This window comes from Thermosyntropha tengcongensis (assembly GCF_055381335.1).
Genome location: NZ_AP042437.1, coordinates 288357 through 346027, shown reverse-complemented (window position 1 = coordinate 346027; position 57671 = coordinate 288357). Strand labels below are relative to the sequence as shown.

General features: G+C 43.0%; 55 protein-coding genes, 2 tRNA genes and 1 riboswitch (2 of these 58 cut by a window edge). Of the genes, 22 read left to right on the top strand and 35 right to left on the bottom strand.

Annotated elements, in window-relative coordinates; all coding sequences use genetic code 11:
- The 6 genes from coaE to ACZ42E_RS01630 all read right to left on the bottom strand — a co-directional run.
- Positions 1 to 322 carry the 5' portion of a dephospho-CoA kinase gene (coaE, locus tag ACZ42E_RS01655; protein ID WP_464892727.1) on the bottom strand. It extends 281 nt beyond the left edge of the window, so the window shows 322 of its 603 coding nt (coding positions 1–322); it begins with the start codon at positions 320 to 322; its stop codon lies off the left edge, out of view.
- A gap of 19 nt (positions 323 to 341) precedes the next feature.
- A complete protein-coding gene (gene ytaF, locus ACZ42E_RS01650) occupies positions 342 to 986 on the bottom strand; it encodes a sporulation membrane protein YtaF (protein ID WP_464892726.1) in 645 nt (214 codons plus the stop codon).
- Between the two features lie 67 nt (positions 987 to 1053).
- Positions 1054 to 1860, bottom strand: a complete 807-nt coding sequence (gene mutM, locus ACZ42E_RS01645; protein ID WP_464892725.1) for a bifunctional DNA-formamidopyrimidine glycosylase/DNA-(apurinic or apyrimidinic site) lyase — start codon at positions 1858 to 1860, stop codon at positions 1054 to 1056.
- A 21-nt stretch (positions 1861 to 1881) separates the two neighbouring features.
- Positions 1882 to 4488, bottom strand: a complete 2607-nt coding sequence (polA, locus tag ACZ42E_RS01640; RefSeq protein WP_464892724.1) for a DNA polymerase I — start codon at positions 4486 to 4488, stop codon at positions 1882 to 1884.
- A 138-nt stretch (positions 4489 to 4626) separates the two neighbouring features.
- Positions 4627 to 5661, bottom strand: a complete 1035-nt coding sequence (locus ACZ42E_RS01635; protein ID WP_464892723.1) for a zf-HC2 domain-containing protein — start codon at positions 5659 to 5661, stop codon at positions 4627 to 4629.
- Between the two features lie 35 nt (positions 5662 to 5696).
- Positions 5697 to 6278 (bottom strand): RNA polymerase sigma factor, encoded by a 582-nt coding sequence (locus tag ACZ42E_RS01630; protein WP_464892722.1) that lies wholly within the window; start codon positions 6276 to 6278, stop codon positions 5697 to 5699.
- A gap of 228 nt (positions 6279 to 6506) precedes the next feature.
- Here ACZ42E_RS01630 and ACZ42E_RS01625 point away from each other — a divergent pair.
- The 4 genes from ACZ42E_RS01625 (at position 6507) to ACZ42E_RS01610 (ending at position 9257) form a co-directional block, all read left to right on the top strand.
- Positions 6507 to 6590, top strand: a tRNA-Leu gene (locus ACZ42E_RS01625).
- A 131-nt stretch (positions 6591 to 6721) separates the two neighbouring features.
- Positions 6722 to 7219 carry a hypothetical protein gene (locus ACZ42E_RS01620; protein ID WP_464892721.1) on the top strand — a complete coding sequence of 166 codons (498 nt, stop codon included), beginning with the start codon at positions 6722 to 6724 and terminating at the stop codon, positions 7217 to 7219.
- 351 nt (positions 7220 to 7570) lie between these two features.
- Complete coding sequence (locus ACZ42E_RS01615; RefSeq protein ID WP_464893454.1) at positions 7571 to 8425, top strand: 3-hydroxyacyl-CoA dehydrogenase family protein; 855 nt, start codon at positions 7571 to 7573, stop codon at positions 8423 to 8425.
- Positions 8426 to 8459: 34 nt separating this feature from the next.
- Entirely contained in the window at positions 8460 to 9257 is a 798-nt protein-coding gene (locus tag ACZ42E_RS01610; RefSeq protein WP_464892720.1) for an enoyl-CoA hydratase/isomerase family protein, read from the top strand.
- 148 nt (positions 9258 to 9405) lie between these two features.
- Here the strand turns inward: ACZ42E_RS01610 and pyk are convergent, their stop codons facing one another.
- From pyk to ACZ42E_RS01580, 6 genes are all read right to left on the bottom strand, one after another.
- The gene (gene pyk / locus ACZ42E_RS01605) at positions 9406 to 11151 is read right to left on the bottom strand and encodes a pyruvate kinase (protein ID WP_464892719.1); all 1746 of its coding nucleotides are present in this window, start codon (positions 11149 to 11151) and stop codon (positions 9406 to 9408) included.
- Between the two features lie 14 nt (positions 11152 to 11165).
- Positions 11166 to 12125: a 6-phosphofructokinase gene (pfkA, locus tag ACZ42E_RS01600; RefSeq protein ID WP_464892718.1), complete on the bottom strand. Its 960-nt coding sequence runs from the start codon at positions 12123 to 12125 to the stop codon at positions 11166 to 11168.
- A gap of 20 nt (positions 12126 to 12145) precedes the next feature.
- The gene (mtrB, locus tag ACZ42E_RS01595) at positions 12146 to 12397 is read right to left on the bottom strand and encodes a trp RNA-binding attenuation protein MtrB (protein ID WP_464892717.1); all 252 of its coding nucleotides are present in this window, start codon (positions 12395 to 12397) and stop codon (positions 12146 to 12148) included.
- Between the two features lie 23 nt (positions 12398 to 12420).
- Positions 12421 to 15816 (bottom strand): DNA polymerase III subunit alpha, encoded by a 3396-nt coding sequence (locus tag ACZ42E_RS01590; RefSeq protein WP_464892716.1) that lies wholly within the window; start codon positions 15814 to 15816, stop codon positions 12421 to 12423.
- A 79-nt stretch (positions 15817 to 15895) separates the two neighbouring features.
- Positions 15896 to 16159 (bottom strand): small, acid-soluble spore protein, alpha/beta type, encoded by a 264-nt coding sequence (locus tag ACZ42E_RS01585; RefSeq protein ID WP_464892715.1) that lies wholly within the window; start codon positions 16157 to 16159, stop codon positions 15896 to 15898.
- Between the two features lie 11 nt (positions 16160 to 16170).
- The gene (locus ACZ42E_RS01580) at positions 16171 to 16470 is read right to left on the bottom strand and encodes a carboxymuconolactone decarboxylase family protein (RefSeq protein ID WP_464892714.1); all 300 of its coding nucleotides are present in this window, start codon (positions 16468 to 16470) and stop codon (positions 16171 to 16173) included.
- A 114-nt stretch (positions 16471 to 16584) separates the two neighbouring features.
- On the opposite strand from ACZ42E_RS01580, the gene ACZ42E_RS01575 reads away from it, so the two are divergent.
- Positions 16585 to 17748, top strand: coding sequence for a hypothetical protein (locus tag ACZ42E_RS01575; protein ID WP_464892713.1), 1164 nt, complete (start codon positions 16585 to 16587; stop codon positions 17746 to 17748).
- A 33-nt stretch (positions 17749 to 17781) separates the two neighbouring features.
- Here ACZ42E_RS01575 and ACZ42E_RS01570 read toward each other — a convergent pair whose 3' ends face one another.
- From ACZ42E_RS01570 to ACZ42E_RS01560, 3 genes are all read right to left on the bottom strand, one after another.
- The gene (locus tag ACZ42E_RS01570) at positions 17782 to 19548 is read right to left on the bottom strand and encodes a hypothetical protein (protein ID WP_464892712.1); all 1767 of its coding nucleotides are present in this window, start codon (positions 19546 to 19548) and stop codon (positions 17782 to 17784) included.
- Between the two features lie 45 nt (positions 19549 to 19593).
- The gene (locus tag ACZ42E_RS01565) at positions 19594 to 20397 is read right to left on the bottom strand and encodes a sulfite exporter TauE/SafE family protein (RefSeq protein WP_464892711.1); all 804 of its coding nucleotides are present in this window, start codon (positions 20395 to 20397) and stop codon (positions 19594 to 19596) included.
- 116 nt (positions 20398 to 20513) lie between these two features.
- Positions 20514 to 22115, bottom strand: a complete 1602-nt coding sequence (locus ACZ42E_RS01560) for an aldehyde dehydrogenase family protein (protein ID WP_464892710.1) — start codon at positions 22113 to 22115, stop codon at positions 20514 to 20516.
- A 351-nt stretch (positions 22116 to 22466) separates the two neighbouring features.
- On the opposite strand from ACZ42E_RS01560, the gene ACZ42E_RS01555 reads away from it, so the two are divergent.
- The 8 genes from ACZ42E_RS01555 to hydF all read left to right on the top strand — a co-directional run bounded on the left by ACZ42E_RS01555 (position 22467) and on the right by hydF (position 30507).
- The gene (locus tag ACZ42E_RS01555) at positions 22467 to 22913 is read left to right on the top strand and encodes an NADH-quinone oxidoreductase subunit NuoE family protein (protein WP_464892709.1); all 447 of its coding nucleotides are present in this window, start codon (positions 22467 to 22469) and stop codon (positions 22911 to 22913) included.
- Positions 22914 to 22962: 49 nt separating this feature from the next.
- Complete coding sequence (gene nuoF, locus ACZ42E_RS01550) at positions 22963 to 24186, top strand: NADH-quinone oxidoreductase subunit NuoF (protein ID WP_464892708.1); 1224 nt, start codon at positions 22963 to 22965, stop codon at positions 24184 to 24186.
- A 28-nt stretch (positions 24187 to 24214) separates the two neighbouring features.
- Positions 24215 to 25939 carry an NADH-dependent [FeFe] hydrogenase, group A6 gene (locus ACZ42E_RS01545; protein WP_464892707.1) on the top strand — a complete coding sequence of 575 codons (1725 nt, stop codon included), beginning with the start codon at positions 24215 to 24217 and terminating at the stop codon, positions 25937 to 25939.
- 131 nt (positions 25940 to 26070) lie between these two features.
- The gene (locus ACZ42E_RS01540) at positions 26071 to 26322 is read left to right on the top strand and encodes a TM1266 family iron-only hydrogenase system putative regulator (protein WP_464892706.1); all 252 of its coding nucleotides are present in this window, start codon (positions 26071 to 26073) and stop codon (positions 26320 to 26322) included.
- A gap of 160 nt (positions 26323 to 26482) precedes the next feature.
- Positions 26483 to 27946, top strand: a complete 1464-nt coding sequence (hydG, locus tag ACZ42E_RS01535) for a [FeFe] hydrogenase H-cluster radical SAM maturase HydG (RefSeq protein ID WP_464893453.1) — start codon at positions 26483 to 26485, stop codon at positions 27944 to 27946.
- A gap of 14 nt (positions 27947 to 27960) precedes the next feature.
- On the top strand, positions 27961 to 28251 hold the full coding sequence (locus ACZ42E_RS01530; protein ID WP_464892705.1) for a hypothetical protein: 291 nt from the start codon (positions 27961 to 27963) through the stop codon (positions 28249 to 28251).
- Positions 28244 to 29281 carry a [FeFe] hydrogenase H-cluster radical SAM maturase HydE gene (hydE, locus tag ACZ42E_RS01525; protein ID WP_464892704.1) on the top strand — a complete coding sequence of 346 codons (1038 nt, stop codon included), beginning with the start codon at positions 28244 to 28246 and terminating at the stop codon, positions 29279 to 29281. The genes ACZ42E_RS01530 and hydE overlap by 8 nt, the downstream gene beginning before the upstream one ends.
- Positions 29282 to 29307: 26 nt before the next feature.
- A complete protein-coding gene (hydF, locus tag ACZ42E_RS01520) occupies positions 29308 to 30507 on the top strand; it encodes a [FeFe] hydrogenase H-cluster maturation GTPase HydF (protein ID WP_464892703.1) in 1200 nt (399 codons plus the stop codon).
- A gap of 34 nt (positions 30508 to 30541) precedes the next feature.
- Here the strand turns inward: hydF and ACZ42E_RS01515 are convergent, their stop codons facing one another.
- From ACZ42E_RS01515 to ACZ42E_RS01495, 5 genes are all read right to left on the bottom strand, one after another.
- Complete coding sequence (locus tag ACZ42E_RS01515) at positions 30542 to 31348, bottom strand: enoyl-CoA hydratase/isomerase family protein (protein ID WP_464892702.1); 807 nt, start codon at positions 31346 to 31348, stop codon at positions 30542 to 30544.
- Positions 31349 to 31495: 147 nt separating this feature from the next.
- Positions 31496 to 31572 (bottom strand) — tRNA-Pro (locus ACZ42E_RS01510).
- An 81-nt stretch (positions 31573 to 31653) separates the two neighbouring features.
- Positions 31654 to 32598 carry an HD-GYP domain-containing protein gene (locus ACZ42E_RS01505; RefSeq protein WP_464892701.1) on the bottom strand — a complete coding sequence of 315 codons (945 nt, stop codon included), beginning with the start codon at positions 32596 to 32598 and terminating at the stop codon, positions 31654 to 31656.
- Positions 32599 to 32766: 168 nt separating this feature from the next.
- Entirely contained in the window at positions 32767 to 33012 is a 246-nt protein-coding gene (locus ACZ42E_RS01500; RefSeq protein ID WP_464892700.1) for a hypothetical protein, read from the bottom strand.
- Between the two features lie 65 nt (positions 33013 to 33077).
- Entirely contained in the window at positions 33078 to 35423 is a 2346-nt protein-coding gene (locus ACZ42E_RS01495; protein ID WP_464892699.1) for a PAS domain S-box protein, read from the bottom strand.
- A gap of 171 nt (positions 35424 to 35594) precedes the next feature.
- Here ACZ42E_RS01495 and ACZ42E_RS01490 point away from each other — a divergent pair, with 171 nt between their 5' ends.
- Positions 35595 to 36239: an HD-GYP domain-containing protein gene (locus ACZ42E_RS01490; RefSeq protein WP_464892698.1), complete on the top strand. Its 645-nt coding sequence runs from the start codon at positions 35595 to 35597 to the stop codon at positions 36237 to 36239.
- 28 nt (positions 36240 to 36267) lie between these two features.
- Here the strand turns inward: ACZ42E_RS01490 and ACZ42E_RS01485 are convergent, their stop codons facing one another.
- On the bottom strand, positions 36268 to 37095 hold the full coding sequence (locus ACZ42E_RS01485; protein ID WP_464892697.1) for a pyruvate, water dikinase regulatory protein: 828 nt from the start codon (positions 37093 to 37095) through the stop codon (positions 36268 to 36270).
- Positions 37096 to 37200: 105 nt separating this feature from the next.
- Positions 37201 to 38310 carry a S8 family serine peptidase gene (locus ACZ42E_RS01480; RefSeq protein WP_464892696.1) on the bottom strand — a complete coding sequence of 370 codons (1110 nt, stop codon included), beginning with the start codon at positions 38308 to 38310 and terminating at the stop codon, positions 37201 to 37203.
- A 154-nt stretch (positions 38311 to 38464) separates the two neighbouring features.
- On the opposite strand from ACZ42E_RS01480, the gene ACZ42E_RS01475 reads away from it, so the two are divergent.
- Together ACZ42E_RS01475 and ACZ42E_RS01470 are read left to right on the top strand one after the other, a co-directional pair.
- On the top strand, positions 38465 to 38587 hold the full coding sequence (locus ACZ42E_RS01475; protein ID WP_464892695.1) for a hypothetical protein: 123 nt from the start codon (positions 38465 to 38467) through the stop codon (positions 38585 to 38587).
- A gap of 76 nt (positions 38588 to 38663) precedes the next feature.
- Positions 38664 to 39845: a DUF763 domain-containing protein gene (locus ACZ42E_RS01470; protein ID WP_464892694.1), complete on the top strand. Its 1182-nt coding sequence runs from the start codon at positions 38664 to 38666 to the stop codon at positions 39843 to 39845.
- A gap of 43 nt (positions 39846 to 39888) precedes the next feature.
- On the opposite strand, the gene ACZ42E_RS01465 is transcribed toward ACZ42E_RS01470, so the two are convergent.
- Positions 39889 to 41589 (bottom strand): acyl-CoA dehydrogenase, encoded by a 1701-nt coding sequence (locus ACZ42E_RS01465; protein ID WP_464892693.1) that lies wholly within the window; start codon positions 41587 to 41589, stop codon positions 39889 to 39891.
- 428 nt (positions 41590 to 42017) lie between these two features.
- Here ACZ42E_RS01465 and ACZ42E_RS01460 point away from each other — a divergent pair, with 428 nt between their 5' ends.
- The 5 genes from ACZ42E_RS01460 (at position 42018) to ACZ42E_RS01440 (ending at position 44853) form a co-directional block, all read left to right on the top strand.
- On the top strand, positions 42018 to 42614 hold the full coding sequence (locus ACZ42E_RS01460; protein WP_464892692.1) for a hypothetical protein: 597 nt from the start codon (positions 42018 to 42020) through the stop codon (positions 42612 to 42614).
- 87 nt (positions 42615 to 42701) lie between these two features.
- Complete coding sequence (locus ACZ42E_RS01455) at positions 42702 to 42860, top strand: hypothetical protein (protein WP_464892691.1); 159 nt, start codon at positions 42702 to 42704, stop codon at positions 42858 to 42860.
- Between the two features lie 297 nt (positions 42861 to 43157).
- Complete coding sequence (gene minD, locus ACZ42E_RS01450) at positions 43158 to 43967, top strand: septum site-determining protein MinD (RefSeq protein ID WP_464892690.1); 810 nt, start codon at positions 43158 to 43160, stop codon at positions 43965 to 43967.
- Positions 43968 to 43985: 18 nt separating this feature from the next.
- Positions 43986 to 44237: a cell division topological specificity factor MinE gene (minE, locus tag ACZ42E_RS01445; RefSeq protein WP_464892689.1), complete on the top strand. Its 252-nt coding sequence runs from the start codon at positions 43986 to 43988 to the stop codon at positions 44235 to 44237.
- A 10-nt stretch (positions 44238 to 44247) separates the two neighbouring features.
- Complete coding sequence (locus tag ACZ42E_RS01440) at positions 44248 to 44853, top strand: septum site-determining protein MinC (protein ID WP_464892688.1); 606 nt, start codon at positions 44248 to 44250, stop codon at positions 44851 to 44853.
- Positions 44854 to 44867: 14 nt separating this feature from the next.
- Here the strand turns inward: ACZ42E_RS01440 and ACZ42E_RS01435 are convergent, their stop codons facing one another.
- The 6 genes from ACZ42E_RS01435 to ACZ42E_RS01410 all read right to left on the bottom strand — a co-directional run bounded on the left by ACZ42E_RS01435 (position 44868) and on the right by ACZ42E_RS01410 (position 48954).
- A complete protein-coding gene (locus ACZ42E_RS01435; RefSeq protein WP_464893452.1) occupies positions 44868 to 46202 on the bottom strand; it encodes a nucleoside recognition domain-containing protein in 1335 nt (444 codons plus the stop codon).
- A 44-nt stretch (positions 46203 to 46246) separates the two neighbouring features.
- Positions 46247 to 47005: a FeoB small GTPase domain-containing protein gene (locus tag ACZ42E_RS01430; protein ID WP_464892687.1), complete on the bottom strand. Its 759-nt coding sequence runs from the start codon at positions 47003 to 47005 to the stop codon at positions 46247 to 46249.
- Positions 47006 to 47025: 20 nt separating this feature from the next.
- Positions 47026 to 47247, bottom strand: coding sequence for a FeoA family protein (locus ACZ42E_RS01425; protein WP_464892686.1), 222 nt, complete (start codon positions 47245 to 47247; stop codon positions 47026 to 47028).
- A 170-nt stretch (positions 47248 to 47417) separates the two neighbouring features.
- A complete protein-coding gene (locus tag ACZ42E_RS01420) occupies positions 47418 to 47999 on the bottom strand; it encodes an NAD(P)H-dependent oxidoreductase (RefSeq protein ID WP_464892685.1) in 582 nt (193 codons plus the stop codon).
- Positions 48000 to 48090: 91 nt separating this feature from the next.
- Positions 48091 to 48489 carry a DUF3189 family protein gene (locus ACZ42E_RS01415; protein WP_464892684.1) on the bottom strand — a complete coding sequence of 133 codons (399 nt, stop codon included), beginning with the start codon at positions 48487 to 48489 and terminating at the stop codon, positions 48091 to 48093.
- Positions 48490 to 48498: 9 nt separating this feature from the next.
- Positions 48499 to 48954: a DUF3189 family protein gene (locus ACZ42E_RS01410; protein ID WP_464892683.1), complete on the bottom strand. Its 456-nt coding sequence runs from the start codon at positions 48952 to 48954 to the stop codon at positions 48499 to 48501.
- Positions 48955 to 49144: 190 nt separating this feature from the next.
- On the opposite strand from ACZ42E_RS01410, the gene ACZ42E_RS01405 reads away from it, so the two are divergent.
- Complete coding sequence (locus tag ACZ42E_RS01405) at positions 49145 to 50644, top strand: aminotransferase class I/II-fold pyridoxal phosphate-dependent enzyme (RefSeq protein ID WP_464892682.1); 1500 nt, start codon at positions 49145 to 49147, stop codon at positions 50642 to 50644.
- Positions 50645 to 50698: 54 nt separating this feature from the next.
- Here ACZ42E_RS01405 and ACZ42E_RS01400 read toward each other — a convergent pair whose 3' ends face one another.
- The 6 genes from ACZ42E_RS01400 to ACZ42E_RS01375 form a co-directional block, all read right to left on the bottom strand.
- Entirely contained in the window at positions 50699 to 52357 is a 1659-nt protein-coding gene (locus ACZ42E_RS01400; RefSeq protein WP_464893451.1) for a Na+/H+ antiporter NhaC family protein, read from the bottom strand.
- A gap of 195 nt (positions 52358 to 52552) precedes the next feature.
- Positions 52553 to 52731: riboswitch (Lysine riboswitch) on the bottom strand.
- 111 nt (positions 52732 to 52842) lie between these two features.
- Complete coding sequence (locus tag ACZ42E_RS01395) at positions 52843 to 53913, bottom strand: branched-chain amino acid aminotransferase (RefSeq protein ID WP_464892681.1); 1071 nt, start codon at positions 53911 to 53913, stop codon at positions 52843 to 52845.
- Between the two features lie 100 nt (positions 53914 to 54013).
- Positions 54014 to 55480, bottom strand: coding sequence for an amino acid permease (locus ACZ42E_RS01390; RefSeq protein ID WP_464892680.1), 1467 nt, complete (start codon positions 55478 to 55480; stop codon positions 54014 to 54016).
- A gap of 89 nt (positions 55481 to 55569) precedes the next feature.
- A complete protein-coding gene (locus ACZ42E_RS01385; protein ID WP_464892679.1) occupies positions 55570 to 56115 on the bottom strand; it encodes a TIGR01440 family protein in 546 nt (181 codons plus the stop codon).
- Positions 56116 to 56149: 34 nt separating this feature from the next.
- Complete coding sequence (locus ACZ42E_RS01380; protein WP_464892678.1) at positions 56150 to 56767, bottom strand: NUDIX hydrolase; 618 nt, start codon at positions 56765 to 56767, stop codon at positions 56150 to 56152.
- Positions 56768 to 56896: 129 nt separating this feature from the next.
- On the bottom strand, positions 56897 to 57671 hold the 3' portion of the coding sequence (locus ACZ42E_RS01375) for an HD domain-containing phosphohydrolase (RefSeq protein ID WP_464892677.1). Its footprint extends 1637 nt past the window's final position; 775 of the gene's 2412 nt are visible here — the last part of the coding sequence; the start codon falls outside the window, past its right edge; its stop codon occupies positions 56897 to 56899.

Here is a 57671-nt window from a genome sequence, read left to right as displayed (position 1 = left end):
CAGTTTTTTCTGCCTTAAGCCTTTGTATCTCTTCCTTAAAAAACTCCATAATCCTGGGATGGGTTATCCTGTTTAGTTTCTGCAGGAGAAGAGGATTGTCAAATACTATTTTCCCTAATTTTTCACGATTTACAGTCTGGTCAGGATTCAATACCTCTTCCCCAAATTCTTCAACAATATCATGCCAGGCTGGCTTATAAGGCTCTATTATCATATGGGCTACCTTATCGGCATCAACAACATAAGCCCCTAATTCCCTCAGCTTTTTGGCAACCGTGCTTTTTCCGCTGGCAATGCCGCCCGTTAAGCCTATTATCTTCACCCTCTATCACCATCACTTTTTAGAAAAATTCTATCATGCCGATAGCTATAAAAATCAAGCCGGAGACTAATGCTGACCAATGCTTATATTCCTGGCTCTTAACCAGATTTCCTGTAAAAAGCCCGGCTTCTACTAAAATAAATTTTATCATACCTACCAGCCCTGCAGTAAGTAAAATATTAAAACCAGCCATAGCCATGCCTATTCCTGCCCCAAAAGCGTCCATAGCCAGGGCAAGGCCCAAAAAGAACGCTTCCCGGCTGCTTATTTCACCCGAAGAATCAAAATCTGCCTTTACAGGTTCCTTTAATATCTGAATAATTATTCCCAGCGATTTTATGCTAAAAGTCAGCAGAGGTTCACCATCTTCAGCTATTGACGATATCCTTTCCCGGCAGGCACAAGACAAAAAATAAAAACCTACCAGTATAAGCAGAGCCCCTCCCGTCATTTTGGCCCACAGAGGAGGCAAAAGAATGCTTAATCCCTTGCCGCACAGCATAGAAAAGGTTACCGCACAGGCAGAAGCTAAAGATATAACTATCAGAGAAAAAATAGGGATCTTTATTTTTCTTATTCCATATGCTATACCTGCCATAAAACCATCTGCACTAACCGCCAGCGAAAACAGCAGAACAGATAAAAGCTCCATGCTAAATCCCACTCCTATCCACCTGGTAATTTTGTAAGCACTATATATATATGGATAAGAGCTGTAAAGTGTGATAACCCTACTTCTGGCAGTTAGGGCAAAAATAACTGCTTCTCCCCCCTATTTTCTCCCGGTTAATCCTGGTGCCACAGAGCCTGCATTCTTCTCCCTCCCGGCCATATACGGCAAGGAAGTTTTGAAAATTGCCGCTCTTTCCATATCCGTCCCGGTAATCCCTGAAAGTAGTCCCTCTTTCCTTTATGCTTTTTGTCAGGACTTCCTTTATCGCCTTACATAGAGCATCTATTTCGCTGTAAGTAAGGGACAAGGCCTTCCTATCCGGCCTTATCCCTGCTCTAAAAAGAGCTTCATCTGCATATATGTTTCCTATTCCTGCTATAACATTCTGTTCAAGCAGAAGGCTTTTAATGGTTGCTTTCCTTTTGCCCGCCACCTGCCTTAAATATTCACAGTTAAAGTCATCTTCCAAAGGCTCCCTGCCCATACGGCTGAAAAACGCATTAAGGTCATGCACCAGCCATATTCCGCCAAAACGCCGGGGATCCTGATAGATAAGCTTATAAGAATTGTCCAGATAGATTATGCTGTGTATATGGGGCTCATCTATCAAAATCTCTTCCGCAGCCACAAAAAAGCGTCCGCTCATTCCCATATGCAGGACTATATTAAAATTATCTTCCAGCTTTAAAATAAGGAACTTGCCTCTACGCCTTATATCTTCTATCTTTCTTCCATAAAGCTCCTTTAAACGGTAATCCTTAAGCCTTAAAATATCTTCCCTTTTGATATCAATATGTTTAACTCTGGCTCCACACAAAAAGAGAAGCGACTGTCTTATTGTTTCCACTTCCGGCAGCTCAGGCAAATCTATACCTCCCCAACTTCTCTATACTAAAGGCTGCATGTCATACCAGTTCATCCCCGCCTTAATCGATACCTCAAGGGGCACTTTCAGCTTTATGGCATTTTCCATGCAGGATCTTATGACCTGGACTGTCTCTTCCAGTTCTTTTCGCGGCACTTCAAAAATAAGGTCATCATGTACCTGCAGGAGCATCTTCCCTCTTAATCCCCGGTCTTTCAATTCCCTATCAATCTTTATCATAGCCAGTTTAATTATATCAGCTGAAGTCCCCTGTACCGGAGTATTGAGCGCCATGCGCCTTGCTAAAGCCTGCAGGGTCTTATTCCCGGAATTAAGTTCCGGCAGGTACCTGCGCCTCTTTAATATAGTTTCCACATACCCATATTTTTTACCCATTTCTACTACTTCTTCCATGTATTTTTTAACTCCCGGATAGCTGTCAAGATAGCTTTCGATATATTCTCTGGCCTCTTTGCGGCTTACCCCTGTATCCCTGGCCAGCCCAAAATCGCTTATACCGTAAATAATGCCAAAATTAACTGCTTTAGCCCGCCTTCTCAATTCCTCATCCACTTTATCCAGAGGCACCTTGAATATTTCGCTGGCTGTCCGCCTGTGTATATCTATCCCTTTAATAAAAGTATCAATAAGTACCTCATCTCCGCTTATGTGGGCAAGCGACCTCAAATCTATCTGGGAATAATCTGCTGATACCAGGACACAATCCTTATCAGCTACAAAGGCTTTTCTTATCCTTCTTCCTTCCTCCATCTTCACCGGAATATTCTGCAGGTTAGGCTCTACACTGGACAGCCTGCCGGTTACGGTCTGCGCCTGCTTGAAAATAGTATGCACTTTTCCCGTCCGGGGATGGATAAGGTTAGCCAGCGCATCAGTATAGGTGGATTTCAGTTTGGCAAGCTGGCGGTAGCCTAATATATAAGGGATTATCTCATGCTCGCCATACAACTCTTCCAGCACTTCCACCCCGGTAGCGTAGCCGGTTTTAGTCTTTTTCACCACTCTAAGCCCCAAATCTTCAAAAAGCACTTTTCCCAGCTGCTTGGGAGAATTAATATTAAACTCTCCTCCCGCCAGGGCATAAATCTTTTCCTCATATTCCTTTATTCTTACGGAAAATTCTTCTGACAATTCCCTCAAAACAGAGGCATCTACCTTGATTCCCGCCATCTCCATAGCAGCCAGTATAGACGAAAGCGGCATTTCCACCTTATCCAGGAGCTCTATGAGCTCTTCAGGAGTAGCCTTATAAATTGCATGGTAAAGCTCATTAAGCTTTAAAGCTTTTAAGGAAAAATTATCTTTTTCTATTCTGATCCCCAGGAACTTTAAAAAAAGATCGCAGACCTCTTCAGCATTAAGGGAAGGATCATTAACATAAGCCAGCAAAAGGGTATCTCCTTTAATCCCTTCCAGGCTTATGCCGAAGCGGCTCAGTATAACCTGCATGAACTTGGCATTATGCACAATTTTCTTTATCCCGCTGTCTTCCATAAGCGGCTTAAGCCAGAATATCCTGGCTTCCCGCTCCAGAGAGAGATGATACACCTTTTCTCCCAGGGCACAAAAAATCTCCTTAAGATTAGCCCACATGGGATGGTGATAATCTGCCTTAAAAACTAAAGAGATCTCTCCCCCTTCAGAGGCCTTTTGCAGAAGATTTAAAGCTTCTTCTTCACATTCTATCTCTTCCATCTCCAAATCCGAAAGCAGAGCTACTTCTCCTGTCTCTTTATCTCCCTTCTTTTCTAAAGCCTGTAAAAAGCTGTTGAACTCAAGCCTTCTGTACAGATCTCTTAAAGCCTCAAAATCTGGTTCCCGCCTTTTAAATTTTTCAAAATCACATGCTATCTCTATATCTCTTTTGATAGTAGCCAGCTCCCGGCTTAAAAACGCTACCTCTTTTTGCTCCTTTAATTTCTCAGCTATCTTGCCGCCTTTTACCTCATCGATATGAAGATACAGGTTTTCCAGATTTCCATATTCTTTAATCAGCTTTACAGCAGTTTTAGGCCCTATGCCGGCAACTCCGGGAATATTATCAGAACTATCCCCCATCAAGGCTTTTATTTCAACCAGTTTATGAGGTTCTACTTCCCATTTCTTTTTCACTTCTTCTTCATCATACACCACAATGTCAGTTATGCCTTTTCTGCTCATCAGTACCTTTACTTTTTCTGATACCAGCTGCAGAGCATCCCCATCACCGGTAACAATAACCGTCTCCATGCCCGCCTGTTCTGCCTGATAGCTTAAAGTGCCTATTATATCATCTGCTTCATACCCTTCCAGCTCCAGATAAGTTACATTAAGAGCTGCCAAAACCTGCCGTATAAGCTCAAACTGTCCTAAAAGCTCCTCCGGTGCAGCAGCCCGGTTAGCCTTATAATCTTCATACATTTCCTTGCGAAAAGTTTTTTTGTCTTTATCAAAAGCAACTACTACATGGGTAGGATTCTCCTCTTCCAGAACCCGGTTAAACATAGTCAAAAAACCATACACCGCATTGGTAAAAACCCCCTCCCGGTTATGTAAAAGGGGCAAAGCGTAAAAAGCCTTGAAAAGCAGGCTGTTTCCATCAACCAGCATAAGTTTTTCTTTACTCATAGTCCCCACTCTCCGCAAGATTACTCTTGTTTATTATAACCGTTCTCCTGTCTGATTAGGCCAAAAATAAATAAAAAATCCCATAAAAAAACAGGACTTCTCGTCCTGTTTAACTGCTACCTAAATATTTTATATTTTTTACGGCTTAATATTTTCTACCAGATATACCTTTAAAGTAATTTTCGCCATCTGTTCTTCTATATCACTTTTGGCCTGATTTAATTCTTTAACCTTTTTCTCCAGATCAGCCCTGGCTGCAGTGTTTCCTTCCCTATCGGCCTGAGCCATTTTTTCATTTAAAATATTTATCTCTTCCTGTATTTTATTATATTTTTCCGTCAGCTCAACCTGGCTGCGGGAAGTGCTGCTGACTTCTCCTATATAGCTCAGCTGTTCCATTATCACATCAGCTTTATCCTTTTCCACCGATAACTCTATGGCTTTAGCCACACCACCAGAAAGAGGCTGCATCCCATCGATTACTTTATATTCAGCCTGGTTAGCCTGCGCCAGTTTTATAACCTCTTCTGCTGATTTATCAACATCGCCTACCTTAATCTGGGCAGCCATCTGTTCTGCCAGATAAGTCGTTAAAACCCCTTTTTTCTCGGTACTGCCAGGTTTGGCAGGTGTTAATCCATTACCCTTATCAGCCACCGTCATATTTTTACGGTTATCAATAACCACCTGCTTTTCATCAACACCAGCTACCCTCTTTTCATCTTTAGATCCTCCTGCCACATTCATTAACCGGCTCCAGGGGCCTTTTTCAACTACCGCCACATTTTTATCCCCTTCACTTTCTTTGTCCCGCCACAGGGAAGCGATATTTTCTACTGGCAAAATACTGTTTATATATATGCCAACAAGGAGTGCAATACCAGCAATTCCTGCCGCCAGCCATCCCTGTCTTTTAGGTTTGGAGGCCTCACGCAGAGAAAATACCTTGTTCTTTTCTTCCAGTATGCGTCTTCGCACATCAAGAGCCAGGCCTTCCGGACAAGGAGGAACCTCTATTTTATTAAGGCAGGCAGATATAAACTGCATTTTCTCCAGTTCCTGACGGCAGAAAATACAGCCTGCCAGATGCGCTTCCACCAACCTATTCTCTTTTTCACTGGTCATTCCATCCATATAAGGGGACAATAAGTCCCTTATCTGATCACACCTCATAATCTCTTTCCTCCTCGCTTTTTTAGACGCGAGGTTTAAAGCAAAAGTTCCTTATCTTCAATTTTTTTTCGCAAAATATTTCTGGCCCGGTTAAGCCTGGACTTCACCGTTCCCACCGAGCAGTTGAGGATTTTGGCAATTTCTTCATAGCTCAAATCCATCATATCTCTTAAAACAATAATCATCTTATGTTCAGGTTTCATCTGATTGAGAAAAGCTAATATGTATTCGGAAAATTCCCGTCTTTCATATATTATGTCAGCAGAAGGTGAAGGGTCCATTATATCTTTTTCCAGTTCATCCCCATCTTCCGTAGCCAGCGGTTCATCCAGGGATAAGGGGATAATCTTGCGCTTTCGCCTCCTTAACTCATCCAGGCATACATTGGTAGCTACCCGGTAAAGCCAGGTGCCAAAGCTGGAATCCCCCTTGAAAGTCCTGAGAGAGCGAAAGGCTTTCAAAAAAGTTTCCTGGGTCATATCATAAGCATCTTCTTCATTCCCCATATATCTATAAGCCAGAGCATATACCTTATTCTGATATCTCAAAACCAGTTCTTCAAAAGCTGCCACATCTCCCTGCAGGCTTTTCTTTACCAGTTGATCATCCGTATTCATGTACAATTTCCCCTTTTGGCAGTTATTTTCTCGCCTCTCTTTTGCTAAAACCCCTTTCTCAAAATTTTTCAACAAAATAGATGAAAATCCTTTTTCCTCCTTATGGAATAATCCTCATCATCCCAACCATAATTATAATACATTTTATATTCTATGTCTTTTTCATCTATCTTGACAACCAACCTGTCAGTCTTTATAATAGTATTTGCGTTTAAGTTAAATAGAAAGGCCAGAGTGTCGGAATTGGCAGACGAGCGCGACTCAAAATCGTGTGCCTTTGGCGTGTGGGTTCGAATCCCACCTCTGGCACCATATAAGAAGCTAAAAAGCAGTTCATAACTGCTTTTTATTTTTTATTCCCGCAAGCAGATATTGCTAAATTATTTCTAATATTCTAAAATTTAAACTGTATCTTCGCTTTTTAACCTTGGGAGGCGCTAACCATGAGGAAAGAATATATAGTATTTTTCTCTCTTATACTGGCAGCTGCTATAACTGCCGGCTCTACTTTAAGCCTTGCTGATAACGCCCAGGCTCTGGTCAAATACAGCACCGCCCAGCAAAAAGAAAACCAGAAACCTGTAGATAATGAAAAAAATCAAAGCGCTTCTGAAGAAAAAAGAAGCGAGAAAACATATGCTGATCCTTCTTCAGCGCTTAAGTTAAACCCCCAGGATGCCCAAAAAACAAGCTACATCTATATCGCCGATGAAAATAAGCCTGTAAGCCTTACAGAAGAACAAAAAGCCCAGGTTATGGCTATGCTAAAAGAACTGGGCATGAAGAGCGAAGAAGAATACAGCCATTTTCTGCTTAAATTTCAGGAAGAACATAATTTACCCCCTACCGGCCAATTAGATTCCCTTACCCTGGAACTTATAGTCAATCAGGTCCAGATTGAACGCGCTATGGCACAAATCAGAGCAGCCCACCGCAGATAGTTGCCCCAAAATTATTTTTTGAATATTTTTTATTTTTATTTTTTATAAAAACGACAAAAATGGTATAAAACTTTCTTCTTAAATATGTTATTATTATTTATGTGGAGAGGAATTTTTCCCCCCTTTAATTTCCCTTCCCCAATTATCAGTAATAATTTGGTGTTCCAAAAATATAATATATTGGACATGCTTATTTAAATCTAATTTGGAAATAGGTTTTCTCTTTAAGCATACATGCTCGCTATTACTTCTGGTAATTCTACGGGGGGTGATATTAAAAAACAGGGGTATAAGTTTACCAAACCAGGGTTTTAAAATTTTTAAAAATTATGAGGGGGTAATATGATGGCTATTGAAAAAATTGCTGTTTTAGGTGCTGGAACAATGGGAATGGGTATTACCTGGGCAGTTGCTAGCGCAGGTAAAAAGGTCATTGTTTATGATATCAAGCAGGAAATAGTAGACGGCTGTATTGCTAAAATAGGCAAAGGTTTGGCCAAAGCAGAAGAAAAAGGCCAGGCTCCTGCTGGTGCCAAAGATTTCGTATTAGGCAATATCACCGGAACCGTCAATCTGCAGGATATCGCAGAAGCTGATTTCGTTATCGAAACTGTAGTCGAAAATATCGATATTAAGAAAGAACTCTACAAGAAACTCTCTGACATAGTAAAACCCGAAGTAATCGTGGCTACCAACACTTCTTCCCTGCCCATAACTGAAATTGCTGCTTGCTTCGCAAGACCTGACAAGGTTGTAGGTATGCACTTCTTCAATCCTGCTATGGTTATGCAGTTAATAGAAGTTATCCCTGCTCTGCAGACTTCTGAAGAAACTGTAGAAACCGTAATAGCTCTCTCCAAAGAAATCGGCAAGAAGCCCATCAAAGTAAAAGAAGGTCCTGGCTTTGTTGTAAACCGCATCCTCATCCCCGGCATGAACGAAGCTGCTTTCATCCTTATGGAAGGCCTGGCAACCATCGAAGACATAGACAAAGCTATGAGGCTCGGTGCTGGATGGCCGATGGGTCCGTTCACCCTTGCTGACATGGTTGGTCTTGACATAGCTCTCGAAGTTGCCAATGTCCTCTTCAGAGAAACCGGAGATCCCAAATATCGTCCTGCTCCCATCATCAAACAGTATGTACGCGCTGGATGGCTGGGCAGAAAGACTGGCAGAGGCTTCTATGACTACAGCCAGCAGAAATAGTTTTTAGTCGGGGGAATTAGAAGGAGGTTAATTCATGTCTTATCGTGAAAAGCAATTCGAAACCATAATAGTTAAATTCGAAGAGCCGGGTATTTGTATAATGCAGCTCAATCGTCCCAAAGCATTTAACGCAGTAAATGTTACCATGCTGGATGAAGCATATGAAGCTTTGACCGGAGCCAATGACGATCCTGAAGTAAAGGTCATAATCATAACCGGTAACGAAAATGCCTTTGCTGCCGGTGCTGACCTTAAGGCAGTTAAAGATTACAATGCTTTCCAGGCCAGAGACTTCCTGGACAAGGTACACCGCACCATATTTGCTATCGAAGACAACCATAAACCGGTAATCGCCGCTGTAAACGGCCTCGCTCTGGGCGGCGGACTGGAAATGGTGCTTGCTTCTGATATAAGAATAGTTGCTGATAATGCTACTCTGGGACTTCCCGAAATCAACCTGGGCATATTCCCGGGAGCTGGCGGAACTCAGAGATTCCCGCGTTCTTCTTCCATCTGCATAGCCAAGCAGTACATATTCACCGGCGAATTCTTCAATGCTCAAATAGCTGAAAAAATAGGCCTGGTGAATATGGTAGTTCCTGCAGCTGAAGTTATGAACGAGGCTATCAAGTTTGCCAAGAAGCTGTGCAAGAAATCACCGCTGGCTTTAAGAGAAGCCAAGAACGCTATCAATATGTCCATGAATACCGATATCAAAACCGGAAGCCGCTTAGAACAGCTCGGCTGGTCCATGCTCTTCTCTTCTGAAGACCAGAAAGAAGGCATGTCTGCATTCCTGGAAAACAGAAAAGCTGAATTCAAAGGTAAATAATTCATGAAGGGAAAGGGGTTGCCTGTTTAAACCCAAAACCACTCTATATTAAAAAGGTCTGCACTCTATAAAGGTTTAGACAGCAAACCTGACGGCATACAAAAAGGCTGCCTAAAAGGCAGCCTTTTTATTTCGTAAAGTAAACTTCTTATTTTACCTTGGCCAATCCCTGATAAACCTTTCCCCGCGGAGTATCCATGGTTATCAGCATATCATCTTTCAATATGCTGGTAGCATCCCTGGCGCCTACAATAACCGGAATATGATAGGTCAAGCCCATGATAGCCGCATTGGAAGTAAGCCCCCCTTCTTCGGCAATAAGCCCCCCTATCTTCTCCAGGAAGGGAGACAGCATTTCATCAGCACTGGTGGTGACAACTATGTCTCCCATCTGTATTTTAGCCAAATCTTCCGGATTAACGACAATTTTAACCTTGCCGCTTACTGTGCTTCCTATCCCCATACCTTCAAGCAAAACATCGCCTACCACATGTACTTTCAAAAGATTAGTCCCTCCCGAAACACTTGCTCTGGTGCCAGCAGTTAACACTACCAGGTCACCATGTTTGATATATCCTTTTTCCAAAGCTTTTCTTATTGATTCTTCAAAAAGGGCATCGGTTCCTTCCGTTTCATCAATAACTACCGGATATACTCCCCATACCAGAGCCAGCTTATTGAATACCCTGGCATCCGGGGTAGCAGCAATGATTTTGGCTTCCGGGCGATATTTGGCTACCATCTTTGCCGTATAGCCTGTACGGGTAGCAGTAATTATAGCTGCCGCATCCAGATTGGCAGCTGTGGCACAGGTAGCATAACTTATGGCATCAGTTACTGAATTGGTACGGTTGAGGGCTTTTTTGCGCAGTATTTCATCATAAGCCAGGTCTTCTTCCGCCCTTTTGGCAATGCGGGCCATCGTTTCCACTACTATAACCGGGTACTTGCCGGCAGCTGTTTCGCCTGAAAGCATTATCGCATCAGCCCCGCCGAATATGGCATTGGCCACATCCGAAACTTCCGCTCTGGTAGGTCGCGGGTTATTGATCATAGACTCCAGCATCTGGGTAGCTATAATCACCATTTTTCCAGCCTGGTTGCATTTTTCCACTATCTTTCTCTGCACCAGGGGCACTTCTTCCGCTGGTATCTCCACTCCCAAATCCCCGCGGGCCACCATAATGCCGTCAGCCACCTTTATTATATCATCCAGGTTATTTACTGCTTCCTGGCTCTCTATTTTGGCGATTATATCGATATCCGCATTCCTGCTTTCCAAAATGCGCCTTATCTCCAGCACATCATCAGCAGTACGGACAAAAGAGGCAGCAATATAATCTACTCCGTTTTCAATGCCAAAGATTATATCTTCCCGGTCTTTTTCGCTTATAAAAGGCAGGTTAAGAGGTACTCCCGGAATATTTACCCCTTTCTTCTCCCCTAATTCCCCGCCGTTTATTACCCGGCAGATTATGTCAGTATCTTTGATCTCTTCTACCAGAAGGCTTATGAGTCCATCTGCCAGCAGTATAGAAGTTCCTATCTCTATTTCTTCAGGCAAATGTGGATAATTTACATGCACCTCATTTTCATTGCCTATAATATCCCGGGTAGTAAGGACAAACTTCTGTCCGCTTTCAAGCTTTATTTTGCCTTTTTCCAGCTTTCCGGTTCGTATTTCCGGCCCTTTGGTATCCAGCATTATAGCCAGAGGTTCCTTCTTCCCCCTGGCCACCAAACGGAGATTATCAATCCTTTTCTTGTGTTCTTCATGGGTGCCATGGGAAAAATTAAGCCTGGCTATATTCATGCCTTTCTTAAACATTTCTTCCAGCACTTCCACACTTTCACTGGCAGGTCCAATAGTGCAAATTATCTTGGTCTTGCGCATACCGTCACCTCTTTTTAAATAGATAATATATCTGCTATCTTCGCATATTCCAAATCTGCCTTCTTAATCCCCCCTGCCACTTCTGCCAGAGGCACTTCATACAATTCTCCATCCCCTCTGGCCCCTACCATCACATCCCTTTTCCCTTCTCTTATTAAATCTACCGCTTTTTTACCCATAAGAGAAGCTAATATCCTGTCCCCGGCGGTGGGAATGCCTCCCCTTTGAATATGTCCCAGAATGGTAACCCTTACTTCTTTACCTGTCCTTGCTGCCAGCTCTTTTTGCAGCTTTTCCAGGGGGTAAACCCCTTCCACGGCCACCACTATACTGTGCAGTTTTCCTCTTTTCGCCCCTTTATTTATCTTCCAGGCTATCTTTTCTATATCTATCTCTACCTCAGGGATAACCAGCGCTTCCGCCCCTCCGGCCAATCCTGCCGCTACTGCCAGTTCTCCGCATTCTCTTCCCATAACTTCAATTATAAAAATTCTCCCATGGCTGCTAGCAGTATCCCTTATCCGGTTTATCGCCTCCAAAACTGTATTTACCGCTGTATCAAAACCAATAGACCTGGTATAAGGAACATCATTATCGATAGTAGCTGGTATGCCTACAACATTTATCCCGGTTGCGGAAAAAACATGGCCTCCCTGCAAACTCCCATTCCCACCAACAACCACCAGGTCTTCAATCCCCAATCCCTTAAGGTTTTCATAAGCCTTTTTTCGTCCTTCATCAGTCATGAACCTGGAAGAACGCGAAGTCTGCAGGATGGTTCCTCCCCGATGGATTATATCCGCAACTGATCCAGCTTCCATTTTCACCAGCTGCCCATCAATTAACCCCTCATAACCTTTTTTTACCCCATATACCTCCATGCCATAATATAAGGCAGTCCTTACCACCGCACGGATAGCGGCATTCATGCCGGAAGCATCTCCACCGCTGGTCAAAACAGCTATTCTTTTCATTTAACAGGCCTCCTTAAAAATCATCCGCTCTTACTCCCGCTCTGCGCGCTTTCACTGGTTATAACTCCATGTTTGGTATAGATTTCGGCATGTCCGCGTATCTTCATGGCTGAAGTGTGTTCAGTAAACTGGAGAAGCATAACTTCCCCTTTGTCAAGCTTTTCTGTATGATGAAACTTGGTATCTTTTCCCCTGGTCAATCCAATAATGGTAACCCCATTCTCTAAAGCCTTCACTACTACATATTCTTCTCCCAGATAGTTTTGATTCATGCAAATCCCTCCTTAATCAATCTTCAAGCAAACCATACATTTCCCTTTCCACATATTCTCTCCAGTTCCTGCTTTAGTTCAAGGCTTGGCCTTACATTATAATCATCTTTTAATACCAGAGGCTTTCCCTGGCGGCGGTACAAAATCACCCTGATCCTTCCCCTGTTTTTGCTTAATAAAGTGGTGAGCTCCTTCTTCAGGCTGTTTTCGTCCTCCACTCCTTCCGGCAGCTTTATATGCAGTTCACTTATATCAGAAGATAATCTCTTTACCCGGTTAACCACCAGTTTGGGCTCCTCATCCTGGTTGTTGTAATATCCTTCAATAACCAAAGGATAGTCAGTCTTGATGCTGTTTATATTGCTGCGATAAGCAGAAGGGAACAAAAACGCTTCCATACGCCCGGTAAAGTCCTCTACATGAAACCTGGCATAACTTTCCCCTTTGCGGCTGGTCAGGCGCCGCAGGTCCACCACCATGCCGGCTACCTGTACATGGACTTCTTCATCTTTCAGCCTGAGCTCTTCCAGGTTATGAGTTGTAATAAGGGGCAAAATTTCCCGGTACTCTTCTAAAGGATTGCGGGAAACATAAAATCCCAGTGCCTCTTTTTCCCGGCGCAGGAACTCGTCAGCACTGAATTCTCCCACCTCAGGCAAAGCAGGCTCTTCCACCATGGCTTCCGCTGCTCCAAACAGGGAAAGCTGGTCACTTTGCTGGCTTTCCCTTATGCTGGCTGCCAGCTCCATATATTCTTCCATCACCATGAGGGCCTGCCTGCGGGTTATGCCCAGGGAATCAAAACAGCCAGCAGCAATAAGGTTTTCCAGCATTCTCTTGTTTATAACTCCCAAATCTACCCGCCTGCAGAAATCAAAAAACGAACGAAAAGGCTTTTCCTTGCGCACTTCCACAATATTTTTCACGGCCGCCAGCCCTACATTTTTTATCGCTCCCAGCCCAAACCTTATGCCTTCCTTTACCACAGTAAAGTTTTCAAAACTCTCATTTATATCCGGCGGCAGGATATTTATGCCCAGCCGGCGGCATTCCTTGATATAAAAAACCACCTTGTCCTGGTTATCTATCACACTCGACAGAAAAGCACACATGTATTCAGTCGGGTAATGAGCCTTAAGGTAGGCGGTCTGGTAAGAAATCATGGCATAAGCAGCTGAATGGCTTTTATTAAAACCGTACCCGGCAAAGCTTTCCATCAGATCAAATATATGTCCGGCTATCTCAGCATCTACTCCATTCCTGGCTGCTCCACTTACAAATTTATCCCTCTGGGCTTTAAGTTCTTCCGGCTTTTTCTTGCCCATCGCCCGTCGCAGCACATCAGCTTCTCCCAGAGTAAAACCGGCCAGTTCTTCCGCTACCCGCATTACCTGCTCCTGATATAGCATAACTCCGTAAGTTTCCTTTAAGATATTCTCCAGAGCAGGATGCAGATACTCTATTTCCTGTTTTCCATGCTTGCGGTTTATAAAATCTTCCACCATGCCGCTGCCCAGAGGTCCGGGTCGGTAAAGGGCAATAACCGCGATTATATCTTCAAAACAGCTGGGCTTAAGTTCAGAAAGTATGCGCCTTAAACCATCACTTTCCAGCTGAAATACACCTATAGTATCCCCGCGGGATAAAAGCTTATAAACCTCCGGGTCATCAAGTGGTATATTTTCTATATCAATCCTTGTCCCATGCACCTTTTCTATAATATTAATGGCCCGGTCGATAACGGTAAGGGTTCTAAGCCCCAGAATATCCATCTTGAGGAGTCCTATATCTTCAACAGTTTCTTTGGCAAACTGGGTAACCACATGTCCTTCCGGAGTCTTCTGCAGGGGGAGAATAGAAGTAAGCTTCTCCCTCCCTATCACTACCCCGGCAGCATGAATGGAAGCATGACGGGGCATCCCTTCCAGTGCCCTTGCAATATCAACTATACGCCGGGTAGTGTAATCACTGGCATAAGCATTCATAAGCTCAGGGGATATCTGAAGCGCCCGGTCGATAGTTACCCCCAGTTCGGCCGGGACCATTTTGGCTATCTTATCCACTTCACTGTAGGGTACATTTAATGCCCTTCCCACATCGCGTATGGCAGCTCTGGCTGCCATAGTCCCAAAAGTTATAATCTGGGCTACCTTATCGGCGCCATACTTGTTAATAATATAGTCAATAACCTTATCCCGTTTTTCAAAGCAAAAATCAATATCGATATCCGGCATGCTCACCCTTTCCGGATTCAGGAAGCGTTCAAAAAGCAGGTCATATTTTATGGGATCTATAGTAGTAATGCCTAAAACATAAGAAACCAGGCTTCCCGCTGCTGATCCCCTGCCCGGTCCTACCGGAATACGGTTAGCTTTAGCCCAGTTGACCAGGTCCTGCACAATTAAAAAGTAAGCTGCAAATCCCATGTCATTTATTATTTTTAGCTCGTAAAAAAGCCGCTCCTCCAGTTCCCGGGAAGGATGGGGAAATCTTTTTTTAAATTTCTTTAACACCAGTTCTGTCAAATAAGACTCTTCGGTATAACCTTCAGGAATGGAAAAATACGGGAGATGGAACTGCCCGAAGCTAAAATCCAGCCTGCACCTTTCTGCTATCAAACAGGTATTTTCCAGAGCCTGCGGGCAATCAGCAAACAGTTCCTGCATCTCCTCCTGTGACTTCAAATAAAATTCACTGCCGGGAAAACGCAAGCGGTTTTCGTCATCTACAGTTGAAGCAGTTTGGATGCACAAAAGGACATCATGTACCGAGGCATCTTTTTTGTCGATATAATGCACATCATTGGTAGCTACCAGCGGTATCCCCGTTTGCCCGCTTATCTTTTTTAACTGCTCACATACATATTTTTCTTTCCTTAAACCGTGATCCTGCAGTTCAAGGTAAAAATTGCCCCGTCCAAACAGTTCATCAAAAAAAAGCGCGGTTTTAGCTGCTTTATCATATTTTCCCTGTAAAAGGAGCTGGGGAATTTCTCCTGCTACACAGCCAGAAAGCGCAATAAGCCCCTCATGGTATTTTTCCAGAAGTTCGCGATCTACCCTGGGTTTGTAATAAAAACCTTCCAGATAAGCTCTGCTTACCAGTTCAATAAGATTTTTATACCCTTTTTCATTTTCACAAAGCAGGACCAGATGATACTGGTCATCATCTACCTTAACCTCCCGGTCAAAACGGCTGCGTAAAGCTACATAAACCTCACAGCCAATAAGAGGTTTTATCCCCTGTTTTTTAGCCTCCCGATAAAAATCAATAACACCGTAAAGCACTCCATGATCGGTAATGGCCAAAGCCGGCATCTCAAGCTCACAGGCTCTTTTTACCATTTCCTTGATGCGACAGGCTCCATCTAAAAGGCTGTATTCAGTATGATTATGTAAGTGTACAAAACCTGTCCTCATAACCTCTCCTACCCTGTAAGAAAAAAATATATATTATTTTATTATAACAAAAAAAGAGAGCCGTAAGCGGACTCTCTTTTTAATTGCCCCCTTTCTCATCCTTTTTTCCTCTCAGCCGCTTGCTCATAATGCCTCCTATCCTTCCACAGGCTGCATTGCTTAAAGAATCCCAGCCTTCCCTCTCTATCTGCTCCCACAATCCCAGTTCTTTGGCTATCTCTATCTTAAGCAAATCTTTTTCGCTTAAAACCTTTTCCTTTTTTTTATTTTTAATAATAACACCTCCGCTTAAAGTCTCTTTAATATATATATTCCCTTTAAGCAGAGGCTTTTTGCTTGCCAATTTAAGTAAAGCTATTCAAAAGCTGCTAAAGAAGTCTTTATGACTTCCATGCCGCTCACATAATAAGCCAGGCGGATTACTTCTTTAATCTCCTCTTCGGTAGCTCCCTTTTCCCTGGCTTTTTTGGCCAGTACCCTTACCCCTTCACTTGCCCCTTTACTTATATCCAGGGCTAGAACAATAAGATACCTGGTTTTTTCATCCAGAACGGAAGTAGCCATCGCCTTATCCAGGACTTCCTTAAGATAGCCATAAAATTCCCCGTCATATTCGCCAAACTTTTCTACAAACCATGGCAATCTATCCGGCATAAACGCTCATCTCCTTTCTCTTTTAAAAATACAAAAATTTTTAAATTTTAAAAAGGAATTTTAAGGAAAATATAGAAAATAGTTGTTATTATCTTATATTATTGAGGAGGATGCATGATGTTTTTTACTTTTTTAAATAAGGAAAACCCCTGTTATTTAGATTTTTCGATTTTCAAAAGCTACACTCCAGAAAAAGTATTATTTTACTATTACAATTCATCTATAAAAATACCAGTAGAATATTATCTACAATTGAGCAGGGAGGATGAATCTACCCCCGCCCAGAAAGAATGGCTCTCTTTCCTGGAAGACAACCTTAAAATAATCGAAGACATAGAAACATTTGTAGAAAATGAATACCTGGAAAGCATAGGACCCTACTATTACCCGCCTACCAATACCTGTTTCTATTTTACCAAAGGTAAACCGGAAGAAATTATTACCGCTTATGACTTAAGCATACTGGAAAATCTCAGACAAAGCCCTGATATGGATAAAGATATACACGACTACTACAAGGCGCGCAAAAACAGCAAAAAACCATATAAAACCAAAGAAGAGCTCCTGAAAGACATAAACATGTGCATATTAAGCCTTAAAGAAACGGAAACCTTGAACCGGCATATAAACTTCCTTAATAAATTGCTGGAAAACAGGTCGCAAATACTGGAACAGGAAGAAATAATGCCTTTTAAGCCTGATAATATACCCCCCAAACCCCAGAAACCGGAAAAATCTGGTCCTAATAAAGAAAACCTTATTTTCTTCAACTTCAGTAAAAAGGCCAAAGCCAAAAGTTCTGAAATCTATCACCAGGAACGCAAAATATATTTCATAAGGTACCGCGAATATGAAAAAGCCTGTGACCGCTATAAAGAAGTCCTGAAAGAATGGGAAAATGTAAGGAAGGATTTCATAGACAGGTGTCTTAGCGAAATCCGGGAAACTGAACTCAGGCTTAAACAGGCCCACCGCGCCTTAGATATTTACAACACCATCATCGAAAGATCCTATATCCACAGCGACTATCAGGAAGTAAAAACCCTGGAGTCTTTCCGGCACTACCTGGAAACCGGCCGGGCTGACAACCTGCAGGCCTGCATGAACATCTATGAAGAAGAAAAATACTGGCAGGAAATAAGGGATAGCCAGTACCGTATTGAAAACACCATATACTTTTTGCAAAGCCTGAACCTGGGAGAACATATAGAAGAAGAAATCCTTAAAAAACTGCGTCCCTTTGAAAACAAGACTGAAAATGAATTAAGCCAGGGATAAATATAGGCAGGATTTTATCCTGCCTTCCTTATTTTAAAACTGCATAAACTTCATCCTTACTATCCCTTCCAGTTCTTCAAAAGCAACTACTGCCACTGCCCGGTAAAGTATATCCCGCATATAATCCAGTTCCTCTTCATTTTCCAGGTACTGCGGCTCATTTTTCAGGGGATCTATGTATTTGTTCCTCAGCCTGATGGCTATTAACAAACAGCCGGTCAAAAAAGAAATATTTTCATTCTTTGTACTGCCGGCAATTAATCCCATAAACAGATACCAGGGGGTTAAAGATATATTATCGGGATTCATTTTTACATACGGATTATTGCAGAAAGCATAAAACAGCCGGGGGAAAACATCTTCCAGATAAATTTCCAGACCTTCCCTGTGGCTTCTTATGAGCTCTTTTATCTGCTCATAAATCCCGGCATAAGCTTCGTTTTTCACTTCTCTTTTGAGATCCCTTTTAATTCTAAGCCCTTCTTCCCCTATCCTTATACTTCCCAGCACCAGGTCTTCCAGTACCGCCACCAGCAAAAGCAGAGGATAGGCGCCATTATCCACCACCCCTGCCAGCCTCTTTTCCTTAAACAGCTGGTAAAAAAGCTCCGCTTCCAGCATATTTTTAAACCACACTGCCTGTTTGGGAGTATTTACCCGGTAAGAAATCCCAGGCACTTCCTGCTCTACAATCTGTTTTATGCCGGACATTAATCCTTCATCTACATCCGCCTTTATCTTATCTTTCAAAAGATACAATTCTTCCTTCATCTTCTGCCATCTCCGCTCTAAAAGGACATCATGCCAGGCCAAAGTAAGCATGATTTCTCCCGCTCTTTCCTTCAGCGCAGTTGATGCGGCATACAATTCATTTAATTTTTTTAAAACCAGGGCGCTTTCATTTTTGCCGCTTTCGATAAGCCGCAGCAAATTGTCATTTATCTCCTCCAGGATATTCATTATGCGCAAAGTAAGTTTCTGCATTTTTCCCACCAGATCGGCAGAATAATTGGCAAGGTCGCCTGCCATCTCTTCCCTGAACATTTTTATGCGGCTTTCCAGGGATTTCTGCAAAATGCCGGTAAACTGCTCTACCAGTTTGTAGACATCAAAATACTGGGTAATATCTTCATCTGCTGTCTGCCCCTTGACCTGCTCCATCAGCAGTTTATAAATGTATTCATAAAAAATCTCTTTCTCATTATTTAAAGCCTCTTTTAAGCTCCTGGACTTATTCGTGAGAAACCGGTCCAGATCATCAATATTCCTTACCGGCAAAACATCCAGTTCACCATTTATATTGGCAAGCAGCTCGATATTATCCCCCAGTTTATTTATCAGCTTATATCTTTCCTCATTCCCGGAGCGCACTATTTTCAAAACCGGCCTCATTTCATTTATATGTTTGGCCACTTCCCGGGAAAAATCTTCTCCCGCCTGCCAGAACCAGCGCAGATTTTCCTCAAAATCCTCATATATCTCATCCAGCAGGGGCTTTATAAATGCATTTACTTCCCGCTCAAAAACATCTTCACATAAAGGCTTTATCTCCTGCATAAGGCTCTGCACCTTGCCCTCTATCTCCCGGGAAACATACTGCACTTCTTCTGAATAGGCCAGCGCTTTTATAAATACAATTCCTATAAAAGCCAATCCCAGCCACACAAAAAACAGCGGATAAGAAAACATATCTGCCAGAGCCAGAAAAGCCAGTATATTTACCAGAACCAGCAGCCACAGGAGAATCCACAGACTGCTGCTGTGGTACATGCTTTTTCTAATCTTTGCCCAGAAATCCACGCAAATATCACCTCAAGATATATATCGCACAGCCAGCTAAAAAACTTAAGGAAATACTTTACCCTGAAAAAGCACGCCAACAAGGGGCGAAAGATAATCAACAGCCAAAAAAATAAATATTACCGCAAAGCAGGTCTTAAAAACTTCTGTTTTTACATGCCTGGAAACCTTTACTCCTATCTGGGCTCCCAGTACAGTACCTGTTCCCAGCAGAAGAGCCCCTTTTAAATCTACAAATCCATGCCAGAGCTTTATAAATCCTCCTGTAAAGGCAACAGGCAGCATGGCCAGCAGGGTAGTGGCAGCTGCTTTTTTGGGCTGCAGTCCCAGCATCCACATCATGGCCGGCACCATAATAAACCCCCCTCCCAGCCCCAGAAGGCCAGTAAGGCTGCCGGTAAAAAGCCCCAAAAAAATCAGGTAATAAAAAGGAATTTCTTTTTCTGTCCTGTTATCAGTTTCATCTCCGTTTTTAAAAGCCTGGTATGCTTCACAGGCCATCTTTACTGCCATGATAAGAAAAATAACGCCCAGAAGGCTTTCCAGTACGGCAACCTTTGAGGCCAGATACTGTTTGAAAACATAAGAACCGGCCAAAACTCCGGCTATTCCTCCCGCTGCCACATACAAACCGCTTTTTACATTTACATTGCCTTCCCGGTAATGTCCTAAAGCCCCGGAAACCGAAGTAAAAATAATGGCAAAAAGGGTAGTTCCTATCGCCATCGGAGTAGAAAGCCCCAAAAATATCTCGGAGGCAGGCAGTATGATTACCCCTCCGCCCAATCCTAAAACAGCCCCTATAATACCAGCTAAAATCCCCAGCAACAAAACTATTATCACATCCATGCCTTTCCATCCCTATCCAAAAAATATTTCCGGCACTATCAAGGCCGGAAAGATAAGTTTTTATATTAAGATTATAATAAAATCGGAGAGGAAAAGTTACAAAAATTTTAATCCCCTTATATACGCAGAAAGTTAGAAGTGTTCTCTTTAAGGCAGTCAAAAAACAGGCTCCGCCCTTTCTCATTCGCCACTACCAGAGAGCGGATAGAAAAAGCCCTTAAAGCATCATATACAGACAAAGTCCCTTCCGCTGAATCCTTGCGGCCGGTAAAGGGCAGTTCATCAGGCCCCCGCCGGCACTGGCTGTTAAGGTTCACCCTGGATACCTGATGTACGAGAATGTCAATAAGAGGTATCACATTTTCCGCCCGGCTGCCAAATATGCTGGCCTGCTGTCCATAATCAGAGGTAAAAAGGTAATCTTTTAACTGGTTTATATCCTTGAAAGGAGAAACTGGTATTACCGGGCCAAACTGCTCTACATGGTAAAGCTTCATCTCCCGGGTAACCGGGTAAAGTACAGTAGGATAATACAGCTGGGCAAAGCTTTTCCCACCCTGCTTATTTACTATCCTGGCCCCTTTTTGCACTGCATCTTCCACCAGTTCCCCCAGCCATTCTATTTTATTCCTTTCCGGCAGCGGAGTTACAGTAACTCCTTCTTCCCAGGGCATACCGCATTTCAGCTTATCTACTTCCCTGCATAAAAGATCTAAAAATTCCTCAGCTATTTCTTCCTCAACCCAGATATGCTTTAAAGCAGTACACCTCTGGCCGTTAAACTCTAAAGCCCCTTTTACACATTCTTTGGCTGCTTCAGGCAGAGCAGCGTCTTTAAGCACAAAAGCAGGATTTTTAGCCTCCAGCCCCAGTATAGTCCTGAGCCGGTTAGGATGAGGATGTTGATTTATGAGAAGCCTGGCTACCTGTGTTGAACCGATAAACCCTAAAACCGATATTTCTCCCGATTTTATTATAGGCCCAATAACTTCCTCCCCTTCTCCATTTATAAAATTTATAACCCCTTTGGGAAAACAGTCAGCAAATGCCGGCATAAAAAGGCATAAAGCCAGAGCTCCATAACGGGGGGGTTTTACTATAACCGAATTTCCCATAATGAGAGCAGGAATAAGCATGGCAAAAGTTTCATTCAGAGGATAATTAAAAGGTCCCATACATAAAACTATTCCCAGAGGAGTCCTCCTTATCTGGGCCATAAAGTTTTCAATACTTATTATTCTGCCGCTTTCTTTATCAAGCTCATAAAGGGTTTCCATAGTATCTTCAATATATTTTATAGTCCGGTCAAACTCATCAAGGCAGGCAGAATAAGGTTTGGCTATCTCCCACATCTCCAGCAGAGCAAAATCTTCTCTTAAATCCTTTATCCTGGCAACAAAATCCTCAAAACATTTTATACGTTCTTCTACCTTCATATAGGCCCATTCTCCCGTTCCCCCCTTATAAGCGTCGGCAGCTGCCTTAAGAGAAGTCAAAGCTTCCTTCTCAGTCAGCTGGGGATATTCTCCCACTTTCACCTGTTTTATATGGGAGCCTTCCTTTATCTTAATTGGGGAATACACTTCACTCCCCCTATCACCTTTTAAAATCTGGCCATTAACAAGATATCTGCGGCTTAAGGGATAATCTTTAACCTTAAAACTATCCGGTATATCTTTTATTTCTGGATAAAAAATTTCCCATCTCTGCAAGTTCATCCTTTGCCTCCCTTAATACAAAAAATTCATCATATTTATTTTTAACTGCCCTTTTTATTTCATGCGCCAAATTTGATTTGCTTTCATTGAAATCTGTTAAATCATGTAAATTATCCCCTTATTATGTAATCCCCCATGAGTCAAATAAACTGATAATTCATAAAAATTCAAATAAGGCAAATTTTAAAAACAATATAAAACAAAAATATTTATTCAAAACCTGAAGATTATGGTTTATAATTTTGTTATGAAGCAATAAACTTTTTTAATCTGCTTCATCGTATTATCTTATGCACAGCATGATGTGGCATCTTTTTAACCTGTAAAAATCCAACGAGGGGGGGAAAGTTGATGAAGGGCTACAAGGAAATTATAGCCAGCTATGCTAACGTTCCAGGGGGCATAATCGAAGCATATCACGCCATTCAGAAAGAATTCAGCTACCTGCCTGAAGAAGCAATTCTGGAAGCTGCCAAAGTATTTAACATGCCTGTATCCGAAGCCTACGGAGTTGCAACATTCTATTCCATGTTCTCAGTAAAGCCCAGAGGAAAAAATGTCATCCGGATATGTGAAAGTGCACCCTGTCACGTAGCAGGCGCAGCCGAAGTAGTAGCAGCACTGGAGAGGGAATTGGGCATCTGCATGGGAGAAAGCACTCAGGACGGTCTTTTTGCCCTTGAATTTACTGAGTGTGTTGGACAGTGTCAGGCTACTCCGGTAATCACTATCAACGGCAAGCCTTACCTTAATGTAAGTCCTGCCAAGATACCAGAAATCCTTGCTGAATACAAATAAAAACCTACCAAAATGACACGATGCTAATACCGTGAAAGGAGGGCAAAACATGGCCGAAGAAATGCGCATTGTTCTGCGCAACTACGGCAAAATCGACCCGCTTAAAATAGATGACTATATTGCCCAGGGCGGGTATAAAGCTTTGGAAAAAGCCCGTAGTATGGATAGGGAAGCATTAATAGAAGAAGTTAAGAAATCCAAGCTTAGAGGACGCGGAGGAGCTGGGTTCAACTGCGGCCAAAAATGGTCTTTTGCTTACCAGGCACAGGCTGATCAGAAATATGTAGTATGTAATGCCGATGAAGGTGAGCCTGGTACCTATAAGGACCGCCTCATAATGGAAAATGATCCGCATACCTTGATTGAAGGTATGGCTATCTGTGCTTATGCCATAGGAGCAACCAAAGGTTATATCTACTGCCGCGGTGAATATCCTCATCTGGTTGGCATCCTCAATACGGCCATAAGCCAGGCTAAAGAAAAAGGATTCCTCAAAGACTTCGATATAGAAGTAAGAAGCGGTGCTGGAGCTTATGTATGCGGAGAAGAAACTGCTCTCATAGAATCTATTGAAGGGCACAGAGGAGAGCCCCGCTTTAAGCCACCTTATCCGCCTTCTGAAGGTTTATGGGGTAAACCCACTATCGTAAACAACGTCGAAACTTTTGCCAACATACCGGTTATCGTAGAAAAAGGCGCTGACTGGTACGCATCTATCGGAGTGCCTTCTTATCCTGGCACCAAGGTATTTACATTAACCGGGGATATAAACAACAAGACCTTCTTTGAAGTTCCCACCAATACAACTATTCGCGAACTCATCTACAAATACGGCGGCGGCATCCCGGGCGGCAAGAAATTCAAAGCTGTCCAGATCGGCGGAACATCCGGCGCCTTTATCCCGGAAGAACTTCTTGATACCCCGGTAGCTTTCGACAATATGGCTGCCATTGGCGCTACTCTGGGTTCCGGAGCTGTTTTCGTACTGGATGAAACCCGGGACATCGTGGATGTAGTCACCAGAATCGCCAAGTTCTTTGAACATGAATCCTGCGGCAAATGTGCCCCCTGCCGTGAAGGTACCGCCAGAATGTATGAAATAATGAGCAAACTCAACAGTGGTAAAGGATCTATAAAGGACATCGAAACTCTATCCAGACTTGGTCGGGTTATGTCATGTTCATGCCTGTGTGGGCTGGGTCAGGCTGCCCCCGCACCAGTACTTACTACTATTAAACACTTTAAGGCCGACTATAATGCTAAATTAGTGTAGGAAAGAAGAGCAAAAAGGAGTGAAATGAATGGTTAATCTTACTATAGACGGAATTAAAGTCTCCGTTCCTAAAGGCTCAACCATCCTGCAGGCAGCTAAAGAAGTCGGTATCAAAATTCCTACTCTCTGTTATCATCCCGATCAGTCTGTTAAAGCAAACTGTAGGGTATGTGTATGTGAAGTTGAAGGGAATAGACTTCTTCAGGCAGCCTGTTCGACTCCGGTTACCGAAGGAATGGTAGTTAAGACGAGATCCCCTAAAGTCATTGAAGCCAGAAAAACTATATTAGAACTTATACTTTCCAATCATCCGCAGGAATGTTTAACCTGCCCCAGAAACCAGAACTGCGAACTGCAGGAACTGGCTGAAGAATACGCTATCCGTGATATTCCGTTTGAACATAAGGTCAGAGGTCTTGGCAAAGATACTTCCACACCTTCTATCGTCAGAGATCCTGACAAATGCATACTCTGCCGCCGCTGCATTGATGCCTGCAGTGTAACCCAGTCGGTATATGCACTGGGACTGGAAAACCGCGGACATCATGCTATGGTAGTTCCCTCCATGGGTAAGAGCCTGTTGGACAGCCCATGCGTAATGTGCGGTCAGTGCATCCATGCATGTCCGGTAGGAGCTATAACTGAAAATGAACAGATTGACGAATTCCTGGCTGCAGTTGCTGACCCGGACAAGATAGTCGTAACCCAGATAGCACCTGCTGTTCGTCTGGCTATAGCAGAAGAAGTCGGCATGAAGCCTGGCGAAATGCCGATGGATGTTTTTGTAGCCGGATTAAGGCAGATTGGTTTTGACTATGTGCTGCACACCAACTTCACTGCTGACCTTACCATTATTGAAGAAGGCCATGAGCTCTTAAAACGTCTCAATGAAGGCGGAGTTCTGCCCATGTTTACCTCCTGCAGCCCGGGATGGATTAACTTCTGTGAAACATTTTATCCGGATCTGTTAGACCATCTTTCCACCTGCAAATCTCCGCAGCAGATGTTCGGAGCCCTGGTAAAAACCTACTGGGCAGAAAAAATGGGCATTGATCCGGCTAAAATTTATTCAGTATCCATAATGCCGTGTACAGCCAAGAAATATGAAGCATCCCGTCCCGAAATGCAGGACAGCGGATATCGTGATGTAGACTTGGTTCTCACTACCCGCGAAATTGGAAGGCTCTTTAGAATGAGCGGAATCGACTTTACCAAACTGGAAGGCTCCAGCTTCGATTCCTGGATGGGCAAATACACAGGCGCTGCCGTAATATTTGGCGCTACCGGCGGTGTTATGGAAGCAGCTCTCCGTACCGTTTACGAAGTAGTAACCAAACAGGAGCTTAAAGATGTCAACTTTACTGCTGTACGCGGTATGGAAGGCATCAAGGAAGCTGAAGTTGACCTTAACGGCACGGTAGTGAAGGTAGCAGTTGCTCACGGCTTAAGCAATGCCAGAAAACTTATGGATCAGGTAAGAGAAGGCAAATCTCCTTACCACTTCATCGAAATCATGGCATGTCCTGGCGGATGTATCGGCGGCGGCGGACAGCCTATAACCAAATCTAATGCTCAGCGCCAGGTACGTATCGATGCCATCTATGTTGAAGATGAAAACTGCGAACTCAGAAAATCTCATGAAAATCCGGAAGTCAAGATACTGTATGATGAGTTCCTGCATGAGCCGTTAGGACATAAATCTCATGAGCTCCTGCATACTCATTACCATCCCAAAAACAAAAAGTACTTATAATATAAGCCATAATTAAAACTTCTTCCTGATAAAAAGGCAATAAGCTGATTTAGAGGGAAGAGCAGGCAAGATTTTAAAAACTCCTGCTCCTTTTCCCGGGAGCAGGAGTTTTTTTAGGAAAGGAGTCTTTTATGGATAAAAGGCTGGGAGTAGTAGGCATAGTAGTTGAAGATCGCCATTTTGCCCATGAAGTAAATAAAATAATAAGCGAATATGCAGATATAATAATCGGGCGCATGGGTGTCCCTTACAAAGAAAAAGAAGTTTCCGTAATATCCCTTATCGTAGATGGAACTACGGATCAAATCGGAGCCTTAACCGGCAAACTGGGAAATATCCCGGGAGTCAATGTTAAAAGTGCCTTGACCAAAAACAAAAGTTAAAGCCTGAAAACAAAAAAGAAAATTATCATCCCTGATAGCAAGGTATCTCTGAGTTAAAGGGGAGCTTAAATAGATTTAAGCTGCTTGCTCTATCAGGGCAGGCAGTTTCTTTTTAAGAACCCCTTAAAACAAAAACCAAAGGAGGTTATCTTTTATGATTATGAGCAAAGCGGAAGTTGAAAAATGGGTAAGTCAGGTTATAAAGCCGGAACAGATAGAAAAATATCTGGTAAATGGACACGATTTTATCGACGATGTGTTTATCCAGGAAACTCTCATGAAGAATAAAAATCCGGATAAATCAAGAATTCGGGAAATAATTGCCAAGTCCTTGGAGCTTAATCGTCTGGAACCTGACGAAACGGCAGCCCTTTTGAACTGTGAGGATGAAGAACTGTGGGAAGAAATGTATAAAGCAGGCGGGCAGATTAAGGAAAAGGTATATGGACGCCGGATAGTATTTTTTGCGCCGCTTTATGTAAGCAACTACTGTGTAAACAGCTGTGTCTACTGCGGATTCCGTTCGGAAAATGACAAATCCATCCGCAAACAGCTTACCATGGAAGAAGTAGCTGCAGAAGTAAAAGCCCTGGTATCCAAAGGGCACAAGCGTCTGATTGTAGTATTCGGCGAACATCCGCTGTCTGATGTCCATTTCATCGCCCAAACCTTAAAAACCGTATACAGCACCAAGGAAGGCAGGGGAGAAATCCGCCGCTGCAATGTAAATGCAGCCCCCATGTCTATTGAAGACCTGGAAATCCTGCGCGATGTAGGGATCGGAACCTTCCAGGTATTCCAGGAAACTTATCATCATGAAACTTATCGCCGGCTGCATCCCCGGGGAATCAAAGCAAATTACGGCTGGAGGCTTTATGCCCTGCACCGTGCCATGGAGGCCGGCGTAGATGATGTAGGCATTGGCGCCCTTTTTGGCCTTTATGACCCGAAATTTGAAGTAATGGGGCTTTTGATGCATACTATTGACCTGGAAAAGAGATTCGGCGGGGTAGGACCGCATACCATATCTTTCCCCCGTCTGGAACCGGCATCCAACACCCCGTTTACCAGACAGAGCAAGTACCTGGTCGATGACAAGACCTTCAAGAAACTGGTAACCGTAATCCGGCTTTCTGTTCCCTATACCGGCATGATCTTGACCGCCCGGGAAACCCCGGAAGTAAGGAGAGATGTAATACCGGTAGGAGTAACCCAGATAGACGCAGGTTCCAACATCGGCATAGGAGCTTACAGTACCGATACGGTTGACTACGACCGGCAGCAGTTTATACTGGGAGACAACCGCAGCCTGGATGAAGTTATAAGGGAAATGGCAGAAAACGGCCGCATAACTTCCTTCTGCACCGCCGACTACCGCTGCGGACGCACCGGCAACTATTTCATGGATATCGCCAAAAAAGGAAAAATTCATCATCTGTGTATGCCTAATGCCATACTGACCTTTAAAGAATATCTTCTGGATTATGCCAGTGAAGAAACCAAAAAAGTGGGAGAAAAGCTTATTGAGCAGGAACTTGAAGCTCTGCCCAGTGAAGCTCTGCGCAATACCGTAAAAGAAATGCTGTCCCGCATAGAAAAAGGAGAAAGGGACCTTTTCCTGTAAAGGATGGTGAAGCCATGAATTTTGCTGATTTAAAAAATAAAAGAGAGCTTAAGGATGAGGAAGTTCTCATCGAAGAATGCCAGCAGATAATAAACAGGCTGTACCCGTCCCTTAAATTCAGATGGGCTAAAATATATGGCAAACGCTGGTCTTTCCTCAAAGGAAACGGGGAAGACTTGAGCCTTTATTCGGAAAGATACCAGCTAAGCCCAAGAACCGGCATCATCCTTGATAATCCTGATGCTATAAGCTTAGAAGATAAAAAAGAACTCTTAACTGCACTTAAGGAGTGTTTCAATGATTAACCAGGACAAAATTCTCTACCTTTTAAAAAGCAAAGAAAAGGAAGAACTGGAAAACCTGATAGACAAAGCCGCCTCTGTACGTCAAAAAACGGTAGGCAACATTGTTTATTTGCGGGGGCTTATCGAATTTTCCAACATCTGCAGTTTGGACTGCTTTTACTGCGGGCTGCGCAGGAGCAACCGCCAGCTTGTCCGCTACAAGCTTACGGGAGAAGAAATCATTTCTCTTGCTCTATTTGCTTATGAACAAGGCTTTCAATCACTGGCCCTGCAGTCAGGAGAGATAAGAAGTGATGAGCACATTAACTGGCTGGCAGAAATAGTTTATAAGATAAAAAAACTGACCAGCGACAGTCAAAATCCCGGACTTGGCATTACCTTAAGCGTAGGCGAGCTTGATTATTACCAGTATAAAAAGCTCTATGAAGCAGGTGCGCACCGCTATCTCCTGCGCATAGAGACTTCCAATCCCCATCTTTTTGCCCAGATTCATCCTGCCGGGCAAAGTTTTGCCAAACGGCTGGAAGCCCTGCATTATCTCAAGGAAATCGGCTATCAGGTAGGTACCGGGGTTATGATAGGGCTCCCTTTCCAGACTTATGAAGACCTGTTAGCCGATCTTGTTTTTTTCACCCGGATGGACATCGACATGCTGGGCATGGGGCCTTATATACCTCATCCGGATACTCCGCTGGCTTCAGAGCAGGACAAGATAGAAGTAGACCCATATATTGCCACCTTAAAAATGATAAGTCTGGCCCGCATCCTGATGCCTGACATTAATATAGTCGCTTCCACCGCCTTACAGACAATTCATAAGGAAGGTTTGAAAAACGGGCTTAGAGCAGGTGCCAATATCGTGATGCCGGTTTTAACCCCGGAAGAAAACCGCCTTTATTATTCAATATATAAAGACAAAAAATATACTCCCTTTTCGGAACTCCTTGACACTATAAGAGAACATGGTTTTGAAGTAGGTTTATGGAAGTATGGAGACTCCCTCCATTATTTTTCACGAAAGAAAAAATAAAGATTAAAATTAAGGGAGGACAAACTATGCAGGAAACTCCACGTGCCAACCGTCTGCATATAGCTATTTTTGGCCGGCGCAATGCCGGAAAATCAAGCCTCATAAATGCCATTACCGGACAGGATATTGCCCTGGTTTCCGAAAAAGCCGGCACCACCACTGATCCGGTTTACAAAGCCATGGAAATACTCCCTTTAGGCCCCTGTGTGCTCATTGATACAGCAGGCATAGATGATGAAGGGGAACTGGGGGTTTTGCGCATCAAAAAAACAAGGGAAGTTTTGGATAAAACCGACCTGGCTATCCTGGTAATAGATCCTTCACAGGGAATAAGCGCCTTCGAACTAGATCTGGTAAATGAATTCAATAAAAGAAATATCCCTTTCCTTCCAGTAGTTAATAAAATCGACCAGGCTAATCCTCCAGTTGCGGAAATTGAAAAACAGATAAACGAAAAGGTGCATAAAGTAAGTGCTGCTACCGGGGAAGGCATAAACGAGCTTAAAGAAATGATAGCCAGCAAGGCTCCCCAGGACTATCAGGAACCAGCTATAATCGGGGATATATTAAATCCGGGAGATATGTGCATACTGGTAACCCCTATAGACAGCGCAGCCCCCAAAGGGAGGCTCATCCTTCCCCAGGTGCAGACTATCCGCGATATACTGGACCACAACGCTCAGGCCCTGGTAGTTAAAGAAACCGAACTTGCAAAAGCCCTGGAAAGCCTTAAAAACCCGCCCCGCATAGTAGTTACCGATTCGCAGGCATTTAAGGAAGTCGCAGCTATAGTAGATGATTCAGTACCCTTAACATCTTTCTCCATCCTTTATGCCCGCTATAAAGGAGACTTAAAAATACTGCTTAAGGGGATAGAAAGGCTAAAAGAATTAAAACCGGGAGACAAGGTTTTGATAGCTGAAGCCTGTACCCACCACCGCCAGCAGGATGATATCGGGACAGTAAAAATCCCCCGCCTGCTGGAAAAAATAATAGGCGGGAAACCTGACTTAAGCTGGAGCAGCGGAACAGGTTACCCAGAAAACTTGAGCTCTTTTAAACTGGTCATTCACTGCGGTGCCTGTATGCTAAACCGCAGGCAGATGTTAAGCCGCATAAACAAGGCACTAGAAGCAGGAGTTCCTATAACCAACTACGGCCTGTTTCTGGCTTATGCAAGCGGCATCCTGGAAAGAGTGCTTAAGCCTTTTCGCCATGAACTTTAAGATTAAAAAGCCTGCCCGAAAGGCAGGCTTTTTTTTATTTTCTCCATAAAACCTTGCCGGTAAAATTAGGTTTTCTTTTTTCAGCAAATGCCCTGGTTCCTTCTTTAAAGTCATCCGAAGCCCATGCCAGAACCTGATTCAGGCTTTCCAGCTCCGCCTGAGCATAGAAATCATTCTTAAGGGCTGCTCTCAAGAGCTTCTTATCCATCCATACTGTATAAAGAGGTTTTTTGATAAGCCTTTCTGCCCATTTTTCAGCTTCTGCCAGCACCTGATCCGCAGGCACCACAGCATTTACCAGCCCTAACCTTTCAGCTTCCGCACTATCCAGCACCTTTCCATACCATAAAATTTCCAGGGCCTTGTGATAACCTACCTTCTGGACCAGGAAATAAGATGCCCCACTATCCGGAGTAAAACCTATATTGATAAAATTGAAACCGAATTTGGCAGTATCGGCCGCAATAATAAGATCACAGGAAAACATGGCTGCCACTGCCGCTCCAGCTACTGCTCCATTTACAGCAGCAATAACCGGTTTCTCGATCTCATAAATAGCCTGTACCAATCCAGTGGAAGCATCATAAGTAGCCTTGGCTTTACGTGGGCTATCCATGGCCGCCAGGACCGAAATATCTCCTCCAGCTGACCAGCCAGCTCCAGCACCGGTTATAATCAAAACCTGGATATCGTCGTTTTCCCTCACTACCCTGCAAGCCTCAGGTACATCCATAGTAAGCTGATAGTTAAAAGAGTTTAAAGTTTCCGGCCGGTTAAAAGTCATAACCGCTATTCCGTTTTCCTTCACTTCCAGTTTTACTGTTTCCCAAGTATAACCCATCAAGATTCCCGCCTTTCCCTCTAATTTTTGTCCTTGATATAACTGGAAAATACTTTCGTGAATATTATATCATTAAAACAAATATTCATTAAACTGTTTCAGAAAAAATAAAACCCCTCTTTATAGAGAGGTTTTTACTCTTTTTCATGGTCGGGATGACAGGATTTGAACCTGCGACCTTCTGGTCCCGAACCAGACGCTCTACCAAACTGAGCCACATCCCGCCCTTATCCATTTCAACGCAAAAATTATTTTACCCTAAAAAAGGGATTATTGCAAGTAAAATTTTTAAACAACACAGGCGGCTAACGCGACATAAAGGCCTGGATTTTTTCATATAAAATGCGGGTCACTTTAGCATCCAGCTGGCCAAAAGACCGGTTTCTAAGTTCATTAAGGGAAGAAAAAATATCAACTGCTTGGGCATAAGAACGGTCAGTAGTCATGGCATTGAATATGCTGGCTACAGCTACTATACGCGGATATAAAGGTATATCACTCCCCAGGATTCCCTGCGGATACCCTGTACCATCCAGCCTTTCATGGTGCATTAAAACACCTATTATAACCCGGGAAGGCATCCATTCCGTTTTCATAAGGGTTTTGGCCCCCAAAATCGGGTGCTTTTTTACCAGTGCCCACTCCTCAGTATTAAGAGGCCCCTTTTTCTTAAGCATCCCTTCCGGAAGCTGCAGCTCTCCCACATCATGCAATATGCCAGTTAGCCCTACTTCCCATATTTCATGCTGGGAAAGATTAAGCCATTTTCCCAGAAGAATACTTAAAATGGAAGTATTCAGGGCATGATATTCATATTCATACTCTTTTTGGGAATTCTTAACCTGTAAATAATGATGAAGGCTCACCTGGTCATCTTCTATTAAATAGCGGGTAAGCAGCATCATGTCATCTTTCAGATTGGCCTGCATAGGTTTGTTATATCTTCCCCTTAAGGCTGTCCTTCGCACTTCATAAAGCAGAGTATTATAAAGCTTCATAAAATTAGCAAAACTGTCCGCTTTTTCTTTCAGCTCTTCTATTCCATTTCCTCTTATATTTATATTCTCTCTTTTAACAGGAATCTGTGCTTCTATGTATACTGTCTCAATTCCCTTTTTTAAAAGGCCTTCCTTAAGTTCAGCAATCAAAACCGTCCCTTTTTTTAAAAGCAGCCTTCCCCGGTCATCAAATACATCCTGTGCCAGGCTTTCCCCCATAGGCAAATCATGAAGAGAAATACTTTTTTTCATTACCCAACCCCACCTGTTTTAACATGTTACCCCGTTAGAACTTAATCTAAGTTTAGCAGATTTTATGGCTATTGTCTTATTTTATTCTACATATTACTGCAATTTTTGCATTAAGGTTAAAATAAATTAAGGCTGATAGAACAGGCAATCTATCAGCCTTAACTTATTTTAATCCATATACCTGCTCTGGATTTCTGCTATTTGCGGCACTAATTCATGATACTTCTGGTGAACACCTGCTTCATCAACCTGAGCCAGCAGCAAAACCTTATCCCCTTCAAGTTCCAGCCCTATATTATACATACCGCTTGCTGGATCAGCGCTTACCAGCAGCCCCTCATACTCTTCCTTTACATAACTCCTGTTTTTTAAAAACTCTTCCTTGCTCATTATTTGTCCTTCACTATAACTCATGCATTTCCTCCTTAATAACCTTTTTAAAGGTAGTTTTCCTTAAAAGCCAGGCATTATGCACAATTTTATGGATGGACCAGAGGCAGATAAACCTCCACCCTGGTTCCCTCTCCCCATTTGCTGTATATTTTTATGTCTCCTCCATGCTCTTTTATTATTTTATAGCTTATAGAAAGCCCCAGGCCTGTATTATTATCCTTGGTAGTAAAAAAAGGCTCCATCACCTTTTCCAGATAAGCTTCCTCTATCCCTTCCCCTTCATCAGCAAAAACAATACAGGCAAAACCATCTTTTTTTCCGATTTCTATCGTTATAGAATCTCCAGGCGAGGAAGCTTCCAGCGCATTATAGAGGATATTAGCCAGAGCCTGTTCCATCTGATTACGGTCAACGTACACCTTAAGGCCGCCCAGGCTACAAATTCTGGTAAAGTTCACATGCCTGGTCAAAAACTCATCCCATAAAGAAACCAAAATCCTGTCCAGCAAATAATTTACCTCGGTTTCCTGCAGATCAGTCATGATATCCCGTGAAAGGCGCAAAAAATTTCTTATTATGCTATCAGCCTTATCTATCTCTTCCACTATCATATTGCAGTAATCTGCATTTTGCGGATTATCCAGAGCCAGCATCTGAGCCAAACCCTTTATAGTAGTCATGGGATTTCTCATCTCATGAGCAATATTTAAGGCTATATCTCCGATTAAGGTAAAACGCCGAAAAAGGTCATCTCTTCCTTTTTCCTTTCCTGTTTCCACAAAGTCCAGTTTGTTCCTGGAAAGCATCCTTTCCAGAGCCAGAGTGATATTGCTTACCACCCTGGCTACCATATGGTTGCTGAAAGGCAGGTTTTTCTGGCGATAAGCCCACTTAAAAACGCCTATATTTTTTGTATTGCTGTAAAGCGGCATCCTGGCTGCATATTTATACCCGCAGACCAGCAGCTGCTTATCACCCAAACAGCTGCTGTTGAGGAGATCATACTCAACAAAAAGTCCGCAATCTATATCCATTTTTTCCAGAGGCTCCACTTCACTCCGGTGCAAAACCGAAAAAAAGCTTCTGCCATCCAGTAAACTGTAAACATCCACCACATTGCCATTATATATGTAAAATGAAAAACCACAGCCTGGCAGTTCTTCCTCCATGCACTTTAAAATATCAATAAAAGCTTCCTTTACCGAAGAGCTTTCGGCAATTATCCTGAATATCCTCTTTTCCAGCCTGTCTTTTAAGCTCTCTTCAGAATAACTTAAAGCTTTTTCTTCCCCATCTTCTATAGAGGACAGCGAAATAATAACCGCTGGCCTGTCATTATAAAAAATTGAAGCCAGCTGCCAAATCCCTGCTATTTTCTTTCCTCTTTTAGTAAATATATCTATTTTAAGCTTTGCCAATTCCTGTTCCCCTTGCTGGCATCTGTTAACCAGGGAAACAAACCGGCTCCGGTATTCAGGAGCTATCCATTCGAAAACCGCAAAATTTTTGAGCTCTTCTTCCGTATAGCCGGTAAGCTGGTAAAAGCTCTGATTGGCAAAAATAACTGCACTGTCAGATGCTATGATAACAGGCTCACTGGCTAGATCCAGCATCTTCCTGTATTTTTCTTCAATATAGCGCATCTTCTGTTTATAATATTCCACTTCCTGTGTGCTGCGCACATGTAGCTGCAGAGCAAACTGTCCTTCATACATGGTTGAAAAATAGCTGACCTCACAGTCAACCGGCGCTTTAAACTTATCCACAAAACTGTACCGCAGCCTCTCTCTCACCAAAATCTGGTTGTCAAGGATGGCCTTCAAGTAGTGTCCAAAACCTTTTTTATCTTCCTCTCTTATAAAATCAAGGGGATGCAGGTCATATACCTCCTGCAAACGGTAGCCAAAAATAGAGGCAAATGTTTCATTAGCAGCCAAAAAACCGTGGCTTCCTATTATGCAAATCCCTTCCAGGGCATGTTCTAGAACACTCTTATAACGCTGTTCAACAACCAGAAGCGCCTCTTTAATATTGTGATATCCTTCTGCTTCCAGCAAAAAACCCAGATAAATACCTCTATGCTGATACCATTCAATAAAAAAGGGAACTTTTTCCCCTTCTGCATTTTTAAGATATACAGCTTTATCTACAAGCCCATCCATACTCGTCCAAAAAGCTTCTTTATCCAAATCCTGTCCCCACACCACAATATCCAAAAAATTTTTTCCCACCACATCCTGCCTTTTTTTATAACCAAGCAGCATATGTGCCCTGGTATTTATATCCAGGATATTGCCGCCTGTATCGTATACAATTACCGGCAGTCCCAAAAATTCCAGAAGACGCCGCCTTTTATACTCATCCCCTCTAATCCAAACCTCTATTATCTGTTCCGCCCTGGCTTCAAAATCCTGCCCCGCTATTGCCTTCATTACTTATCCCTTCCTCTCCACGCAAACATATTCGATTCATTTATGAAATATCCTTGTGCAAAAAATAACCAAATTGTCCAACATAACTACACATGCTTTTCCATTTTTTTGAAATAAAGGAAACTTTATTGAATATTCCTTCATACACTGGTAGAGGAAGGAGAGATTTTTATGCACAAGATACTTGAACAGATATTCCACTTCCTGAAAAATAAAAACCCCCATCTTCTGGCTATAACTAAAACCCTGCTCAGAATAATCAAAATGACAGACAAATCTACCTTTATTCACTCTATATTTACAACCGCTTACTGCCACATAACCGCAGAAAAACTTGCTCTTTCTCCAGCTGACAGGGAAAGACTTTATTTTGCCAGCCTGCTCCATGATACAGGCAAAATCATAGTAGGCAAAGAAATTATTCTTAAAAAAACTCCTTTAACCCCTGCGGAATGGAAAACAGTCAAAAAACACCCCCTGTACAGCACCCGCATAATAAAAAGCCTCGGCATATATGGTGATATTGCCGATATAGTAAAACATCACCATGAAAAATTTGACGGCAGCGGTTACCCGGAAGGCTTAAAAGGTGAAGATATTCCGGCTTTTTCCCGTATCCTGGCAGTGGCTGACAGTTTTGAAGCCATGACTGGTAACCGTCCCTATAAACCGCGTCTCAGCTTCGATGAAGCGCTGGCAGAACTGGACAAATGCAGCGGGAGTCAGTTTGACCCTATAATGGTAAAATTGTTCATCGAAGCCCTAAAGGAAAATAAAGAATGTGCAGAATGGCTGCAAACAAAAAGAGAAGCCTAGACGGCTCCTCTTTTTAAAATATCTTTAACTAAAACCGGTGGTGGGTTACCCGCAAGGGAAGCTTGAACTTGTGGGTTATGGTATTACCTATTTCTTCTATGTCATTGGAAGTCACATCTATTACCAGACACTTCAGTTTGGCATAAATCCGGTAAGCATTGTCCAGCTCCTCTGCCACCATCTCGTCGATGCTGCTCACATTCTGCGGCAGATCAAAGCTCCGCATCCTTTCCTTGCGCAGCCTGATAAGGGTTTCCATATCGATAGTAAGCCCTACCATAGGCACTTTGCCCTTCAGTTCTATAATCTCCTTCGGTATCTCAGTATTCAAGGTTATAGGATAATTGGCTACCTTGATGCCCAGATTGGCCAGATGCATGGAAAGCGGGGTTTTGGAAGTCTGCGGCAGGCCCAGTATTATGAGGTCGGCTTCTTTTATGGTGTCCAGGTTTTGTCCGTTATCATGCTCAATCGCAAATTCTATCGCCTGCATGCGGTTAAAATACTGTTCATCCATCTTATGCCTGAGTCCGGTTACATACATAGGCTGAACCCCTGTTTTCTGCTCAATAACCTGCAAAATAGGATCCATTACATTTATGGCAGCAATATTTCTTTCCCTGGCCTTTTCCTCCATAAATTTTGCCAGACTGGGTTTTACTATGGTAAAAACAATTATAGCATCTTCCTTTTCAGCTTCATCCAGTATCTTTAAAACCTGCTCCTCCTTGATAACCCTGGAAAACCGGGTGACGCTTCTCTCCATGGGAAATTGCAAAGACGAAGCTACCGCAATCTTTTCCGCGGTTTCCCCTACTGAATCCGAAACCGCAAAAATATGCAGTTTCTTACTCATATAACCATCCCCCTCTCTTGCTTATGCAAGCCTCTATATATAATTATTCTGTATACTGGCAGGTTTTCCTTTTTCTCCTCAACATTTTTTCGCTTATAAACCAGTTTAAATCCAAATTTCGACGGTTCCTTCTTCTTCATCTTTCCGGGGGATAAAAACGGTATGAGCAGAAAGTAAATCCCCTATCTCTTCGATAGAAGCTGCCGGTTTCCCCTCCTTCATAAAAGGAGCCAGCGTCAAACTAGCCTTCTTCCCATTCACATAATAATCCCTGCTCCCTATTTTAAGCTTTATAGCTTTTCCTCCAGCGATATTAAAACTGAAAAGCCCATATCCATAAAGGTTATCAAAACCAGCCTTGCCCAAATCTATAGCCTGATAGTGTAAAAGTTCCCTTACATACTGGACTGTCGGATAGTGTCCAAGTTTTAAAAAATAGCGGGAGTAAATCAAGGCTACCGCCCCTGCAATATGAGGAGCTGCCATCGAGGTTCCCGACAGTTTTACATATTTGCCCTGCGGATAAGTAGAGTAAGTATCAACCCCGGGAGCTACAATATCAATATAAGGATTGGAATTGCTGAAACTTGCTATACCTGAATATAAATCTACCGCCCCTACCGCCAGGGTTTCCGGATAACAGGCAGGATAGGATATTTCAGTAGTATCTTCTTTTTTATCCCCTTCATTTCCAGCAGCACAAACTACTGTGATACCTGAATTAACCGCAGCTATTACCTCCTTGTGCAGAGCTGCATCAGGCAGCAGGCTGCCCAGGCTCATATTAACCACATTAACCTTTTCCCCTTTCTTTCCCTTCCACTTGCGGCACCAGGCTAATCCCTGGACTACAGACTTTAAGCTTCCCAGCCCATATTTATTTAGAACCTTTACTGCCAGAAGCTTAACTTCGGGAGCCACCCCCAGAATTTTTCCATTAGCCCCTATAATGCCTGCTACATGAGTTCCGTGCCCATTCTCATCCATAAAACCTTTTTCGCCCGCTACCAAACTTACCCCATCGATAACATTGGCTTTCAAATCCGGATGAGTATAATCAATTCCGGTATCTATAACTGCCACCACTACCCCTTGCCCTCTGGTTACCGGCCACATGCGCTGAGAGGCAATAAGAGCCACTCCCGGCGGCATCCAGGGCTTATCGCTCAATGTCCTTTCATATATTCCTTTGATATCAGATTTAATCATGCGCATATAAAACCCCTCCCCTAATATTTTAATCCTGCCATCCCGGAGGGTTACTGCCTGAATTTTCTAATAAGTTTTTTATTTTCACCTATGCTCTTTTTTTCTCTATTAAGTGCTATCATATATATTTAAGAACAGCTTTTTTGAGGTGAGAAGCACCATGACCAGCACTGAGTCCGTCGCTCTAATAATCTTGCTCCTGTTGCTGGGAGGCGGAATCCTGGCTGCCCTGGCCTGTTTCTTCATTTTCAGCGATCGGGATTTCTGGAAAAACCTTTTTTAAACCCGGAACTTATGTTCCCAAAATCATTTTTATGTTATAATAAGCTATAAATTTGTGGCTAAAGGAAGATAACAGGATGAAAACCGGTACTGCTGATCTGCCTCTGCATAACGGCAAATGTCCAGCCTGGCTGTTTGAACATATGAAAAAATTAAGCACTGCTGTCATCGAAGTGATTTTAGAAGAAGAAGGAAGAGAAGAAGTCCTATACCGTCTTTCCCATCCCTACTGGTTTCAGGCTTTAGGATGTGTAGCAGGTTTTGACTGGCATTCCTCCGGACTCACTACCACCCTGTGCGGAGCCATAAAAGAAGGACTTTCTCCCTTATCTTCACAAACTGGCATATTCTTTACCGGAGGTAAAGGCAAAACAGCTGTAAATACCCCTAGGGAAATAAAACTGATAGCTGAAAAAAAGCCTTTAAAAACAAATCCCGAAAATCTTATCTATGCAAGCAAGATGGCAGCCAAAGTTGACAATGCCGCCGTCCAGGACGGCTACCAGATATATCACCATTTCTTCGTTTTTACCGAAGATGGCCAGTGGGCAGTAATCCAGCAGGGAATGAATGAAGAAGCAAAACAGGCCCGCCGTTATCACTGGCTCAGTTTAAGCTTAAAAAATTTTACTGAAGAACCTCATACCGCCATATGCTGCAATCACAAAGACAAAGCCTTAAACCTGGTATCCAAAAAAAATTCTTCCTTGCGCACTGCCAGCACCGAAATAGCAAGGATAAAGCCGGAAAAAACCCTGACCGAACTTAAACTCATCGAAAAGGACCTTATAAGGCTAAAACTCCCCTTTTGCCACTACATCCCCAATACAGGATACCTTAATAAATCACTGCAGGCGGTATATGAAAAAAATCCCGCCAGTTTTGAAGAACTGCTTGCCATTCCTGGTGCAGGTCCTGGTACCATAAGGGCATTATGCCTGGTAGCAGAAGTAACCTACGGAGTTAAAGCCAGTTTCGAAGATCCTGTGCGCTACGCATTTGCTCATGGAGGCAAAGATGGGTTTCCTTTTCCGGTAAATGAAAAAGACCTGGAAAATTCTTATCAAACTTTAAAAAGGGCATTAAAAAAAGCCAAGGCTGGCCAGCATGAATCCCTGCAGGCACTGCGGCGTTTGGCCAGCTGGCATGAGGAAATGGTAAAAATAAGGGCTACTCCGAAGGAGCCAGAAAACACCTTAAATAATTCTTCTTTTTCATTACATTCCAGGACAACAGCCGTTCAGCTCTCATTATTTTAAGCCATAAAAAAGGGAGGCCTTTAGCCTCCCTTTTTGTATTTAATTACGGATTCATTTTATAAGTTCCTACCAGTGATAAAACATGTTCTTTCCATACCTTGTCTGTATTATCACTGTTTACCGGCAGTTTGATTATTTTCATAAGGTTAGCTATCTGCGCCTCACTGTTGCGATGGCTGGAAACCATCCGCAGTGCATACTGGGAAGTATCGCGTACAATAAAGTTGAATATTTCATCAACTATTTCATGCGGCACCTTGTAAATCTTGGCATTTTCCAGAATAAGCTGAGCATAAGGAATCATAGTGAATATTTCGCCCAGAGCCAGCATATAATCTTTGTTCTCGGCCTGTTCTTTATCTGGAGGAGTATCGGCCAGGAATGCGCGCAGCAGTTCAATCTGCTCCTTAAATACTTCTATATTAGGAGTGGATATGCCGCTGTAAGGACGTTTATAATCCGGGAATCTTACTGTTTTAAGGCTTCCTGCTTTCTGGTTCAAAATGTAGTCATCATTGGCTATATCATCACGGACGGGAAGCTCAGGCAGATCTATATTGTTGAAAAGATAATTTTCCATAAACCTTACTACCAGTCCCATATTAACATGGGTAGTTCCTTCCAGGCGCGGAATCATGCCGATATCCCTTATGGCCATTTCAAAATAGGTGTCCTGCTCAAAACCTTTGGCCGCAATGGCATCTAAAAGCATATCTATAATCTTCATGCCTTCCGTAGTTACCTTCATCTTCTGAATCGGGTTATACAGTAGATAACGCCGGTCATTGTCATTAGCTGAACGGAAATAGTCAATAGCCCGCATAGCAAAAAGGCGCATGGCAACCAGCCGCACAAAAGACTCCGTAAAAAGCTTTTTAATATGCGGAAAATCTGTTACTCGATGGCCATAAAGCCAGCGGTTATAAGCATGATTTATTGCCTCATAAAGCGCATGGGTACAAATGCCTACCGAGCAAAATCCGAGCTGGAATTTCCCTATATTAATAGTATTGAGCGCCGAATCCCAGGCTTTCTGCCCGCTCGACAAAATTTCACTGCGGGTTATAGGATAATCATGCAGATGGTATTCAGCGACATAAGCCGGGCGATTGCCAGAAGTGTTTATTTTCTTTACACATTCATAATTAGGATGGCTGGATTCTACCGCAAAAAATACAAATTCACCGGTATCTGCATATTTGGCAAAAGTAGAAACTAAAGCCGCCTTATTGCCATTTCCTATATAATATTTTTCTCCTCTGGCAGAATAAGTCCCGTCTCCTTTGGGATAAAGCTTCATCTCCGTGGCATACAGGTCAGCGCCATGTTCTTTTTCAGAAAGCCCAAAAGCAAAAATGCCGCCTTCTTTCAAAAGCTGGGCAGTCTTTTTCTTGACCTCTTCATTATCACCCAGCCAGATAGGCCCCAGGCCTAATATACTTACCTGGTAACAATACTGGTAAGAAAGTCCGTAAAAGCCAAGCAGCTCATTATACTGGGCAATCCTGTACATATCAAAACGGGAATCAGGATCGCCATAGCCAGCCGGAGTCAAAAGGGTGGCATAAGCCTGAGTTTCCTTCAGCATATTGAGATAATCATCATACCACCTTATATCCTGATCATCTTCCTTTATGCTTGCCAAACCCTTATTTTCGAAAAAGTCGATAGTTTTCTGATAAATGTCATTAGTCTTCTCATCCTTAAACGGCCGGTGGTAGTTTTTAGGGTTAAGTAAAAACATATTTTCCCCTCCCGCTCACTATAATATTACTTTTTAAAATATTATGTCATATTAATTTTTTGCAGTCAAATAAAACAAGATTCCAAATAACACATATTACAAAATTGTTAAAATTTTTATTTAAAAAATTTTTTTAAGAAACATTGTCAGGATCCATTAATGCAAACCAAAATCTGAAGCCGTTGACGATTTCGGCATGAAATTCACCTGCCAAAAGGCAGGGCCAAACCTGTTTGTAATCGGCATGATGCGCAGTTTAACCCCTTTCCCACATAAAAAGCTTTTTCCATAAGTTTCTTTTATGTATCACATAATTTTTGTCATGTGAAAAATATAACAAAAAAGCTTGCATTCGCTTGTGAAAGATAGTACAATCACAATAGAAAAACTAATCTCCCATCCGGGAAAAATAAAAAGGAGGAAAAACTATGAACGCTGCTCTCTTAATCCCCAACCAGATAACTAAAAACGAGGAAAAGATCAAATTCAAAATCCCGGCAACTGCCAGCGAAGCATATAGGCTGGGAATCACCATGTCAGAACTGTTCCTTAATGTTTTAGTTATCTTAAAAACTCAGTGCCACAGTGAAAGTGGCCGTAAAATTCTGGACCTGTTTATAAAGCAGGAAGAAAAAGATTTAAAAGATCTATCTTTCAACTTTAAATTTGCCCTTAATTGTGAAATCGCCAAATTTTATCAGTTAAGAGGGGAAGTTATAAATAATGACCTTTCCAGGGAGCTCATGCAGGAGACCAAACTGCTTATAACCAGAAATCTGGAAAACTTTTTCGACTGGATGCAGGAAATTGAAAGGAGCTTTTCTGCCTTCCCGGCTCCTGACATCAGCAAATATTTTAATACCAAAACCAAAGAAGATGTCTTTGCCACCTGCCTGAAGGCAAGAAATAACATTATAGAGCTTTACAGGCGTTTGGCCAAGCTTTATCCGGAAGGAAGCATAAGAAATGCCTTTAACGAAATGGCTGACATTTTGGAAGAGAGCAACCAGAATTTATTAAGCTAAATTGATAGGAGCCATTAAAAAAGTTTATTAGCCAGATTTCAATTTCCGGTTTATCATTCTATATGGTTAAAAAAGGAGGCAGATAGCATGAGAGAAAGAGACAAGCATTTTGCCCTCGCTGTCGATGAAATCGTAAAAGGGATCGATGAAGCCTTTGCTCAAAAATCTATTCTCGGTTCTTCCCAAAAGAAAACCGGGAAAAGTTTTACCCAGCTGCTCATAAATTTGCTTAATATCTTCAGATAATTATTTGTAATATTTAGATTATTGTAAAAAGTATTGCAAAATTGTCTTTCACATGTAATCATGTAATAATAAAAGTACCTTCACCCCCCAAGTATAAACATAAATTCCATCACATTCCCTCTCCACATGAGCCCTTAAAAGGGCTCATGTTTGTTTTCTGCCTTTTTTGATCCAGAAGGATTTTGTACATCCATTTTCCATAAATAGCAGTTTATTCTGAGGTAAATATCATTTAAAATTAATAAGTGTAGAAACTTAATCATTTAAAGCACAAACACTCAGGGAGGGCCATTTGCTATGAATAACGAAAATGCCGGAAGTCAAGTTATAGTAGTAACTTCAGGCAAAGGTGGAGTAGGCAAAACTACTACCGTTGCCAATGTAAGCTGCGCCCTTGCTCGCATGGGATACAAAGTAGCAGTTATGGACCTTGATATCGGCCTTAAAAAACTTGACCTCATTCTGGGACTGGAAAATCGGGTTATATATGACATAGTTCAGGTTATTGAAGGAGAATGCACCTTAAAACAGGCTCTGGTAAAAGACAAGCGTTTCAACCACCTTTACATGCTGCCAGCTGCACAAACCCGCAATAAAGATGATATAACGCCAGAACAGGTAAAAGCCTTGTGTAATGAAATGAGAAAAGATTTTGATTTTATCTTTATAGATTGTCCCGCTGGTATCGAACAGGGATTCCGCAATGCCATCGCGGCTGCGGATAAGGCTATAGTAGTTACCAACCCCGAAGTATCGGCAGTAAGGGATGCTGACCGCATAATAGGGATGCTGGAATCTGCCCAGTTTAAAGATATTAAACTTATCATAAACCGTCTGCGCATGGATATGGTAAAGGCAGGCAACATGCTCAGTATTGAAGACCTCCTGGAACACTTATGCATCGAACTTTTAGGCGTAGTGCCGGAGGATAAAAATGTAGTCATCTCTACCAATAAAGGGGAACCTATTATATTAAACGAAAAGTCAGCTGCCGCTGCTGCCTTTAACAACATAGCCCGCCGCATAGCTGGAGAAAAGGTAGAAATTCCTGATTTTACCGAAAACGCTTCCTTCTGGAATAAAATAAAGACTATTTTTTCAAGGTAAATAAAGGAGGAACTGCCCATGATAGACTTCCTTAAAAAAATTTACTCCCGGGAAAACAACTCCAGCCGCGCGCAGGCCAATGAAAGGCTCCGTATAGTCCTGGCTCATGACCGAACCGGAACTTCTACCCATCTTATTGAAGTGCTCAAGGAAGAAATAATACAGGTAATAGCCAAACATGTGGAAATAGACGGTACTCCTGAAGTAACCATCGTACACGAAGGCAGACAGTCTGCCCTGGACATAAATATTCCTTTAAAAGGCAGGTAAAAGACAGTATATGGTTAGCATAAAAGGAATTAACGGCAATCTGGTTTTCAACTTTGAAAAAGGTAAATTCGAAGATTATTTTAATTTCTTGACCCAGAAATTTTCCGCCAATCCCCGTCTGTTTGCCGGTTCCAAGGTAATCTTTCGCGGGGAAGGCCTGAACTTTCTTTCCCATGAAGAGTTGATAAAGCTGCAGCGCCTCTGCCTGGATTACGGAATGATGCTTAACAACACCTCCAGCCTCCAGGAAAAAACTGGCGGCCAGGATGTAATAATATACCGCAACATAAGAAGCGGACAAAAAATACATTCCGAAGGCTCAGTTATAGTGTGGGGAAATGTGCATGAGAGTGCGGAAATAATTGCCGCCCGCGACATAATCATCCTGGGCAAACTGGAAGGAATAGTGCATGCTGGCTTTTACGGGGATAAAAACAGCATCATTTTCGCTCTGCAAATGGCTCCCGGACAAATCCGCATCGCCGATAAATTTTCACGCTCCCCCGGCGACTATGTCCCCAAAGATTATCCGGAAATAGCCTATCTGGAAGAGGACACCATCTGTATAAGCCGTTATGTGCCTCAGGAAAATTTAGCGCGGTTAAACATTATTTAATGTTTAACCGCATTTTAAAACCCCACCAGCCTTGCCGACTGTGCCACTATAAAGCAAACACCTGTCGCGACCAGAAGAGGGATTATAAAAGCCAGCAAAACCCATTTCCAGCTTCCCGCCTCCTTCTTCACCGTCAGCAAAGTGGTGGCACACGGATAGTGCAGAAGGGAAAAAAGCATTACACAGACCGCTGTCCAAACAGTCCAGCCGTGCTGAACAACCAGCATTTCCTTTAAAGCATCCAGGCCTCCTACCTCAACCATGCTTACCCCTGATGTATACCCCATAAGTATCAGAGGCAGAACCAATTCATTGGCCGGCAGCCCTAAAATAAAAGCAGTTAAAATAACTCCATCCAAACCTATAACTTTGGCGATCGGATCAAGAAAACCTGTAATATAGCCAAACATGCTTGTATCCCCTGCCTTGATATTGGCTAAAAGCCAAATTATGGCACCAGCAGGGGCAGAAACAGTCACTGCCCTCATCAATATAAATACGGTGCGATCAAATATAGACCTTACTATAACCTGCCCCCAGAAAGGCTTGCGGTAAGGGGGAAGTTCCAGGGCAAAACTGGAGGGGATCCCTCTAAGCAAAGTCCTGGATAAAAGGAAAGATACCAGAAAAGTTATCATGATACCTGTTAGCACCAACCCGGCTACAAAAAGAGCTGCCAAAATGCCTTTATAAGCAGTAGCTCCCCCTATAAAAATGAGGGATAGGGCTATCAGCAAAGGAAAACGGCCATTACAGGGAACAAAGCTGTTGGTAATTATGGCTATCATGCGTTCCCGCGGAGAATCTATGATACGGCATGAAGTTACCCCGGCCGCATTGCAGCCAAACCCCATACACATAGTGAGCGCCTGTTTTCCGCAGGTCCCTACCCGGTGGAATATATTATCCAGATTAAAAGCTACCCGCGGCAAATATCCTGCATCTTCCAGCAGGGTAAATAAAGGGAAAAAAATAGCCATTGGCGGCAGCATTACTGCAACTACCCAGGCAGTACAGCGGTAAACCCCCAGAACCAGGAATCCGTAGACAGAATCAGGACACCCCGCCTGTATCAAAAGCCAGGCAATCTTATCCTCCAAAAAGGCAAAAAAAGAAGCTAGCAGCGAAGAAGGATAATTGGCTCCTTTTATGGTTATGAAAAATATAAATGCCAGCAGGAGGATCATGATGGGAATGCCTAAATACCGGGAAGTTACTATATCATCAATAACCATATCTATATTTCGTTTTCTCTCACCTTTTATTACTACCCTGCGGGCTATTTCTTCTGCCTGGCGATAAATAGTGGCTAAAATAATTTCGCTGTATTCTCCTGACTTTCCATCCATTTTTTCTTCACTGGTCCATTTATCAAAATCAAAAAACGTGTTGTTCATAGATCTATAGCCCCACTTTCTCCTTCCCAGTACCTCTGCATTCCTTCCCAGAGGCTTTTATCCCCGTCCAGAATGCGCAGGGCGATCCAGCGCGGGTTTATAAACTTACTTACCGGCAAACTGCTTATCTCGCTTTTTATTCTATCTATCAAAGCTTCCAGTTCCTCATCATACTTTACTATCCGGGGAGAAGTCTTTATTTTGCCCTCTACCATATCCCTTATCAATAACTTGAGCTCCTTTAACCCCGTACCTTTTCTGGCAGCTGTCGCCACTACCGGTACCCCCAGTTCCTCTGCCAGAAGCTCTGTATTTATATACACCGATTTTCTCTCCGCTTCATCAATCAAGTTTACACAAACTATAACCTTATCCGTTATCTCCAGTATCTGCAAAACCAGATTGAGATTCCTCTCCAGCGAAGTCGCATCGGCAACCACCACAGTAGCATCAGGGCAGGCAAAACAGATAAAGTCACGGGCTACCAGTTCATCAGCAGATCTGGCAAAAAGCGAATACGTACCCGGCAAATCGATAAGCTTATAAATACGTCCTTCGAATACATACTCCCCCTGTGCCCTTATAACTGTTTTCCCCGGCCAATTACCTGTATGCTGCCTTAAGCCGGTTAAGCTATTAAATATAGTGCTTTTTCCTGTATTAGGATTGCCTGCCAGGGCTATCACTGCTTCTCCTGGTGAAGATAGGTGAACATCAAACTTTTTCCTCACCTGCAGCAGATAATCAAAATCCATATATTTACCCTCCAGCCCCACTATTTATTGATAAATATCCTGCTGGCCTCCTTTTCCCGCAAAGCAATCAAAGTGTCGCGCACTTCAAAAATAATCGGGCTTCCCCCTGGGCCATTGCGCACATACTTAATCTCTGTCCCGGGAACAAATCCTAAATCCAAAAGCCTTCTTCTCATAAATCCATCCAAACCAACTTCCCTTATTATCCCGCTTTCACCATTTTTAAGCTGTGAAAGCCTCATCCTGTAAAGGCCTCCTTTATTCCCTTTTATACTCCCGTAAATATAGGTTCTGACATTTTATGATAAGCAAATAATCTGAAAAATGTTACTTTATACATTCCACTTCAGAAATAAAAAATACTCCGGCCTTTGTTCCCCGGACCGGAGTAAAAATTTCTATCCTTAATTTTTTACACAAACTCCTGAATAAGCTTTCTTACTTCACTCAACATATTTTTGCGTTCTTCATCACTCACCGTAGGTACCGCATAGAAAATCTTGCTCCTGTACTCTGAAAAACCGCAGAACCCAAACAGAGCCTCTGCTATCCCCCAATCTATAACCTTGTCAAGCCCGGTGGCCTTAGCGGTATTTTCATCCGCACCTGCTGTCGTAATAACCAGCCCTTTCTTGCCTGTCAGCAATCCCCGGGGGCCATTTTCAGTATATTCATAAGCAAACCCTATACTGAAAACCCGATCCATATAGCCGCGCATAATAGCCGGCACTGAATACCACCAGATGGGAGCTACCAGGATTATAACATCAGCGTTTTTTACATCTTGCTGTTCCTTTTTTACATCAGCAGGAATATTCCCGGTATGGAAACCTTCAAAATCTTCCCGGGAAAGCACCGGATTAAAATTCATGGCATACAGGTCTTTTACCTTTACTTCCACCCCTTTTTTCTGAAGTTCTTCCTTGACTGCCGCTGCAATGGCCGCATTAAAACTTAGCGGGTTAGGATGAGCATATATAACCAGTGCCTGCAAAACCGATACACCTCCTCATATTTTACCTTTTTATTATATGGAAAAAATACCAGGCAATTCAATCAATAACATCCATCATGCTGCTCTATTTTCAAATCTGCCCCTTTACCTCTTCTTCTTTCCCTCCTGCCCACTTTTTAAGTAAAAAACGGCAAAAACCAGAAAAGCCTGTTTTCCTTCCTATCCTGTATATAAACCCCATCATTTTTTCCCCTTTTATCTCTACCGGAACCACTTTTACCGTTTCTTCATCCCTTCCCGCAACTTTTTCCAGTTCCCTGCATATAACAGGTAACAGCTGATAATTTCTGGCTTCCATAACATACACCCGGTTTCCTTTTTCATCAAAGCCTATAAAATTTGGAAATCCTTCCTGACCATAACAAATATTTTCTGCCGTTATATATTCATCTATATCTTTTTGCAAATAAATACAGGCAGCCAGTAAAGGTGACAAACTCCCTCTACGGCCAGTAAAAAGATAAATCATACTTCCTCCTTAAAGCATATTTATTCTGGTTTTTTCTACCAAACCTGCCAGATAAGGAAAAGCCCACCTGGCACCTAACAGCACCAGAGGCCTTCCCACAAGCGGCATCGATAACCTGCGGGACAAAAAGCCCCCTATGCGCAAAACAGGATTTACATAAGGCATGGTACACACAAAAACAAAATCTTTATCCAGCTCCAAAAGAGCGGCCAGATTCCTCAAAACCGGCTCAAAATTTGAATTCTGGCTCCCCAGTATGTAGATATCATTCCCCTTTTCATCCCTGCCAATAAAATAAAGCTTTCCAAAATCATCCGGGGTAGTTTTGTCAAAAAAAGGCAGTTTCATGAGTTCATCTGAAGAAGGTATTTTTTCCGCTTTCAGATTGCCGGCATGAATATTGGCTGCCAGGACTGAAGAATGGCTTCCGCCATAGTCAAAGTAGACAAATTTAATATCCCTCACCTCAATGCATGAATAGGCTTCTTTCTATATTCTGCCTCAAGTAAGCCGCATTATTCCCTTCTTAGGCCTTATAAACCGCCGTAAAACATTAATAGCAAAAAATTTTATTTTTTTTCATAAATTATCTACAGAAAATAATTATTTTCTGCTATAATATGTTTTCGGTAACTTAAGAAAGGAGCAAGGGGAAGTGTTCAGACTAGACCAAAACAGGACACCGCTTTTTGATGCAGTAAAAAAATATGTGGAAGACAAAGTTATCCAGTTCCACGTCCCCGGCCACAAACAGGGAAGGGGGCTGCCGGAGCTGGCTGAATATATAGGTTACCGGGCTTTGCAAATGGATGCCAACGGGATGGAAGACCTGGATTACATCAATAATCCTACCGGGGTAATCGCCGAAGCCGAAAAGCTCTGTGCAGAAGCCTTTGGAGCCGAATATGCCTATTTTCTGGTAAACGGAACTACCTCCGGCGTACAGGCCATGATTATGAGCGTATGTTCCCCCGGGGATAAGATAATAATACCTCGCAATGCTCATAAGTCAGTCATCGGGGGAATAATATTAAGCGGCGCTGTACCGGTATATATCCAGCCGGAAATAAACACCGAGCTGGGAATAGCCATGGGGGTAAGTGCAGAAAAGGTTAAAGCGGCCATAAAAGAACATCCGGACGCCAAAGCCGTATTTGTAATCAACCCTACCTATTATGGAGCGGTATCTGACCTGAAAAGCATAGTAAATATCGCTCATGCTTACGGCATGGCAGTTCTGGTAGACGAAGCCCATGGAGCCCATATGTATTTTCATGATGATTTTCCTCTTACCGCCATGGAAGCAGGTGCAGACATGAGCGCTGCCTCCATGCACAAAACAGCCGGTTCCATGACCCAGAGTTCAGTCTTGCTGCTGAACAGCAAAACTATAATGCCGTCAACCGTAAGGCAGGTGCTGAACCTGACCTATACATCAAGCGGCTCTTATCTTTTGATGTGTTCGCTGGATGTAGCCCGCAAACAGCTGGCAACCAGAGGCAGGGAACTTTTAAGCCGCACCCTGGAACTGGCCAGGGAAACCAGGCATCAGCTTAACCGCATAGAGGGAATATACGCTTTCGGCAAGGAACTGAAAGGAACTCCCGGATGTTTTGATTTTGACGAAACTAAACTGGGAATAAATATAGCCGCGTTAGGCTATACCGGCTACCAGATGGAAACCAAGCTGCGCCGTGAATATAATATCCAGATTGAACTGGCCGACCTCTATAATATACTGGCTATAATGAGCATCGCAGACAGAGAAGAAGATCTAAAAGCACTTGTAAAAGCGCTTACCAAAATTGCGCATAAGTGCAGCCGCAAGGGCCTTAAAAATTCGACCCGGATTCCTTATCATCCGGAAATGGTAGTATCTCCGCGGGAGGCCTTTTACAGCCCCAAAAAAGTTATAAGGCTGGAAGATGCCGCAGGCGAAATTGCCGGGGAAAATATCATGGCTTACCCGCCTGGAATTCCGGTAGTATGCATGGGTGAACGCATAACCAGAGACATTGTGGAATACCTCAAGGTACTCAAGAACGAAAACTGCGAGCTGCAGGGTACTTCCGATCCTAATGTGGAATATATAAGGGTGCTGGCAGAACCTGCTCTGGCCGAAGAAAAACTCACTATTCCGGTTATTTCATCTTAAGAAACCGTAAAAAAATCCTGTCTGGTTTTATCCAGACAGGATTTTTTATCTTATCTATTTTGCCACCTCTACCGGCTCGCCCACCAATCTTATCATCAGGGCTATAACAGCAATGGAAACCGGCAAGACAATCCATATAGACAATCCCAAACCTATCGGCAGATAGCCGAAGAATATGGTAACTAAAGCTACTGCTATCGCATACCAGAGCTGGGTATTTACGTGATCAATGTGGTCACACGCTGCTCCCATAGAGGAAAGAATCGTCGTATCCGAGATAGGTGAACAGTGATCTCCAAATATGGCTCCAGTTAAAACAGCTGATGTACATACCAGCATATATCCCATATCAGGTGAAATAGCAAAAGCCAGAGGAACCGCGAGGGGCATCAATATCCCCATCGTGCCATAAGAGGTACCGGTAGCAAAAGATATTATCGAACCCAGAACAAAAATCATGGTCGGCAGCAAAAAGGCTGGTATAGAGCCTCTAAGGGCATTGGTAAGCCAGTAAGCAGTTCCCAGATCTTTTATTACACTGCTTATGGACCAGGCCAGAAGCAAAATCACCCCGGTTATAACCATGGATTTTATTCCCTGTACCCAGGTATCTATAGCTTCACTTAAAGAAAATATCCTCTGCCATATGCCCATGATTATAGCAACAATTCCCGCCAGTATAGCCGCCTGGAAAAGAACTACACTGGCATCCGCACTGCCAAAAGCCTCCTGAATAGCCCTGAAGGATAAGGGAGCATTATTTAAAAGCTCTATCAAGGCCTTGTCTTCTCCCCCCATAATGGCATTATATCCATTGTAGTAAAAGCCGCCTATTGCTCCCAAAATAAGTACCAGAAGCGGAATAAGCGCATTCCATATATTAAGCCTGGCTCCTGGCGCAGGTTCCAGGGCAGTTGTTTCTACAGAAATCATAGGCTTGGCATTGTCAGCCATAACTTTTCCTGTTTCCCGGGCTCTTCTTTCTGCCTTAAGCATAGGCCCGAAATCCCTTAACATCAAGGCATTAAAAACTATAAAAGCCAAAAGCAGGATATTATAAAACCTGTACGGAATAGTCTGTACAAATACAGCATAAGCATTAACAGCCATGCCTACGGAATCAAAAGCATCCTTGATAACTCCGATCTCATAACCAACCCAGGTCGATATAAGGGCAATCCCTGCTATAGGTGCCGCCGTAGCATCTATAATGAAAGCCAGCTTTTCCCGGGATATTCTCAAGGCATCACTAACCGGGCGCATAATAGGCCCTACTATCAAAGAATTGGCATAATCGTCAAAAAATATGATTAAACCCATAAGCCAGGTTACAATCTGGGCACTTCGCGGCCCTTTAGCCTTCCTGGCTAAAGCCTCGGCTATGGCTCTGGCTCCTCCCATCCTGGTTATAAGGGCAATTACTCCTCCAATAGCCATAACCTGCAGAATAATGCCGGCATCCCAGGGATCAGCCAGGGAAGCCAAAGCTTTTCCGATAAGGAGCAAAAAACCTTTTCCCAGAGCTGCCAAAACATTTCCGCCATTAAGCTCCAGCATGAAAGTTCCGGACAAAACTCCTAAAAACAATGAAAAAACAACATTTTTAGTTATAAAGGCCAAAACTATCGCCAGAAGGGGTGGCAAAAGAGTAAAGGCCCCATACTTTTCCACCATGGCTGCTACTTCCGGAGCTACCTCTACTCCCGCTGCCATAACCAGAGAAGCATGTCCTAAATTAAAAATAACCGCCAGCAGCAAAGAGAGCCAAAAAAGTTGGCCAATACCTCGCTTTTTCAATTACATCCTCTCCCTCATGTTTTTATATAATCCAGTATCCAAAATATAGTTAGGCATAAAAAAACCTTGAGGAGTTTTTCTCAAGGTATAAAAGTACAGTTACTCTTATAACTTAAGAATAGCTCTCCACAAATAGTTACTATTTGTGACAGTGCTGCACATATTCTGTGCAGCCCCAGCCTAAAGCCTTAAAGCATCAGCTTTAGACTTCGGCAGCATTTCCTTTCCTTAAGCTTCATCGTGCTTACCTCGACTCAAGTACTCTTAAATGCCGCGCCTCTATTCTTCTTATTCAATTGTAACTAATTTATATTTTGTAGTATAAGCTCATAATTTGTCAAGGCAGCCAAAAAATATCTCCCTTTTTTCGCTAAAAAACTCAGGCTTAAAGCCTGAGCCTTTTATTTTACTTCCTGAATCCAGCCAAATTTATCTTCTATTTTTCCATATTGTATGCCGGTTATAGTTTCATAAATCCTGGCTGACAGTTCACCTGTTTTACCTTCATTTATAGTTATTATATTCCCATTCCAGTTAAGTTCTCCCACCGGTGATATTACAGCTGCCGTTCCTGTGCCAAATACCTCTTCCAGAATCCCCCGGCTGTGAGCTTCATATACTTCTTCAATACTTATGCTTCTTTCTTCCACTTCTATCCCCCAGCTCCTTAAAAGCTGAATGGTAGAATCGCGGGTTATTCCCGGCAAAATGCTTCCCTGCAGAGCTGGAGTAACTACTTTGCCGCCTATTTTAAAGAAGACATTCATGGTGCCTACTTCTTCTACATACTTTCTTTCAATACCATCCAGCCATAATACCTGGGTATATCCTTTTTCATGCGCTTCCACCTGAGCCTTCAGGCTGGCCGCATAATTGCCCGGGGTTTTGGCATAGCCGGTCCCCCCCCGTACTGCACGCACATAATTGCTCTCCACATAAATCTTGACCGGATTTATTCCTTCAGGATAATAAGCCCCTACCGGGGATAAAATTATAATAAACTGATAGGTATGGGAAGGCCTTACTCCCAGATAAGGGTCAGTAGCAATAATAAAAGGCCTTATGTAAAGTGAAGTTCCTTCCGCCTCCGGTATCCAGTCCTTATCAACCTTTACCAGTTCCTTGACTGCTTCTACCGCAAATTCCTCATCAATTTTTGGGATACACATCCTCTCATTGGAAATGTTAATCCTTCTCATATTCTGTTCCGGCCTGAAAAGCAAAATCCTGCCATCTACTGCCTTGTAAGCCTTTAAACCCTCAAAAATAGCCTGTCCATAGTGAAATACCATGGTAGCCGGATCCAAACTCAAGTTCTGATAAGGTACTATTCTGGGATCATGCCAGCCCTTGCCTTCGGTATAATCCATTATAAACATATGATCAGTAAAATAATTGCCAAACCCCAGCTTATTCATATCCGGCTTCGGTTTTGGCATATTAGTCTTTTCAATGCTGATTTTCGTGGACATACCTTAATTTCTCCCCTCGCTAGAGTATTATATATTTTTTTATTATATTACAAAATATCTTTTTTCGTATATTTTTTACAAAGTATACATGCATACAAATTCATTTTTCTTTATTCGCATCCGTTCCTTTATCGTCACAGGAAGGGCATTTAGAGGAAAAAGAGATTTCTCTTCCTGCTTCCATAACTGTTCCCAGTTTAAAATAGTTTAACTCCTGTATCAGGATACCGGCAATATCTTTTTTACTCTCTACATATTTCTTAACCAGGTAAATTATCGCATACAGAAGAACCAGAGTAAGCCCTGCAACTAATCCTGACCCCTGCCCTTTTATAAAGGGCATGCTGGCCATAATCCCTATAAGCAAAACAACAGCAGCCAGGCTGGTATAAGGATAGCCCGGCAGCTGGCACCTGCCCTCCGGAGGACAGCCGTAAACTTTCCGAAACTTGAAATGGGTAGCCACAATAGCAAAATAGACAAACAGGAAAGCAAACCCCCCTGAGCTTACCAGAAACAAATAAATCTTCTGGGGCAGAATAAATCCCATGGCCAAACCTAACAGCATGGCTCCCCCTGAAAAAATAATCCCCCGGTAGGGAATATCCCCCTTATCCTTCAGCCAGGACGGAGCATGCCCTTCATCAGCCAGCGACCTTAACATGCGGGCAATGCCAAAAACAGCAGCCAGCATGGTAGAAAGAATAGCCGTTATCAATACTATATTTATCAGGTTAGAAACAAACCCCAGTCCATTACGGCTCAACGCAGTTACCAGAGGGCTGGTTTTTTCGCTTAAAACAGAAGTAGGTACCAGCAAAACCAGAAGGCTGACAGCAACTATATATAAACCAGCCAGGCTTAAAACCGTAAGGGCTATAGCTTTGGGCACATTTTCCCTGGCATTATGGGTTTCCGAAGCGGCCAGCCCCACAATCTCAAAGCCGGCATAAGTAAACATCACTATAAGCATACTGCCGGCAATACCTTTTATGCCATTAGCAAAAAAAGGTTCTCCAAACAGCTGGCCAAAGCCCAAAGGAGCCCTTCCAGCCCATCCGGTTACAATCCAGACCGCCAGCAAAATAAACCCTATAATAGCCAGCACCTTTACAGCCGCCAAACTGCTCTCCAGCTTGGAAAGCTTATCTACTCCCAGCAAATTTACCAGGGTTACAAGTACAATGACAGCAGTGCCCAGTAAAGGCAAAGATAAATAGGGAACATAAGATCTTATAAATACGGATACAGCAATTGCTTCACTGGACATAGCCAGAACCAGGCCCGTCCAGTAAACCCAGCCCACGACAAAACCTGCCATGGGCCCATATACATGTTCACTAAAAGTCCTGAAAGACCCGGCGGCCGGGTAAGCTACCGTCATTTCCGACAGGGCAAAAAGGATAACATAAACAAGCAGCCCTCCCAGTAAAAAAGCCAGTATTACTCCCGGCCCGGCTGCATTTATGGCAATAGCCGACCCCAAAAAGAAAGATCCTCCTATTACGGTTCCCAGAGCCAGCATCACCAGACTGCCTGTTGATAAACCTTTTTCTTCCGCTTTCACCTGGCCATCCTCCTTGATTTAATGTTCTTACAAATGTAGTTTTTGCCTGAATCAAGAAGGATATGCCCACAATAAAAAAACAGGCAGGCTTATAAACAGTATCTGGCCCTTTCTCCCCCTATAAGCGGTGGACGGGTTCTGGCCATGGTAAGATGAGCCATGCCTATTTCCTTTATGCTGGATCTTACCGGAACGGCTACCCTTTTTAAGTGCATGCCTATAAAAGTATCCCCTATGTCCATACCGGCATGAGCTTTAATCGCTTCCACCACCACCGGTTTTTCAAAACGCCGGTAGGCAACCGAAGCAAAGCTCCCGCCCGCATCAGGATGGGGAACTACAGTTACAACTTCCAGGTTATATTTTTCCGCACATTCCTCTTCTACTACCAGTGCCCGGTTTAAATGTTCACAGCACTGGGCTGCTAGATAAATCCCTTTTTCTTTTAAAAAAGGATAAATTCCATCAAAAACTGCCTCCGCCACTTCCAGACTGGAAGCTTTTCCTATCCTTTCCCCTTTTATCTCACTCGTGCTGCAGCCCACCACCAGAATATGTCCCGGTTTTAAACCTGCTTGCTGCCATAGTTCTTCCAGAGCCTGGCGGCTAAGAAGGGTTATGTTCTCCAGGTCCATCAATACTCCCTCCTCATGCCTTTTTAAACTTTTATCATTTTTTGATCAAATGCAAAAAATTATACAGTATGCGGGCAGTCATCCCCCATATGACATGGTCATTCCATATGTAAAAAAGCTGGGGAAGGCTTCCTTTCTTAAAAGCATATTTCTTGCCGTTGGGAATAAGCTCAGCTGGGTAATCGTCAGGCAGGCAAGGATTAAGCTCTATACGGCTCCTTAACGGCTTATAATTTAAAAGATAGCTTAAAGGAACTGTAAAAATCTCTTCCACCTCATCAGGATTAGGCTTTATATTTTTACTATCCCTTATAAATGCACAGTAAGGATATACGATAACATTAAACGGGCTCACCATTATATCAAGAGGGCAAATAACCTCTATATCATCTAGCTTAAGGCCCAGCTCTTCACAGGTTTCCCTCACTGCTGCTTTTTCAGGGCTTGTATCGCTTTCTTCTATCCTCCCTCCGGGAAACGATATCTCTCCCGGCTGGTGGTTAAGCGCAAAAGCCCTTTTTTCAAAAAGAATCCCCAGCTCCCCATTAGCATCATACAAAAGCGGAAGCAAAACAGCTGATTTAAACATCTCCTCATGCCCCAATATTTCCGCTTTCCTGCCCCGCAGGCGGGCATATATATTTTCCAGCATAAAAATACCTCCAGTTTTCCAACCATATTATTATAATAAACATAGCACTTTTTATAAGCCAAAAAAAGAACTTTCCCCGGCCATGTTTTTTAAGTTTTTCCCTGTAAAAACATAAGGCTGGCTCCGATACTAGCCAGCTTTTCTTTTCATCAAATACTCCCTGAATCTTTTTACCAGCTCCGGATCAAACTGCTTCCCGGCTTCTTTTTCTATAACCTCAAGAGCCTTCTCTTTCGTCATCCCTTCCCTGTAGGGACGGCTGCTGGTCATAGCGTCATAGGCATCACATATCGCAAGTATCCTGCACTCCAGGGGTATCTCCTCCCCTTTCAAGCCTAACGGATACCCTTTGCCATCCCACCATTCATGATGTTTTAGAATAAAGTCTGCAACCGGCAAAAGGTCAGGAGAAGCGCTGGCTATACGGTATCCTATTTCACAGTGCCTCTCCATTTCCCATTTTTCCTCCGGAGTCAAATCCCCCTGCTTAAAAAGGATGCGGTCAGGAATCCCTACCTTTCCTATATCATGAAACTGGGCCAGAAGCCGTATCTCATTTACCTTTTCTTCCGGCAGCCCAAGGTAGCGCGCGAAATCAGCTGCCAGCTCCTGCAGCCTTTCTGAATGGCCTTCAGTAACCAAATCCCTCTCTTCCATGGCTTTCTTCAATGTGCTGATAATGGCACTGCGCACACTCTGCCGCTGGTAAAGCTTTTCCCGGTACATATTATTGTCCGCCTCTTTAAAAATATCTTCCACCTTCTTACCCGGCCTGTCTTCCCAGGCCATACCTGTGGAAACGCTTAAAACCAGATCTTCAGAATGCCGGTTATAAACATCAGCTTCCATCTTAATCCTGCCTGCTATTTCCACCAGTTCTTCGCGGGAAACCTTAAAGGCAAGC

What these genes read in the sequence shown, in the direction of transcription:
- ACZ42E_RS01395 (WP_464892681.1), bottom strand. Translation starts at nt 53,913, where the DNA reads ATGTCCACGAAAATCAGCATTGAAAAGACTAATATGCCAAAACCGAAG.
- ACZ42E_RS01530 (WP_464892705.1), top strand. Translation starts at nt 27,961, where the DNA reads ATGAATTTTGCTGATTTAAAAAATAAAAGAGAGCTTAAGGATGAGGAA.
- ACZ42E_RS01415 (WP_464892684.1), bottom strand. Translation starts at nt 48,489, where the DNA reads ATGATTTATCTTTTTACTGGCCGTAGAGGGAGTTTGTCACCTTTACTG.
- ACZ42E_RS01385 (WP_464892679.1), bottom strand. Translation starts at nt 56,115, where the DNA reads ATGGACCTGGAGAACATAACCCTTCTTAGCCGCCAGGCTCTGGAAGAA.
- ACZ42E_RS01505 (WP_464892701.1), bottom strand. Translation starts at nt 32,598, where the DNA reads ATGAAAAAAAGTATTTCTCTTCATGATTTGCCTATGGGGGAAAGCCTG.
- ACZ42E_RS01435 (WP_464893452.1), bottom strand. Translation starts at nt 46,202, where the DNA reads ATGGATGGAAAGTCAGGAGAATACAGCGAAATTATTTTAGCCACTATT.
- ACZ42E_RS01560 (WP_464892710.1), bottom strand. Translation starts at nt 22,115, where the DNA reads ATGAACTTGCAGAGATGGGAAATTTTTTATCCAGAAATAAAAGATATA.
- pfkA (WP_464892718.1), bottom strand. Translation starts at nt 12,125, where the DNA reads ATGAAAAGAATAGCTGTTTTGACCAGCGGTGGAGATGCTTCCGGCATG.
- ACZ42E_RS01620 (WP_464892721.1), top strand. Translation starts at nt 6,722, where the DNA reads ATGAGGAAAGAATATATAGTATTTTTCTCTCTTATACTGGCAGCTGCT.
- mtrB (WP_464892717.1), bottom strand. Translation starts at nt 12,397, where the DNA reads ATGAATCAAAACTATCTGGGAGAAGAATATGTAGTAGTGAAGGCTTTA.
- ACZ42E_RS01490 (WP_464892698.1), top strand. Translation starts at nt 35,595, where the DNA reads ATGCACAAGATACTTGAACAGATATTCCACTTCCTGAAAAATAAAAAC.
- ACZ42E_RS01565 (WP_464892711.1), bottom strand. Translation starts at nt 20,397, where the DNA reads ATGGATGTGATAATAGTTTTGTTGCTGGGGATTTTAGCTGGTATTATA.
- hydG (WP_464893453.1), top strand. Translation starts at nt 26,483, where the DNA reads ATGAGCAAAGCGGAAGTTGAAAAATGGGTAAGTCAGGTTATAAAGCCG.
- ACZ42E_RS01635 (WP_464892723.1), bottom strand. Translation starts at nt 5,661, where the DNA reads ATGAGGTGTGATCAGATAAGGGACTTATTGTCCCCTTATATGGATGGA.
- ACZ42E_RS01515 (WP_464892702.1), bottom strand. Translation starts at nt 31,348, where the DNA reads ATGGGTTATACTTGGGAAACAGTAAAACTGGAAGTGAAGGAAAACGGA.
- minE (WP_464892689.1), top strand. Translation starts at nt 43,986, where the DNA reads ATGATAGACTTCCTTAAAAAAATTTACTCCCGGGAAAACAACTCCAGC.
- ACZ42E_RS01485 (WP_464892697.1), bottom strand. Translation starts at nt 37,095, where the DNA reads ATGAGTAAGAAACTGCATATTTTTGCGGTTTCGGATTCAGTAGGGGAA.
- ACZ42E_RS01580 (WP_464892714.1), bottom strand. Translation starts at nt 16,470, where the DNA reads ATGCCGGATAGATTGCCATGGTTTGTAGAAAAGTTTGGCGAATATGAC.
- polA (WP_464892724.1), bottom strand. Translation starts at nt 4,488, where the DNA reads ATGAGTAAAGAAAAACTTATGCTGGTTGATGGAAACAGCCTGCTTTTC.
- ACZ42E_RS01610 (WP_464892720.1), top strand. Translation starts at nt 8,460, where the DNA reads ATGTCTTATCGTGAAAAGCAATTCGAAACCATAATAGTTAAATTCGAA.
- ACZ42E_RS01430 (WP_464892687.1), bottom strand. Translation starts at nt 47,005, where the DNA reads ATGGATTTTGATTATCTGCTGCAGGTGAGGAAAAAGTTTGATGTTCAC.
- ACZ42E_RS01555 (WP_464892709.1), top strand. Translation starts at nt 22,467, where the DNA reads ATGAAGGGCTACAAGGAAATTATAGCCAGCTATGCTAACGTTCCAGGG.
- ACZ42E_RS01540 (WP_464892706.1), top strand. Translation starts at nt 26,071, where the DNA reads ATGGATAAAAGGCTGGGAGTAGTAGGCATAGTAGTTGAAGATCGCCAT.
- ACZ42E_RS01545 (WP_464892707.1), top strand. Translation starts at nt 24,215, where the DNA reads ATGGTTAATCTTACTATAGACGGAATTAAAGTCTCCGTTCCTAAAGGC.
- ACZ42E_RS01425 (WP_464892686.1), bottom strand. Translation starts at nt 47,247, where the DNA reads ATGAGGCTTTCACAGCTTAAAAATGGTGAAAGCGGGATAATAAGGGAA.
- ACZ42E_RS01500 (WP_464892700.1), bottom strand. Translation starts at nt 33,012, where the DNA reads ATGAGTTATAGTGAAGGACAAATAATGAGCAAGGAAGAGTTTTTAAAA.
- pyk (WP_464892719.1), bottom strand. Translation starts at nt 11,151, where the DNA reads ATGCGCAAGACCAAGATAATTTGCACTATTGGACCTGCCAGTGAAAGT.
- ACZ42E_RS01465 (WP_464892693.1), bottom strand. Translation starts at nt 41,589, where the DNA reads ATGTTTTTACTTAACCCTAAAAACTACCACCGGCCGTTTAAGGATGAG.
- ACZ42E_RS01440 (WP_464892688.1), top strand. Translation starts at nt 44,248, where the DNA reads ATGGTTAGCATAAAAGGAATTAACGGCAATCTGGTTTTCAACTTTGAA.
- minD (WP_464892690.1), top strand. Translation starts at nt 43,158, where the DNA reads ATGAATAACGAAAATGCCGGAAGTCAAGTTATAGTAGTAACTTCAGGC.
- hydE (WP_464892704.1), top strand. Translation starts at nt 28,244, where the DNA reads ATGATTAACCAGGACAAAATTCTCTACCTTTTAAAAAGCAAAGAAAAG.
- ACZ42E_RS01480 (WP_464892696.1), bottom strand. Translation starts at nt 38,310, where the DNA reads ATGCGCATGATTAAATCTGATATCAAAGGAATATATGAAAGGACATTG.
- ACZ42E_RS01455 (WP_464892691.1), top strand. Translation starts at nt 42,702, where the DNA reads ATGAGAGAAAGAGACAAGCATTTTGCCCTCGCTGTCGATGAAATCGTA.
- ACZ42E_RS01470 (WP_464892694.1), top strand. Translation starts at nt 38,664, where the DNA reads ATGAAAACCGGTACTGCTGATCTGCCTCTGCATAACGGCAAATGTCCA.
- ACZ42E_RS01590 (WP_464892716.1), bottom strand. Translation starts at nt 15,816, where the DNA reads ATGAGGACAGGTTTTGTACACTTACATAATCATACTGAATACAGCCTT.
- hydF (WP_464892703.1), top strand. Translation starts at nt 29,308, where the DNA reads ATGCAGGAAACTCCACGTGCCAACCGTCTGCATATAGCTATTTTTGGC.
- ACZ42E_RS01495 (WP_464892699.1), bottom strand. Translation starts at nt 35,423, where the DNA reads ATGAAGGCAATAGCGGGGCAGGATTTTGAAGCCAGGGCGGAACAGATA.
- ACZ42E_RS01475 (WP_464892695.1), top strand. Translation starts at nt 38,465, where the DNA reads ATGACCAGCACTGAGTCCGTCGCTCTAATAATCTTGCTCCTGTTGCTG.
- ACZ42E_RS01575 (WP_464892713.1), top strand. Translation starts at nt 16,585, where the DNA reads ATGATGTTTTTTACTTTTTTAAATAAGGAAAACCCCTGTTATTTAGAT.
- nuoF (WP_464892708.1), top strand. Translation starts at nt 22,963, where the DNA reads ATGGCCGAAGAAATGCGCATTGTTCTGCGCAACTACGGCAAAATCGAC.
- ACZ42E_RS01400 (WP_464893451.1), bottom strand. Translation starts at nt 52,357, where the DNA reads ATGGCAGCGGGAGTAGAGGTAGCTCCGGAAGTAGCAGCCATGGTGGAA.
- ACZ42E_RS01380 (WP_464892678.1), bottom strand. Translation starts at nt 56,767, where the DNA reads ATGCTGGAAAATATATATGCCCGCCTGCGGGGCAGGAAAGCGGAAATA.
- ACZ42E_RS01630 (WP_464892722.1), bottom strand. Translation starts at nt 6,278, where the DNA reads ATGAATACGGATGATCAACTGGTAAAGAAAAGCCTGCAGGGAGATGTG.
- ACZ42E_RS01460 (WP_464892692.1), top strand. Translation starts at nt 42,018, where the DNA reads ATGAACGCTGCTCTCTTAATCCCCAACCAGATAACTAAAAACGAGGAA.